The 57671-nt window shown below is 45.8% G+C and carries 51 protein-coding genes (2 of these 51 running past the window's edge); 37 read left to right on the top strand and 14 right to left on the bottom strand.

Going from position 1 to position 57671, the window contains the following annotated elements:
- The 5 genes from ACE4RR_RS04460 to ACE4RR_RS04440 form a co-directional block, all read left to right on the top strand.
- Positions 1-105: the 3' portion of a sugar phosphate isomerase/epimerase family protein gene (locus ACE4RR_RS04460; protein WP_375534193.1), read on the top strand. The gene continues 723 nt to the left of window position 1, outside the view; 105 of the gene's 828 nt are visible here — the last part of the coding sequence; the start codon falls outside the window, past its left edge; it ends in the stop codon at positions 103-105.
- On the top strand, positions 102-1121 hold the full coding sequence (locus tag ACE4RR_RS04455) for a Gfo/Idh/MocA family protein (protein WP_375534192.1): 1020 nt from the start codon (positions 102-104) through the stop codon (positions 1119-1121). Before ACE4RR_RS04460 ends, ACE4RR_RS04455 begins: the two co-directional genes overlap by 4 nt.
- Positions 1122-1213: 92 nt before the next feature.
- Entirely contained in the window at positions 1214-2149 is a 936-nt protein-coding gene (locus tag ACE4RR_RS04450; protein WP_375534191.1) for a helix-turn-helix domain-containing protein, read from the top strand.
- Positions 2150-2167: 18 nt separating this feature from the next.
- Positions 2168-3550: a sulfatase family protein gene (locus ACE4RR_RS04445; protein ID WP_375534190.1), complete on the top strand. Its 1383-nt coding sequence runs from the start codon at positions 2168-2170 to the stop codon at positions 3548-3550.
- A 211-nt stretch (positions 3551-3761) separates the two neighbouring features.
- On the top strand, positions 3762-3938 hold the full coding sequence (locus tag ACE4RR_RS04440; protein ID WP_375534189.1) for a hypothetical protein: 177 nt from the start codon (positions 3762-3764) through the stop codon (positions 3936-3938).
- A gap of 69 nt (positions 3939-4007) precedes the next feature.
- Here ACE4RR_RS04440 and ACE4RR_RS04435 read toward each other — a convergent pair whose 3' ends face one another.
- The 3 genes from ACE4RR_RS04435 to ACE4RR_RS04425 form a co-directional block, all read right to left on the bottom strand.
- On the bottom strand, positions 4008-5429 hold the full coding sequence (locus tag ACE4RR_RS04435; RefSeq protein ID WP_375534188.1) for a sulfatase family protein: 1422 nt from the start codon (positions 5427-5429) through the stop codon (positions 4008-4010).
- Positions 5430-5547: 118 nt separating this feature from the next.
- On the bottom strand, positions 5548-6195 hold the full coding sequence (locus tag ACE4RR_RS04430; RefSeq protein ID WP_375534187.1) for a YesL family protein: 648 nt from the start codon (positions 6193-6195) through the stop codon (positions 5548-5550).
- A gap of 97 nt (positions 6196-6292) precedes the next feature.
- Positions 6293-6910 carry a YczE/YyaS/YitT family protein gene (locus ACE4RR_RS04425; RefSeq protein WP_375534186.1) on the bottom strand — a complete coding sequence of 206 codons (618 nt, stop codon included), beginning with the start codon at positions 6908-6910 and terminating at the stop codon, positions 6293-6295.
- Between the two features lie 214 nt (positions 6911-7124).
- On the opposite strand from ACE4RR_RS04425, the gene ACE4RR_RS04420 reads away from it, so the two are divergent.
- From ACE4RR_RS04420 to ACE4RR_RS04410, 3 genes are read left to right on the top strand one after another with little or no spacing between them, the layout of a single operon-like run.
- Positions 7125-7847 carry an ABC transporter ATP-binding protein gene (locus ACE4RR_RS04420; RefSeq protein ID WP_375534185.1) on the top strand — a complete coding sequence of 241 codons (723 nt, stop codon included), beginning with the start codon at positions 7125-7127 and terminating at the stop codon, positions 7845-7847.
- Positions 7844-8869 carry an ABC transporter permease gene (locus tag ACE4RR_RS04415; protein WP_375534184.1) on the top strand — a complete coding sequence of 342 codons (1026 nt, stop codon included), beginning with the start codon at positions 7844-7846 and terminating at the stop codon, positions 8867-8869. Before ACE4RR_RS04420 ends, ACE4RR_RS04415 begins: the two co-directional genes overlap by 4 nt.
- A 43-nt stretch (positions 8870-8912) precedes the next feature.
- Positions 8913-9569 carry a TetR/AcrR family transcriptional regulator gene (locus ACE4RR_RS04410; RefSeq protein ID WP_375534213.1) on the top strand — a complete coding sequence of 219 codons (657 nt, stop codon included), beginning with the start codon at positions 8913-8915 and terminating at the stop codon, positions 9567-9569.
- A gap of 207 nt (positions 9570-9776) precedes the next feature.
- On the opposite strand, the gene ACE4RR_RS04405 is transcribed toward ACE4RR_RS04410, so the two are convergent.
- The gene (locus tag ACE4RR_RS04405) at positions 9777-11528 is read right to left on the bottom strand and encodes a glycoside hydrolase family 13 protein (RefSeq protein WP_375534183.1); all 1752 of its coding nucleotides are present in this window, start codon (positions 11526-11528) and stop codon (positions 9777-9779) included.
- A gap of 287 nt (positions 11529-11815) precedes the next feature.
- On the opposite strand from ACE4RR_RS04405, the gene ACE4RR_RS04400 reads away from it, so the two are divergent.
- Positions 11816-12862: a LacI family DNA-binding transcriptional regulator gene (locus ACE4RR_RS04400; protein ID WP_375534182.1), complete on the top strand. Its 1047-nt coding sequence runs from the start codon at positions 11816-11818 to the stop codon at positions 12860-12862.
- 270 nt (positions 12863-13132) lie between these two features.
- On the opposite strand, the gene ACE4RR_RS04395 is transcribed toward ACE4RR_RS04400, so the two are convergent.
- Complete coding sequence (locus ACE4RR_RS04395) at positions 13133-14737, bottom strand: BCCT family transporter (protein WP_375534181.1); 1605 nt, start codon at positions 14735-14737, stop codon at positions 13133-13135.
- A 207-nt stretch (positions 14738-14944) separates the two neighbouring features.
- Complete coding sequence (locus ACE4RR_RS04390; protein WP_375534180.1) at positions 14945-15520, bottom strand: thioredoxin family protein; 576 nt, start codon at positions 15518-15520, stop codon at positions 14945-14947.
- Between the two features lie 266 nt (positions 15521-15786).
- Between ACE4RR_RS04390 and ACE4RR_RS04385 the strand changes: the two genes are divergently transcribed.
- The 15 genes from ACE4RR_RS04385 to ACE4RR_RS04315 all read left to right on the top strand — a co-directional run bounded on the left by ACE4RR_RS04385 (position 15787) and on the right by ACE4RR_RS04315 (position 33435).
- Positions 15787-16356 (top strand): FAD-dependent oxidoreductase, encoded by a 570-nt coding sequence (locus ACE4RR_RS04385; RefSeq protein ID WP_375534179.1) that lies wholly within the window; start codon positions 15787-15789, stop codon positions 16354-16356.
- Between the two features lie 140 nt (positions 16357-16496).
- Positions 16497-17297, top strand: coding sequence for a DeoR/GlpR family DNA-binding transcription regulator (locus tag ACE4RR_RS04380; RefSeq protein WP_375534178.1), 801 nt, complete (start codon positions 16497-16499; stop codon positions 17295-17297).
- Positions 17272-18564 carry a four-carbon acid sugar kinase family protein gene (locus ACE4RR_RS04375; protein WP_375534177.1) on the top strand — a complete coding sequence of 431 codons (1293 nt, stop codon included), beginning with the start codon at positions 17272-17274 and terminating at the stop codon, positions 18562-18564. The genes ACE4RR_RS04380 and ACE4RR_RS04375 overlap by 26 nt, the downstream gene beginning before the upstream one ends.
- Positions 18565-18578: 14 nt before the next feature.
- Positions 18579-19589: a 4-hydroxythreonine-4-phosphate dehydrogenase PdxA gene (gene pdxA / locus ACE4RR_RS04370; RefSeq protein ID WP_375534176.1), complete on the top strand. Its 1011-nt coding sequence runs from the start codon at positions 18579-18581 to the stop codon at positions 19587-19589.
- Positions 19590-19665: 76 nt separating this feature from the next.
- On the top strand, positions 19666-21036 hold the full coding sequence (locus tag ACE4RR_RS04365; RefSeq protein WP_375534175.1) for a GntP family permease: 1371 nt from the start codon (positions 19666-19668) through the stop codon (positions 21034-21036).
- Positions 21037-21201: 165 nt separating this feature from the next.
- Positions 21202-22212, top strand: a complete 1011-nt coding sequence (locus ACE4RR_RS04360; protein WP_375534174.1) for a zinc-binding alcohol dehydrogenase family protein — start codon at positions 21202-21204, stop codon at positions 22210-22212.
- 120 nt (positions 22213-22332) lie between these two features.
- Positions 22333-22695 (top strand): VOC family protein, encoded by a 363-nt coding sequence (locus ACE4RR_RS04355; RefSeq protein ID WP_375534173.1) that lies wholly within the window; start codon positions 22333-22335, stop codon positions 22693-22695.
- A gap of 93 nt (positions 22696-22788) precedes the next feature.
- Complete coding sequence (locus ACE4RR_RS04350; protein ID WP_375534172.1) at positions 22789-24519, top strand: ABC transporter ATP-binding protein; 1731 nt, start codon at positions 22789-22791, stop codon at positions 24517-24519.
- Complete coding sequence (locus ACE4RR_RS04345) at positions 24512-26359, top strand: ABC transporter ATP-binding protein (RefSeq protein ID WP_375534171.1); 1848 nt, start codon at positions 24512-24514, stop codon at positions 26357-26359. The genes ACE4RR_RS04350 and ACE4RR_RS04345 overlap by 8 nt, the downstream gene beginning before the upstream one ends.
- A 197-nt stretch (positions 26360-26556) precedes the next feature.
- Positions 26557-27756 (top strand): galactokinase, encoded by a 1200-nt coding sequence (locus ACE4RR_RS04340; RefSeq protein WP_375534170.1) that lies wholly within the window; start codon positions 26557-26559, stop codon positions 27754-27756.
- Positions 27753-28745, top strand: coding sequence for a UDP-glucose 4-epimerase GalE (gene galE / locus ACE4RR_RS04335; RefSeq protein ID WP_375534169.1), 993 nt, complete (start codon positions 27753-27755; stop codon positions 28743-28745). The genes ACE4RR_RS04340 and galE overlap by 4 nt, the downstream gene beginning before the upstream one ends.
- Complete coding sequence (gene galT, locus ACE4RR_RS04330; protein WP_375534212.1) at positions 28742-30244, top strand: UDP-glucose--hexose-1-phosphate uridylyltransferase; 1503 nt, start codon at positions 28742-28744, stop codon at positions 30242-30244. Before galE ends, galT begins: the two co-directional genes overlap by 4 nt.
- Before the next feature lie 14 nt (positions 30245-30258).
- Entirely contained in the window at positions 30259-31302 is a 1044-nt protein-coding gene (locus tag ACE4RR_RS04325) for an aldose epimerase family protein (protein ID WP_375534168.1), read from the top strand.
- A 15-nt stretch (positions 31303-31317) separates the two neighbouring features.
- Positions 31318-32319 carry a LacI family DNA-binding transcriptional regulator gene (locus ACE4RR_RS04320; RefSeq protein ID WP_375534167.1) on the top strand — a complete coding sequence of 334 codons (1002 nt, stop codon included), beginning with the start codon at positions 31318-31320 and terminating at the stop codon, positions 32317-32319.
- A gap of 168 nt (positions 32320-32487) precedes the next feature.
- Positions 32488-33435 (top strand): agmatinase family protein, encoded by a 948-nt coding sequence (locus ACE4RR_RS04315; protein WP_375534166.1) that lies wholly within the window; start codon positions 32488-32490, stop codon positions 33433-33435.
- 116 nt (positions 33436-33551) lie between these two features.
- Here the strand turns inward: ACE4RR_RS04315 and ACE4RR_RS04310 are convergent, their stop codons facing one another.
- Both ACE4RR_RS04310 and ACE4RR_RS04305 read right to left on the bottom strand, forming a co-directional pair.
- The gene (locus ACE4RR_RS04310; RefSeq protein ID WP_375534165.1) at positions 33552-34079 is read right to left on the bottom strand and encodes a nitroreductase family protein; all 528 of its coding nucleotides are present in this window, start codon (positions 34077-34079) and stop codon (positions 33552-33554) included.
- A gap of 749 nt (positions 34080-34828) precedes the next feature.
- A complete protein-coding gene (locus ACE4RR_RS04305) occupies positions 34829-35068 on the bottom strand; it encodes a ferredoxin family protein (RefSeq protein WP_375534164.1) in 240 nt (79 codons plus the stop codon).
- Between the two features lie 261 nt (positions 35069-35329).
- Between ACE4RR_RS04305 and ACE4RR_RS04300 the strand changes: the two genes are divergently transcribed.
- From ACE4RR_RS04300 to ACE4RR_RS04290, 3 genes are all read left to right on the top strand, one after another.
- Entirely contained in the window at positions 35330-36088 is a 759-nt protein-coding gene (locus ACE4RR_RS04300) for an SDR family oxidoreductase (RefSeq protein WP_375534163.1), read from the top strand.
- Between the two features lie 84 nt (positions 36089-36172).
- Positions 36173-36688 carry a VanZ family protein gene (locus ACE4RR_RS04295; RefSeq protein WP_375534162.1) on the top strand — a complete coding sequence of 172 codons (516 nt, stop codon included), beginning with the start codon at positions 36173-36175 and terminating at the stop codon, positions 36686-36688.
- Positions 36689-36744: 56 nt separating this feature from the next.
- Positions 36745-37311, top strand: coding sequence for a TetR/AcrR family transcriptional regulator (locus tag ACE4RR_RS04290; protein ID WP_375534161.1), 567 nt, complete (start codon positions 36745-36747; stop codon positions 37309-37311).
- Between the two features lie 231 nt (positions 37312-37542).
- Here the strand turns inward: ACE4RR_RS04290 and ACE4RR_RS04285 are convergent, their stop codons facing one another.
- Both ACE4RR_RS04285 and ACE4RR_RS04280 read right to left on the bottom strand, forming a co-directional pair.
- Complete coding sequence (locus ACE4RR_RS04285; RefSeq protein ID WP_375534160.1) at positions 37543-37971, bottom strand: single-stranded DNA-binding protein; 429 nt, start codon at positions 37969-37971, stop codon at positions 37543-37545.
- Positions 37972-37985: 14 nt separating this feature from the next.
- Positions 37986-38573, bottom strand: a complete 588-nt coding sequence (locus ACE4RR_RS04280) for a transposase (protein ID WP_375534159.1) — start codon at positions 38571-38573, stop codon at positions 37986-37988.
- Between the two features lie 382 nt (positions 38574-38955).
- Between ACE4RR_RS04280 and ACE4RR_RS04275 the strand changes: the two genes are divergently transcribed.
- The 3 genes from ACE4RR_RS04275 (at position 38956) to galU (ending at position 44205) form a co-directional block, all read left to right on the top strand.
- Positions 38956-42156 carry an efflux RND transporter permease subunit gene (locus ACE4RR_RS04275; protein ID WP_375534158.1) on the top strand — a complete coding sequence of 1067 codons (3201 nt, stop codon included), beginning with the start codon at positions 38956-38958 and terminating at the stop codon, positions 42154-42156.
- A gap of 143 nt (positions 42157-42299) precedes the next feature.
- Complete coding sequence (locus tag ACE4RR_RS04270; protein WP_375534157.1) at positions 42300-43301, top strand: S-layer homology domain-containing protein; 1002 nt, start codon at positions 42300-42302, stop codon at positions 43299-43301.
- A gap of 22 nt (positions 43302-43323) precedes the next feature.
- Entirely contained in the window at positions 43324-44205 is an 882-nt protein-coding gene (gene galU / locus ACE4RR_RS04265; RefSeq protein WP_375534156.1) for a UTP--glucose-1-phosphate uridylyltransferase GalU, read from the top strand.
- Positions 44206-44451: 246 nt separating this feature from the next.
- On the opposite strand, the gene ACE4RR_RS04260 is transcribed toward galU, so the two are convergent.
- The 4 genes from ACE4RR_RS04260 to secA2 all read right to left on the bottom strand — a co-directional run bounded on the left by ACE4RR_RS04260 (position 44452) and on the right by secA2 (position 49216).
- Positions 44452-45222 carry a polyphosphate polymerase domain-containing protein gene (locus tag ACE4RR_RS04260; RefSeq protein WP_375534155.1) on the bottom strand — a complete coding sequence of 257 codons (771 nt, stop codon included), beginning with the start codon at positions 45220-45222 and terminating at the stop codon, positions 44452-44454.
- Between the two features lie 454 nt (positions 45223-45676).
- Positions 45677-45856 carry a hypothetical protein gene (locus ACE4RR_RS04255; RefSeq protein ID WP_375534154.1) on the bottom strand — a complete coding sequence of 60 codons (180 nt, stop codon included), beginning with the start codon at positions 45854-45856 and terminating at the stop codon, positions 45677-45679.
- Positions 45857-45932: 76 nt separating this feature from the next.
- Positions 45933-46847, bottom strand: a complete 915-nt coding sequence (locus tag ACE4RR_RS04250) for an accessory Sec system S-layer assembly protein (protein ID WP_375534153.1) — start codon at positions 46845-46847, stop codon at positions 45933-45935.
- Positions 46847-49216 carry an accessory Sec system translocase SecA2 gene (gene secA2, locus ACE4RR_RS04245; RefSeq protein WP_375534152.1) on the bottom strand — a complete coding sequence of 790 codons (2370 nt, stop codon included), beginning with the start codon at positions 49214-49216 and terminating at the stop codon, positions 46847-46849. Before secA2 ends, ACE4RR_RS04250 begins: the two co-directional genes overlap by 1 nt.
- A 663-nt stretch (positions 49217-49879) precedes the next feature.
- Between secA2 and ACE4RR_RS04240 the strand changes: the two genes are divergently transcribed.
- The 7 genes from ACE4RR_RS04240 to murJ all read left to right on the top strand — a co-directional run.
- Positions 49880-51523, top strand: a complete 1644-nt coding sequence (locus ACE4RR_RS04240; RefSeq protein WP_375534151.1) for an N-acetylmuramoyl-L-alanine amidase — start codon at positions 49880-49882, stop codon at positions 51521-51523.
- Positions 51524-51701: 178 nt separating this feature from the next.
- Positions 51702-53201 carry an S-layer homology domain-containing protein gene (locus tag ACE4RR_RS04235; protein WP_375534150.1) on the top strand — a complete coding sequence of 500 codons (1500 nt, stop codon included), beginning with the start codon at positions 51702-51704 and terminating at the stop codon, positions 53199-53201.
- A 323-nt stretch (positions 53202-53524) separates the two neighbouring features.
- Complete coding sequence (locus ACE4RR_RS04230; RefSeq protein ID WP_375534149.1) at positions 53525-54655, top strand: polysaccharide pyruvyl transferase family protein; 1131 nt, start codon at positions 53525-53527, stop codon at positions 54653-54655.
- Positions 54656-54688: 33 nt separating this feature from the next.
- Entirely contained in the window at positions 54689-55798 is a 1110-nt protein-coding gene (locus tag ACE4RR_RS04225) for a glycosyltransferase family 4 protein (RefSeq protein ID WP_375534148.1), read from the top strand.
- On the top strand, positions 55795-56271 hold the full coding sequence (gene pssD, locus ACE4RR_RS04220) for a PssD/Cps14F family polysaccharide biosynthesis glycosyltransferase (protein WP_375534147.1): 477 nt from the start codon (positions 55795-55797) through the stop codon (positions 56269-56271). The genes ACE4RR_RS04225 and pssD overlap by 4 nt, the downstream gene beginning before the upstream one ends.
- Positions 56268-56747 (top strand): PssE/Cps14G family polysaccharide biosynthesis glycosyltransferase, encoded by a 480-nt coding sequence (pssE, locus tag ACE4RR_RS04215; RefSeq protein WP_375534146.1) that lies wholly within the window; start codon positions 56268-56270, stop codon positions 56745-56747. The genes pssD and pssE overlap by 4 nt, the downstream gene beginning before the upstream one ends.
- Before the next feature lie 67 nt (positions 56748-56814).
- Positions 56815-57671 carry the 5' portion of a murein biosynthesis integral membrane protein MurJ gene (murJ, locus tag ACE4RR_RS04210; RefSeq protein ID WP_375534145.1) on the top strand. The gene runs 676 nt beyond the window's last position, so the window shows 857 of its 1533 coding nt (coding positions 1-857); it begins with the start codon at positions 56815-56817; the stop codon falls past the right edge of the window.

The raw sequence follows: 57671 nt of genomic DNA, 5'->3' as shown, positions 1-57671 counted from the left end.
AAGGATTATGAACTGCCCAAAGTAACGGCGATTGCGGCAGAAAGCCACGGCTACTTGAGAAGACTCTTTCAGGAAGCACAAGAAAGAAAGGAGGTCGTCAAATGATTAAGGTTGCCGTTGTCGGAGTAAATAACATTGGGAAAATCCATTGTCGTTATTACAGCCAGAACCCGGATGCAGAGCTTGTAGCTGTCTGTGACATTATAGAAGAAAGAGCGCAGGCGATGCAGGAGCTTTATGGATGCAAAGCATACCCTGATTTGAAGTTGATGCTTGCTCACGAAGAAATTGATGTCATCAGTATAGCGACCGCCGGAGAAGAAAATGGAGGAGATCACTACGGCCCTGCAGTGCTGGCAATAGAAGCAGGGAAAGATGTACTTGTAGAAAAGCCGATTTCTAACAATATTGAAGAAGCGCGGGAGATGGTGAGGCTTGCTGCCGAAAAAAACGTCAGACTCGTAAGTAATCTAAATCACCGTTTTGTACCTGCAGCTTATAAAGGGAAAGAAATCATCGAACAAGGGGAGCTCGGGACACTTTTGTTTTTGAATATGAAACTGACGATACAAAACCCGAAGGAAACAAGTCCATGGTTTCACCTGCGGGCTCTTCATCCCCATTCCATAGATGTTATGAGGTATTTTGCAGGAGATATCAAACGCGTACAATCCTTTATGACGAAAGCGCCGGGTCGAAAAATATGGTCTACTGCCTCCATTAATATTGAGTTTGCGTCCGGAGCGGTAGGACATCTTACAGGAAGCTATGATATGGCCGGCCGGCACCCGATCGAGCATTGTGAGGCAGCCGGCAGCAAAGGTCGATTTGTAATAGACAATGTATATGAAAATTTCACCTTCTATCCTCATGAAAGTGATGAGCTTGTCGTAATGCGCAATTCCATTATGACCGGGGTAGGCAGTTTTCAGGAAACCTTTAAAAACAGGCTCGATCATTTTATTAAGCAGATAAAAGAAGGAGTAGATCCAAAGGCCATGGAAGCCTCCGGAGCAGATGCGCTCGCCGGACAGGAGGTAATTGAGGCGGCCATCCGTTCGCAGATGGAAAATGGAGAGGCTGTAGAAGTTCCGGAAACGAAAAAGGATGCTGTGCTTTGACCCTTTGCAGTAAAGTGTAATGTCTCTCTGAAAATGAAAGGATTGGTTGATTTCACCCCTATTTCATCAGCGTGGGAAGGGCGGAACCGAAAATGAAATTAAGAAGCAGTCAATTTATGCGAGAAAAAAAGTTTCCTTTTTGGATTAACCACAAAATTCATACAGAAGAAAACCTGCCTCCGGTTCACGGACACGATTTTATTGAGCTTGTCTTTGTGACCCATGGAACGGCGGAGCACATTTTTGAAGGAGAAAAGTATGAGCTGTGCGCAGGGGATGTATTTATAATTAACCCGGGCGAAGTTCATACCTATCAGCTGCACGAAGGCAGGGAACTCAGTATTATCAACTGCTTATTTTTGTCGACGCTTATTGATGACATTTGGCTGCGGGAGCTGGGAGTTTCTGAATCAATGGATTATTTTTATATCCACCCTTTTTTAAACAAGCAGGAGCGGTTTCATCACTGTTTAAATCTGCGTGGAGAATACGCTGAAGACATTTATTCACAGTTTGAGAAAATGTCGGAGGAGTATAAAAAACGGAAAGCAGGATATGAAACGCTGATCCGCCTGCAACTCGTCCAAATTCTCATTCAACTGTCCAGAATCTACGGAGAGCAGCGATCGTCCACGAAGCATTTAGAGGTTCAGCACCAGGAAAGGAAGGTGCTGGTGCAGAGGATCTGGGGATATTTGGAGAGGCATTATGACCAGAAGCTCTCGCTGGCGGGATTGTCTGAGCTATTTAATATCAGTTCCAGGCATTTGAACCGGGTCTTCAAGGCGGAGACCGGCCAGACCGTTATAGAAGCGGTGCATCATATCCGTATTAAGCGTGCAAAAATGCTGCTGGCGGATACGTCGGATAAGATCATATGTATCGCCATGGAAGTTGGCTATGATGATCCTGCCTTTTTCACCCGGCTTTTCACCCGGCAGGTCGGGTGTTCGCCCGGAAAATATAGGAACCTTCGCAACCCAGTGCTGATAACTAGAAATATATTTAAAGAAGCAGAAAAAGTGTAATGCGGGAGGAGAACTTGAATGAAGCGAGCAAATGTTATTGTATTTGGTATAGATAGTCTGCGCCGTGATTATATGAGCAGCTATGGGTATCATCACCTGACGACTCCTCATATTGATAAATTTGCGGAAGAAGGGGTATTATTTGAACAACATTTCAGTCCAAGTATTCCAACTACCCCGGCTTATGCGGCGATGCTGACCGGAGGTGACTGCTTTGATACAAATGTCGTCGGTCTCCGTCACAAGGGCCCTGTCGGAGGGGAAGGGGTGCAGACCCTGGCAGAAATTCTCGGAGAAGAGGGTTATAACACCACGTGTGTCGGTTTTACCGGTAATCCGTCCGCAAAAGGATTTCAGAATTACCTGGACTACGAAGCGTGGCTGCCGGATGAGACAGGCCGCTGTCCGAAAGCTGAAAATTTAAACAATGCCGCAATACCGGAGCTGAAAAGATTATCTTCAGAGAATCAGCCATTCTTTCTTTTCCTCCGCCATATGGATCCACATTCCCCGTATCTTCCGCCGCGGCCGTTTGAAAGAATGTTTTACGATCGGAATGAGAAGGATCCTGCCAATAGGTCGATGGAGCCGGTTTATAATTTTAAGCCGCATGCAGATTTTATGAAATCATGGATTCCGGACGGTGTAACCGATCAGGCCTATGTGTCTGCACAATATGAAGGTGCTGTCGCCTACATGGATGCGTGTATCCAGAATATTTTTCAGACGGTGGAGGACCTGGGAATAGAAGAGGAGACGCTGATCATCGTTACTTCAGATCATGGGGAAACCCTATATGAGCACGAGTGTTATTTTGACCATCACGGCATGTATGACAATTGTCTGATCGTCCCGCTCATTCTTAAATATCCAGGCCGGCTCCCGGAAGGAAAACGGATTTCAGACGTTACGGTTATTGAGGACATTATGCCGACGATTCTCGATCTTTTAGATATTCAAAAAGACCAGCAGGGCACAGGAAAAAGCCTGCTCCCGCTGATTCGGGAGGAAGTGACAGAAAAAGTTTCAGAGTTTTATATCACCGAATGCACATGGATGAGAAAGCATGGCTGGCGAACGCCGGAGTGGAAGCTGATTCAGGCGCTGGAACCGGATTTTCATTTTAAGCCGATGACGGAATTATATAATTTAATTAAAGATCCACAGGAGAATCATAATCTAGCAGAGGAAGAGCCTGAAGTGGTCACCTTCCTTCAGGAACGAATGGAAAGTCATATTCAGAAACGGGAGAGAGAAACGGGAAGGGTCAATCCGATGTATACGAATACCGATTATCACGGGCTTGGCGGTGGACCGTTTAAGACCTCGCAGGAAGCATATGACAGACTGTATTTAGGATCGATCACCAGGGCCAGAACCCTTCAGGCGAAAGAAAAGTGACCGGATTGTAAGTTGTGATAGAGACTTGGTTACTTAACCAGGTCTCTACTTTTGTGCAATAAATAGAGCTGTTCCAGGAAGAAACGGAAACAGCTGCTGGGTGGAAATCGTGTGGGGAGAGTGGAAATAGAGCGTTGATGGTGGAAAAGTGGCTCGTGGGCGTGAAATCGGAGGATACACGTGGAAACAGGTCCAGTGAGCGGGATACTGTGTGGAAAGTAGGGAAACGAGAAACGGCCAGGGGGAAACGTGCAGCGCAAGGAGGGAAATCAGCTATGTAACAGGGGAAAGCTGCCCGCAGCGGTGGAAATCGAATAGTGGTGGTGGAAATCAAGCGTCGACGGTAGAAATGCGGATCAGAGGCGTGAAAGGGGAAGCGACCACGTAAATAAAAGGTAAAAATTGCTGCAAATTCATAATGAAACAAAAAAGAAAGCCTCCTCGCAGGAAAGGCTCTCTAAACGGATTTCTTATCAGGCAGCAATTGTTCAAGCTTTTCTTTGGAAGGGTTCCGACGCCATTCCTCCCACGTTAATCCGGCCTGGTTTAAAATTTTTTCAATTCTTTTGCGGAATGGGAGTCCTTCTTCCTCGAGCTGCCGCATCATAGGATCTTCCTTTCCATCGAGCATCTGCTCAATCCACAAGTTTAGCTCGTGCTCCAGCTGCCCGGCAAGCTCTTTATACTGCTCAGCGAGGTTGTATGTTTCGCCAGGATCTTTCTCCAGATCATAAAGTTCACGGGGTGGGCGTGTAAACGGCCCGCTGTCGTAGTTTTTTATGAATTTAAATTTATTTGTACGGATGCCGCGGGCAGCCTGCCAGGCGCATTCACTTAAATAAATTCTTGATTGTGTACCATTTTCTTCTCCGAGAATGGAGGGCCACAGACTTTTCCCGTCCAGTTGGACGGAGTGAGGCTCGGGAGCTATATTTCCGCTTTTGTCTGCCTTTTTTACAGCCTCGAGGATTGTAGGCATAAGATCCGGCTGCTGTACTAAACCTTCTACACGCTTGTCTGCCGGCACATGTCCAGGCCATCTGATAATTAACGGCACGCGCGCAGTCGTTTCATAGAGTCCACAATGATCCCAATAAATATCGTGTTCGGTTAAGCTTTCTCCATGATCGCCGAATAGGATCAGCATGGTGTCTTCTTTGATGCCGATTTCTTCGAGATATTCATCTATTTCTTTAATTTTGTCATCTACGTAACGTACTTCGGCATCATAGAGGGCATTTACATATTCAGCGTCAGTGACTGGACCGAGCAGGTCAAAGTGATGATGCTTGAAAAATGGGTAGGCCATGTGGTTATAGGCTTTTTCCATGCTTTTATTGGATTGATCAAATGGATCCTTTTTTTCATCATAAAATGTATTGATATATTTGTCCGGCGGGAGATATGGCGTATGCGGATCCCAATAATGAAGGAAAAGAAAAAAATCCTCGTCTTTATGTTCCACAAGCCATGGCTTTGTAAGTTCATTCACTGTACTGCCGTCAATCCATCGCTTATTTCCAGAGCTGTTGATATAATAACGAAATCCTCTGGCAAACCACTCTTTTAATTGAAAAAGGTTGTCCACAGCGCCTGTCGTAATTCCTGCCTGCTTTAACATGGAGGGAAGCCACTCGACGCTCTTGGGAAGATACGTGATTTCAGAGCCGTGTGATATGACGCCGGTCCGCAGGCCGACTTTTCCTGTGAAAATCGATGTATGAACGACTTCTGTTGGAATATCAGAAGCGTAAGCATTTTCAAAAAGAACCCCTTCCGAAGCGATCTTATCTAAATATGGACTTGTCGGTTTTGAATAACCGTAGCACCCGAGTCTTGATGCACGGAGTGAATCAATGGATATCATAATTATTTTCAAAACAGTATGCCCCCCACTCTATTTTAGGAATATTTCATTGTTCAAGGCTTGAAAAGAAGGCGTTATTATTATTTTACAATGAGAAAACCAGTACTTCATGGTCGATCACGCCAAGCTGCTAATGCTGATTAGACTCCGTTTTTTTAAGTAATTTATTTTTTCGGCGTGTGATCGCAGTAAACGCAATTTCCGCCGACAGCATAAAAAGAAAGGCCAGCCCGCTTGCACCAAAGAGCACGAAAAGTCCTGGAAAGGAAACCATTGTAAAATAGAGAATCGCTATTCCTGCCAGCATCATTAATGTGGAAAGAGGAGAGACAATCATCATAAAAAATGAGGTTTTAATCATGGTCAGCACACCGCTTTCATAATGAGCGAACACAGGAAATGCGTAGAATAATGTAATCACAAACAGAAAGGCTGCCATGAAAAAAATGATACTTAGGATCTGGAGGGCACTGCCGTTCAGCAGCTGGATCAGTTCATAATATACATAAAGAGAGAAGCCTGTAACAGCAAGAAGGTAACCCAGCGCATTACTTTTCAGAAAGTCCTGCTTCCAGATTTTCCAAAATACAGCGAAAATCGGAAATTCCGTATTTCCATGAATCCACTTTCGAACAACGACAAACAAGGCTGCGGTTGCAGGAAAGATACCAAATAGTAAGGCCCCGGCACAGGAAAAAAGAATCCATAAAGCGTTTACATAAACAAACTTAAGTATCCATTCAGGGATGCGCAGAATCCCGAAAGCAAAAGAGTTCATAATATATCCTCCTGTTATCACACTAAATAAAGGAAAAATTCTGAAAAAATGAAGCGGGGGGGGGGGGGGGGGGGATAGCTTAGCCCCTCGATCAGTTTCAGGAAGAAGCTTCGATTTTTGGTGTCATCATTACTTTTTTTACCTGAGTGTTGGACATTTGTATAATGCGTCCGAGGGATAGGGCAATGACGATGGTTCCGATACCCACCGGTCCTCCGAGAAGAAATCCGACCGCTACCCCGCTCCATTCGATTAAGAGCCTTGACGATCTAATGCTCCAGTCATACCTTGTGCTGACTGCTATCATTAAAGCATCCACAGGTGATTTTGGAAATTTGGCTTCAATGTAAATACCGATGCCAGCACCGACAGCGGCGAGCCCTGCTGCGAATGTGGCAATCTGTGTTTCTAGTGAATACGCAAACAGTATATCCGAGAGCACAAAGTAATACCAGAAATCCAGGAACCAGCTGCGGACAATAATGACAATAATAGATTCAAGCTGCGGCCTTGCTTTTTCAATCAGGGATGTTACTGTCACAAGAAAGGCCTGAGCAATTATAGACCAGATTCCGATAGTGAGGCCGAAATGGTTTTTTAGACCGACAGCGACGGCATCCCATGGGCCGGCCCCGATGGAGGAATGTACAATCAGCGCAATCCCTAAGGCGGTTATCGCAAGTCCCGCGAGATAGATAAATATTCTTTTTCCCACTCCTAAAATCCTCTCTCTATTTCTTCACATGTATCTCTTAAGTTTATCATAATCTCAAGGATGTTCTAGAAAATTGTATTTCTTCTATGTGGCGGCAGGAGGCATTCCTAGTATATTTACGCATGTGAGTGATTACTCACTTTACTTTCTTACATTGTGAAGCTATAATAATAAGTGAGTAATCACTCATCATTGTTTTGGGAGGGGGATAAATATGAACGCGGAAATCAGGCTGCAGAGCATTGCGCATTCATTCGGAGATGAAGCAGTAATTAAGGATATTGACCTGCAGATTCAAAAGGGGGAAATTTTTGGTCTGCTTGGGCCATCTGGTGCAGGTAAGACCACACTCGTTAAAATCATTGTTGGTATTTTAAAGCCGACTCACGGATCGGTAGAGGTGCAGGGAACAACAATGCCGTCGCTGCAGCAAATGCGCAGTATTGGATTCATGGCTCAGTCGGACGCGTTGTATATGGAGCTTTCAGCAAAGGAAAATATGGAGTATTTTGCATCCATTTATGGACTTTCCAGATCAAAACAAAAAGAGAGAATGGAACACGCGCTTGGGGTTGTGAATCTTGTGGAACATATGAAAAAACCGGTCGAAAAATTTTCGGGAGGGATGAAACGAAGGCTGTCGCTTGCGATTGCTCTTGTCCATGAGCCGACTGTACTTGTACTCGATGAGCCGACTGTCGGCATTGATCCTCTGCTCCGCCAATCCGTCTGGGATGAATTTCAAAAGCTCAAGCGTAGAGGAACTACAATCATAGTGACTACGCATGTGATGGATGAGGCAGAGAAATGTGACAAGCTTGCTCTTTTAAGAGACGGATTTGTAATTGCTCAAGGCTCACCGGAGCAGCTGAAACAGGAGGTGCAGGTAGATACCATTGAACAAGCGTTCCTGCATTATGGGGGGATGAAGCGATGAATACACTTGCCATTATGAAAAGAATTCTACGGCAGTTTCGGCGTGATAAGCGCAGCCTTGCATTAATGCTCGTCGCTCCATTGCTCGTTCTTACGTTAATGTGGCTTGTCCTGGACAGCGGAGACTATAAACCAGAGCTGGCTGTGGTAGATATGCCTGCGGAGTTTACGGAAATGGTAAAAGAGCAGGGTGCTGTTGTGACAGAAATGAATGACGACGAAGCAATCAGCGCACTTGCTGAACAACAAATAGATGCCGTTATTAACTGGAAGGAAAGCCAGCCGAAGGTGACGCTAGAAGGGAGCGATCCTTCCGCGAGCGGCGCGGTTCATCAGGTGCTTCAGCAGGCACTCAATGAAATGAACCCTCAGGCTGCGGAGATGGAGCCGGACATCGAATATTATTATGGCTCAGAAGATTTACAATTATTTGATCACGTGGGACCGGTGCTAATAGGATTTTTTGTATTTTTCTTTGTTTTTATCGTCGGTGGTGTATCTTTTTTACGGGAACGGACGCAGGGAACACTCGAGCGCAGCCTCTCGACTCCGATAAAGAGATGGGAAATCGTTCTTGGTTATCTAGGCGGTTTTGGATTATTTACTATTTTGCAATCCATCATCATTGCCTCCTATTCCATTTATGTTTTGGATATTTTTATGGCAGGAAGCTTTTGGTACGTTCTGCTTGTGACTTTTCTGCTTGCGTTAACGGCACTAAGCCTGGGAACTCTGCTGTCGGCCTTTGCTAATAATGAATTTCAAATGATTCAATTCATACCGCTCGTGATTGTCCCGCAGGTGTTTTTTTCAGGGTTATTTAATCTCGACACGATGGAACCATGGCTGCGTGCCATCGGGAAAGTGATGCCGCTCACTTACGGTGCAGAGGCGCTTCGGGATATTATGATCCGTGGTGCGGCGCTTGAGGATTTCATGATTCCAGTAACGATCCTGTTTTGCTTTGCCGTCATGTTCACTTGTTTAAATATAGTGGCATTAAAGAAGCACCGCAGGCTATAATAGGGGAAATACAGTGAACAGTTTTTTAAAAGGGGAATGGCATATGGAGGAACACAAATACTTGCAGCAGTTAATCGACGCCGGTGAAAATGCCCCTCAGCTGACCCCGAAGCAGGCAAAAATACTTGATGCTGCCATCGAAATTTTTGCTGAAAAAGGTTATGCCAATACGTCAACAAGTGAGATCGCAAAAAAAGCGGGTGTCGCAGAAGGAACAATTTTTCGTCATTATAAAACAAAGAAGGAATTATTAATATCCATTGTTACCCCGGTGTTGACCCGGTTTGTCGTGCCCGTTTTCGCCACCCATTTCGTCAAGCAGGTCTTTGATCAGGAGGCGGGAAATTATGAAGATCTTCTTCGGAAAATTATTGTAAATAGATTTGATTTTGCGAAGAATAACGTGCCGCTGATCAAGATTATTATGCAGGAGATGGCATTTCACTCAGAAATCCAGCAGGCATACCAGCAGGTCTTTTCCCGGGAAGTGTTACCAAGGTTTAAAGAAGCTGTCCACCATTTTCAAAAGGAGGGGCAGATTATTCAGTATCCCTCAACGACGATCATCCGGTTTACAATGACGACGATTATCGGCTTTCTCATCACTCGTTTTATAGTTCTGCCGGATGCCGAGTGGGATGATGAAGAAGAAATAAACCGTACCATTGATTTGCTGATGCATGGCATCACCCCGCGCTGATTGCAAGACTAATAAAAATGTACTCAAGTGGAAAGAAAGATTAGATTGTTAATAGATAAGAGAGAGTAAATACAGGCTTTTAGTTGAACTTTTTCAGTGCGGGGTTAGCATTTTCAAAAGAAAACAGAGCGCAGGCGATTGGCCCGGGCTCTGTTTGTAATCTTCCGATATTCATCAGAATAATCTGCTGCGCCACGATTCAGAATTTTATTTCCAGATGACAAAGCTGCATCCGTGAAGTGTCAGGGTGCCCTCATCCATATCGATATTTTTCTCGGCAAGAATTTCCCCTTCACCGCGGTCATTAAACGTAGAAGCATTTAATGGAACGTCCTCTTCCCCAGCATGAAGAAGAAAGAATATCTCCTCACCGTTGGCAGCTTTTCGAAACATCACTGCATCCTCGTCATCAAAAATATCATCCACGTAAAGCTGGCCGTTATTTCCAAAAGCTGAGTGCTCCCGACGCATTTCTATTAATGTTCTTATAAAATGCAGCATATCGCGGTCCTGGTCTTCTTTATCCCATACCATACAGGCACGGCAGCCGGGGTCCGGTCCGCCGGACATACTGATTTCGTCTCCGTAGTAAATACACGGAGTTCCCGGGTACATAAACAATAGCACATAAAGGAGCATGGCCCGATCCGTGTTTTCCCCTGCCTCTGTCAGCACTCTCGGGGTATCATGACTTCCGAGCAGGTTAAACATTACCTCGTTTACCGAGGAAGGGTACAGATTCGTGATGGTTACTACTGCCTGGGCGAAGTCGCGGGCGGAAATATCCTGGCGCGCTCCGTAATTCAATGCAGCCTGTGTGAACGGGTAGTTCATCACACTGTCAAATTGGTCTCCCTGGAGCCAGGGCATCGCATCATGCCAAATTTCTCCCAGAATGTATACATCAGGTTTAGCCTCTCTCGTGCGCTGGCGAAATTCGCGCCAAAACGCATGGTCCACTTCATTGGCTACATCAAGCCGCCATCCATCGATGTCACATTCGCGGATCCAGTAAACGGCAGCATCGAGTAAATAATCTTTGACCTCCTGGTTTTCTGTGTTCAGCTTCGGCATCTCTGGAAAGAAGCCAAAGGTATCATAATTGACTGGGGGCTCCGTTTTTACGGGAAAGTCTTTTATATGAAACCAATCTTTGTATTTTGAGTTTTCGCCTTTTTTTAATACATCCTGAAACGGTTTAAAATGATAGCCGCTATGATTAAATACAGCATCGAGCATGACGCGGATGCCTCTTTTATGGCAGGCCTTCACAAGCGACTTTAAATCTTCCTTCGTGCCAAATTGCGGATCTAGCTTAAAGTAATCAATTGTATCGTATTTGTGGTTTGATTTCGCTTTAAAGACAGGGGTGAAATAAATTCCCGTAATCCCGAGCTTCTCTAGATAATCGAGGTTATCTTTGATTCCTTTTAAATCCCCTCCAAAAAAGTTGGTGGTACTCGGATCCTCGCTTCTCCAGGGTTTCGTATTTTTCGGATCCCGGGCAGGGTCTCCGTTGGCAAAGCGTTCGGGAAATATTTGATACCAGACCGTATCCTTGACCCATTCCGGTGGTGTGAACATATCAACAGCATTTAAAAATGGGAAACAGAAATAATCTCCGGCGTTCCCGGACGGCTCGTCTGCCCAGCCTTTTTCCGTGTAAGTCCATGAGCCATCTTCATTTTCAAAAATAAAACCATAGCGGAGCCGTTTCGACGGAATGCTCACCTGCACCGCCCAATAATCATACAGCTCAGAGGATCCTGCCGGGTGCATCGGCTTCGTTTCAGTAACCCACTCTCCATCTTTCATTTCGAATTGATCGCCGAAAAGCAGAGTGGCCTCGTCTACATCGCCTTTTTTTGTATGGATGCGAATTTCAAACGTTTCCGCATCTATTGCATAGGAATCTCGATATTTAGGTTCATGAGAAACAGCCGTGAATTCGATGATCATCACATTCTTTGAGAAATTTTACCGATAAGTTATTATAGCGGAACTTTCCAATCTCGTAAATTAATTTGCAGACTGTAATGTTACTTGTCTAACTTCAAATTTAAAATAGTATAAAAGATTGAAAAACAGATAAAATGAAGATGTTGCACAATGTTTGCACAAAAAATAATTTAAAGCATTATTCATAAAGCTCTTGCAAGTACCGGTAAAAAACCGAATAATTAAAAGTATAAAGAAATGACAACGGCTGCAGCATTACACGTAAAAACAAGAAGGAGGTGGCAGCGTTGGCTGCAACGATAAAAGATGTTGCAAAAAGAGCAAACGTTTCCCCATCAACCGTATCACGCGTTATATCAAACAGCTCGAGAATCAGCCAGGCAACGAAGGATCGGGTACGTAAAATTATGAAAGAGCTGGGGTATCATCCGAATTACAATGCCCGCAGCCTCGCAAATCAACATACAAAAACGATCGGGATCATCATGCCCCGCTCTGCTAAAGTAGCTTTTCAGAATCCATTTTTTCCAGAAGTCATCCGCGGGATCAGCATGAAAGCGCGCCAGGAAGGCTATGGCTTATACCTTTCCACCGGCCAGACAGAAGAGGAGATTTATGAAGAGGTTATGCACATGGTGGAAGGATCGAGGGTAGACGGCATTATTTTACTGTATTCAAAAATGAACGACACCATCATGCCGTATTTAATGGAAAAAGAATTTCCATTTGTGTTAATCGGCCGGCCGTATGACATGCCGCCGGGGCAGGTTACACATGTCGATAATGACAATGTAAAAGCCGCGAAAATGGTAACGGAGTATTTAACACTGCTCGGTCATACCCAGATTGCCTTTATCGGGGGAGACAGCGAATATGTCGTTACAGTGGACCATCTGGACGGCTACAAAGCAGCACTTGAGCGTTCTGGCTTGCCTGTGTATGATGAATATATTGTTTATAATGATGAGCTCGAAGAAGGCGGCCAGGAAGCAATCATCGAACTTATGTCCCTGACAGACCCGCCGTCTGCACTTGTCGTCGCAGATGATATTATGACATTTGGCGTTCTGCGCATGCTTTACGAAATGGATGTGAAGGTACCGGACCAGCTGTCTGTTGTCAGCTTTAACAATGTAATGATTTCTGAGCTCTCGTCCCCGCCGATGACCACGGTTGACATTCATATCGTTGATCTTGGCTCAAAGGCGGCACAGCTGCTGTTTGATAAAATTAAACAGCCTGAGCTTGGACCGCAGCGGCTGCTGGTGCCCCATAAGCTGATTAAGCGCCAGTCGTGCCGGAAGCTTGCCGCAAAGGAAATACAATCTCAATAATACAAAAGTGGCCGGGACCAACCACAGCATAGAAAAGCTAAGGCAATTCGCAAAATCAAATGGCGAAAGCCTTAGCTATTCTAATACTTTATTCCTTTAAGAGGCTAAACTTCTTAAAGAGTGTGTAATCAGCCATAGAAAAACTGCACCTCCAAATATTAGATAGTGTCCAACAAGCAGGGGGCAGTTCATAATGGAAGGAGTTTTTACTCAGGTAAGGAACCATCAGAGGGAATTTGTCCCCGCAGGAATGCCTTACTCTCATAAGAACTATGCTTCATCCACGTTTTTTTCTTCCGGCTTTTTTTCATCTTGTTTATTCTTCTCATCAGCATAGATTAAATATTTGCTGCCGAACGTTTTCGGATTATCTTCTTTTACTGCCCGCACAAAGGAAACAGCAAGCATTCCCATAATGAAAATCAGTGGAAAGCCTCCAACGATACTGGCGGTCTGCAATGTTTCAAGTCCGCCCAGATACATCAGCACAAGTGATGGCGCCGCAAGGACGAATGCCCAGAAAAGGCGGTTCCAGCGGAGGGGTTCGTCATCAATGTAGCGCTGTGTTACAGAAGCAAGGATATAGGAACCGGAGTCAAATGTTGTTGAAAGAAAAACAATGGCAAGTATAACAAATATTCCAACGAACAGAGAGCTGAGCGGCAATTGTGCAATCGTTCCAATTATCGCAGCTGGTGCTCCGTCATTATTTAAGACATCGACCACGGAATATTGCCCGCTTAATTCCAAATACAATCCGAAATTACCGATAATTCCGAAGAAGAGAACACATCCGATCGTTCCGTACAAAACAGTCCCGACAATCATTTCCCGGATCGTTCTTCCTTTTGAAATCCTGGCGACAAACAAACCGACAAACGGGGCATAAACAAGCCACCACGCCCAGTAAAACACAGTCCAGGCTTCAGGGAAACCGGTCGTTTCAAATCCGCCTAAATCTTCAAAAGGCTCAGTCCACATACTCATTCTAAAAAAGTTATCGGCAAGCATACCGATGCTGTTAATGGTCGTATTGCTTATAAACACAGTCGGACCGATAACAAAGATGCAGCCAAGCAGTACAACGGAAAGCCAGAGGTTTACGTTACTCAGTACACGTATGCCGTTGCGGAGACCAGAATAGGAGCTCACCGCAAAAATCATGGTACATAAAATCAATACAAGTGTGTTTACGGTCAGGCTTGGCTCGATGCCTGTAAAATAATCCACTCCTTCAGCAATCAACGGCGTAGCCAGCGCCATTGTCGTGCCGGCACCCCCGAGAAGACCGAACATGAATAAAACATCAACAATCGTGCCAATAGGGCCGTCTGCATGTTTTTTCAGAACAGGACGGCATGCTTCACTAATTTTTAACACGGGGCGTTTACGAACATAGTAAAAATATGCAATTGGAAGGGCGGGCAGGCAATAAATGGCCCAGGCAATCGGCCCCCAGTGAAATATTCCATAAGTGGCTGCCCATGTGACCGCTTCATTTGATTCTGCTTCAATTCCAAATGGCGGGCCAGTGTAATAATAGGCCCACTCGATCGTTCCCCAATAAAGAACACTCGAGCCGATACCGGCAGCAAATAACATCGCCGCCCAGGTCAGCGTGTTAAACTCAGGTTTCACACCGCGGTTTCCCAGCACAATTCTGCCATATCTGCTGAAGGCTATGTACATGAGAAAAATAAACAAACCCATTCCAATGAGAAGATAAAGCACGCCAAAGTTTTGAGATACAAACGTATTAGCTGCTTCTACAGCCCCTGCCCCAAACTCGGGAATCATGACGAGTGGTCCGGCGACAAGGACCAGTAATACCAATGCCCCAATAAAAGCGGGCCAGTCCATGATGTTTTTGTTCATTTGTTCCCTCCTATATTTTGATGAAAAATGTCGAATTATAGCATCTCTTTACTATAACATGCGGCTATTCTACTGCAACTATGCTTCAGCATAGTATTTGTCTGTTATGTCCAGGTGGGGCAGTGATAACATCCGTTAATTGATTATCAATGCAAAACAAAAGAGCATCTCCACTGTCATGGAGATGCTCTGAAGCAGTTCTTTTCTTTACACAATCTGCCGGAGCTGACTTGTCAGCTCATTTATGATTAGTTTTTGATACCCGCTGCCGCTTCCATACCGTTCAGCAATTCCATCGTAGGCTTTCTGGCGGGCTTGATCGATTTCAGGATCGTCCGGCTGAAGATTTTTTTGCTTAAATTCCACCATAGGCTCCTGCACGTATGCCGGCCGTGGTCCCCAGCTGAAATGAACGTCGCCGTTCTGATTGGCAACGATAACCTTAGGCACCGAACGTCCGCCCATTGTCAGAAAGTGATCCAGAAAGTCTTCATGCTTTTCGACAATAAACAGCTCGGTCGGAACATCCGCTTCCTTCATTACTTCAAGTATGGGTCCGAGATTGCGCTGCACGTCGCCGCACCAGTCCCCGGCAATAATCGCACAGCGTAAATCTTCCCGCTTGGCTACCGGCTCGAGTGCTTCGCGGTCATGGTCCTGCCATGTAAACATATCGTAATAGGATGTGAATAGTTCACGGTATTTCCTGTTCATTTTTTCAATAAACTCTTCCGGGGTAATGCCTTCACCAAGTTTATCTTGAATATTTTCCGCTGAAATCATGGAACTCCTCCTTCGTAATGAACGATCACGCTTCACAGCTTTTATTGTTTGTCTCGTGCTATGAAGAAGCACAAAAACAATTCGGTCAAGGCTGCGGGAAAAATTATAAAAATCTGGAGAGATATTGAAAATCTCCATCCGCCATGGAGTCTCCATATGGCAGTTAATTTATCCCAATCGTAACATAGAGCGGCTCACTTTTGTTTATAAGTAATCCATAACAGGGTAAAGAAAAACAGAATCGAAAGAGTGAGGTGCTAGAAACGATGTATGATGTTATTGTAGTCGGAGCAGGGCCGGCTGGAGCAAGTGCGGCTCTATTCACAGCCAAGGCAGGAAAGAAAACATTGCTGATTGACAACGACCAAAGCATGACGAAAGCAGCCTGGGTGGAAAATCATTACGGGGTGCCGGAAATCGAAGGGCCGGCGCTTGTGGAAACAGGAAAAACACAGGCGGAGAAATTCGGTGCAGAGATTGTAAAAACGCAGGTGAATAATGTAAAGAACATGGATACGCACCGGGTCAGTGCAGGTACCGATGACGGAGATTATGAAGCGTCCCATCTTATTCTTGCCACCGGCGGAAATCCAAAGCTCGCCGATATGTCCGGGATAGAATTAATAGACGGAACCGAGCCCCGTATTAAATCGATTATAAAAACGGACGATGCTGGCCGGACCAGCATGGGAGGTGTGTGGGCTGCAGGGACAGTTGCCGGTGTCAGTGTGCACACGATCATTACTGCCGGTGATGGAGCAAAGGTGGCCATAAACGTATTGTCAGAGATGAACGGAGAACGATATGTGGATCATGATGTTTTGAAAAAATCATAGCTTTGCAGCACTCCCGTTTTGCAGAGAAACGGGGGTGTTTTTTAGGTTTTTTGTTATTTTCAAACATTTATATTGACAATATTGTTTGTTTCAATCACAATTTATCTATAGATGTTAATTATAAACAAAGGACGATAAACATGAATGGTCATGAAAGGCGCGAGCATATTGCACGGCTCCTAAAAGATGAAGGAAAAATGGACATTGACAAGCTGACTCAGGAATTTAACGTCTCCACGATGACAATTCGCCGGGATTTAACTCAGCTTGAAAAAGAAGGGAAGCTGCTGCGGACATTCGGCGGCGCCGTGCTTCCGCATACGGACAAAGGCGAAACGCCATATTTGCAGAAGGAAAGTGAAAACACAGCGCAGAAAAGAATGATCGCCAAAAAGGCTGCTGAGCTTATCAAGGAGAATTCCACGATCATCCTGGACTCGGGAACGACAACACTCGAGCTTGCCCGCTGTTTAAGGGATAAAGACGGAATTACGATTGTTACGAATGACATTTTAATCGCTGCTGAGCTTGTGCACACCCCCGTGCAGGTAATAGTAACCGGTGGTGAGCTGCAGCGCGGGGTGGGAGCTATGTTTGGAAGCCACACCCAGCAGCTGTTAAGCTCCCTGCACGTGGATTACTTTTTTCTCGGTGCCCACGCGGTAGACCGAAAAGGAGGGGTCACGGCACCAACCTTTGAAAAAGCAAAGATTAAACAGCTTATGATTTCTGCGGCTGCAGAGACCTGGCTGATAGCAGATGCAAGCAAATTTGATACTGTCTCTTTTGCGCATGTCTGTGCGCTCGATCGTGTGCACGGCATCATTACGGACCGCCGGCTCTCGAATGCGGATCAGGCTGAGCCGTCATATCACGACAATATCCTCTATGCAGCGGCTGAAAGGAGGCAGACGGATGAAAATTGGAATCATCGCAGATGATCTTACCGGAGCAAATGCGTCCGGGGTTCGTTTGTCACATCAAGGCTTCCGCACGATGACACTTTTGCATAGTGCCGCATTTCCCGCGAATGATTATAATGCGGTTGTGATGGATACAGACAGCCGCTATGCCAAAGAGAATATTGCCAAAAAACGGGTGTCTCAGGCGCTTGCTGCGATGGATAAATGGGAAGCTGTATTAACAGCAAAACGAATTGACAGTACACTCCGCGGCAATGTCGGAGAAGAGCTCGATGTAATGCTCGATCATTATGAAAATTCTGTTGCTGTGCTGGCTCCTTCTTTTCCGGACTCCGGCCGGATCGTTGCCGGCGGGTATATGCTTGTCGATAATATCCCGCTAGAAAAAACGGCTGTTTCCCAAGATCCAGTAAAACCACTCACTCAGTCCTATGTGCCGAAACTCCTCAAGTCGCAGAGCCGTCATGAGGTGGATGCGATTTTTCTGGAGGATATCCTGAAGTCTGCTGCCCACACAAAAACGCTGCTGCAGAAAAAAATAGCAGATGGTGCAAGAATCATTGTCTGCGATGCGGTCTCCAATGAAAACTTAGAAACGATTGCGGAAGCCATGAGCCAATTGAAGACCGAGAAATTCATTCCGGTGGATCCGGGACCGCTGACCGCTTACTACGCAAAGGCACTGCAGGAAGAAAACAGCAGGACCGCCTCCACCGTTCTCGTGATGGTCGGCAGTGCAACCTCGCTCACTGGTAAGCAATTAGATTATTTAAAGGAAAAAACGGCAGCAGCAACTCTCTATGTGAACGCGGAGAAACTTGCGAGTTACACATCGTCTTGGGAAGACGAAGTAAATCAGGTTACAGAAAAAGCGCTGGATCAGTTAGAAAAAGCAGGTGTACTTATTATTACGACCCATAAGCCGGGATTTGGCCTAATTGATTTAAAATCAAGAGCTAAAGCGGAAGGTTACAGCGAGGATGCTTTAGCAAAACGGATTGCCGATGGGCTTGGCAGTATCTTCAGAAAAACTATGGAAAAAGGAGAGGCTGGCGTCAGCGGCTGTTTTTCCAGCGGAGGCGATGTGACGGCTTCCGTCTGTTCCTTCGCACGTGCAAACGGCATTGAGCTTATTGATGAGGTGATTCCCCTTGCGGCTTACGGGAAGCTCGCCGGTGGTTATTTTCCAGATCTTCCGATCGTCACTAAAGGCGGAATGATCGGGGATGAGACAGCAATATATGAATCTGTCAGACTGCTGCAAATGAAAGCAGAAAGTAAATAAGGAGAGTGAAAAGAATGGAAAAGAAAGCGATAATTGCAATTCCTATGGGAGACCCGGCAGGTATCGGACCGGAAATTACAGTAAAAGCATTAGCACAAAAGGAGGTTTTTGAAGCGGGAAAGCCGATCGTGATCGGCCAGGCAGATATTTTGGAAAAAGCCATAGAGGTCACTAATGTTGACGTGGTGCTTAACCGTATCAGTAATATACAGGAAGCAAGCTTTGAATTTGGTACGATTGATATTCTCGATCTGGACAACGTAGACACAAAATCATGGACTTACGGGGAAGTGCAGAAGCAATGCGGTCAGGCCGCGTATGAGTATATTCAAAAAGCAGTCGAGTTTGCGATGGACGGATCAGCTGATGTGATAGCCACCACCCCAATTAATAAAGAATCGCTGCGTGCTGCAGATGTACCTCATATAGGGCATACGGAAATGCTCGCTTCGATGACCGGAACGAAAGATCCTTTGACGATGTTTGAAGTCCGCAATCTGCGTATTTTCTTTTTAACACGCCACGTATCGGTAAAAGAGGCAATTGATCAAATGACAAAAGAGCGGGTTCGTGACTATCTGATGCGCTGTGATAAGGCGCTTAAGAGGCTTGGAATAGAGAATCGGAGCATCGCTGTTGCTGGTTTGAATCCCCACAGTGGAGAGAACGGTCTATTTGGCATGGAAGAGGTCGATGAAATCCGCCCGGGAATAGAACAGGCCAAAGCGGAAGGAATAGAGGCTGCAGGACCTGTGCCGGCAGATTCCGTTTTTCATCAGGCTCTGCATGGAAAGTATGATGCTGTCCTCTCTCTTTATCACGATCAAGGTCACATTGCTGCCAAAATGACTGATTTTGAACGAACCATTTCTGTGACGAATGACCTTCCTTTCTTACGGACATCTGTTGATCACGGAACTGCCTTTGATATTGCGGGACAGGGTATTGCCAGCTCTGTCAGCATGGAGGAATGCATTAAACTGGCTGCGAAATATGCCCCGCATTTTACAGCAGATAATTCATAGCAGCTTACCGCTCAAAAGAATTGGCGAAAAACAGTTCTTTTGAGCGGGAGTTTTACTATCAAATGAGGTGAAGACGATGGAAGTATCTGGTACACAAATGATTATCGGCTTACTTATCGGAGTATTTATATTAATTTTTCTTGTTTTAAAAACAAAAATTCATGCGTTTGTCGCTTTGTTGATCGCGGCTTCCATTACTGGTCTCGTCGGGGGTATGGCTCCGTCTGATGTGATCGATACAATTACCGCTGGGTTCGGTTCGACATTAAGTACAATCGGTATTGTCATCGGACTCGGAGTGATGATGGGACGGATCCTCGAAGTCTCGGGGGCGGCTGAACGAATGGCCTACAGCTTTATTAAATGGCTGGGCAGACGAAAAGAGGAATGGGCAATGGCGCTTACCGGCTACGTTGTTTCAATTCCAATCTTTGTCGACTCTGCGTTTGTTATTTTAATGCCGCTGGTGAAAGCGCTTTCCACAAAAACTGGAAAATCGGTCATTGGGCTTGGTGTAGCGCTGGGTATTGGCTTGACTGCTACGCACCATATCGTTCCTCCGACACCAGGACCGCTCGGAGTCGCTGGTATATTTGGAGTAGATGTCGGCATGATGATGCTCTGGGGACTTTTATTTGGCATACCAATTCTGATTTCCGGGGTGTTTTATGCCAGATGGATTGGAAAAAAAATTCATCAGCTGCCGTCTGAGGACGGTCTCGATTATGTCCGGCCTGAAAAAACGCTGAATTTAGATGAATATTATGAGCTGCAGGAAAGCAAGGATCTTCCGAGTTTTGGCATTTCAGTAGCACCTCTTGTTGTACCGATTCTGCTTATTTTCGCAAATACTACCGTGGGTGCAATCGGTCTCGAAAATGGTTTTGCAGAATATATGGCCTTTTTTGGCTCGCCGGTAATTGCGGTAACTATCGGATTAATTATTGCGATTTACGGATTATTTGGAAAAGTAACACAGCAGGATGCAATGGATCGAATGGAGGAAGGCATCAAAACCGCCGGAATAATTCTGCTTGTCACCGGTGCCGGCGGGGCACTTGGTGAAGTGCTGCGGGAGAGCGGCAGTGGGGACTATATTGGTGAGCAAATTGCCGAGACTGCCCTTCCGGCTGTGTTAATTCCGTTTTTCATTGCTACGATAGTAAGGCTTATTCAAGGAAGCGGCACGGTGGCGATGATTACAGCCGCCTCAATTGCGGCACCAATTATCGCAAACATGGAAGTAAATATGGTCTTTGCGGCGATTGCTGCGACACTCGGCTCAACGATTTTTTCCTATTTTAATGACAGCCTGTTCTGGGTGGTCAATCGGATGCTCGGCATCAAAAATGTAAAAGAACAGATTCTCGTCTGGTCGATTCCCACGACAATTGCATGGGGTGTTTCCCTCGTCATGTTGCTTATCGTAAACGGCTTATTCGGCTGATAATAATAGAAAAAACTACTCTCTGAGAAATAAGAAGCTTAAATTTAGGCTGTTTCCAAAAAAATATTTGGAACAGCCTCTTTCTTTCGATCTATTTTAGGAAAAGGTTAAGGATATAGGTCTTTAGGGAATGGGGTGGTGTGCATCATAAAAAGGAGGGGCATCATGAAAGCGGTTGGATTTTATCGATATCTGCCCATATCTCATCAGGAAAGTCTGCTGGATATTTCGGTGCCTGACCCTGAACCAAAGGTCCGGGACCTTTTAGTTAAAATAGAAGCTATTTCTGTAAATCCGGTAGATACAAAGATACGTGCTCCTCAGGGGAAAGTCGAGAGCGAGGCACAGCTGATCGGCTGGGATGCCTGCGGAGTTGTGGAAGCAGTAGGAGAGGAATGTGAGTTTTTTCAACCAGGTGACGCTGTGTATTATGCTGGGGATGTAACAAGACCCGGGGCTTATGCAGAAAAACAGCTCGTGGATGAAAGGCTTGCCGGCAGAAAACCTGAGCAGCTTAGTGCGGCCGAAAGTGCTGCTATGCCGCTCACCACGCTGACAGCATGGGAAGCATTATTTGAACGTTTATCGATTGAGAAAGAAAAGGAAGCCGGGCAAAGTATTTTAATAATCGGCGGAGCAGGTGGAGTCGGTTCCATTGCCATTCAGCTGGCGAAGCTTGCCGGTCTGCATGTGATCGCCACCGCCTCGAGAAAAGAAACAGAAGTCTGGTGCGAAAAGCAGGGAGCAGATGTAATAATCAATCATAAAGAAGCTTTGCTGCCGCAGTTAAAGGAAGCAGGCTTTGGAGAAGTTCCTTATATTTTATGTCTGGCTGACACAGCCGGACATTGGGACAACCTTGTTCAGTGCATTAAGCCGCAGGGCAAAATCTGCTCCATTGTGGAAACGGCGAAGCCGCTTGATTTGTCGATGCTGCAGCACAAAAGCGCATCGTTTTTGTGGGAATTTATGTTCACGCGTTCGATGTATCAAACCGAGGATATGGCAAAGCAGGGAGAGATTCTTAACCGGGCCGGAGAATTATTTGACAGCGGCCAACTGCAAGCGACACTGAACGAAACATTAACTCCATTTGGTGCGCGTACGTTAAGAGAGGCACACAAAAAACTGGAAACCAGTGAGATGATTGGGAAACTTGTAGTCAAAGGGTTTTAAAGTAGAAGCCTGGCTTTGCCGTTGCGGCAGAGCTGGGCTTTTTCATATTCCACTTTAAAGAGGAGTTTTTCTTTGGGAGGCGAAATAATACATAAATACACAATCTTTTAGGGGGAAAACATGAATTCACCAATACAATCAAAAATAAGCACAATATTTATTCCGGTAAGGCAAATTGAAACCGCTCGGGACTGGTATTGCGATATACTGGGGATAGAGGCTTCTGAGAAAATTGTGGCAGGCCATTTATATATTATTTTTTTAGAGGGCGGGTCACACCTGGTGCTCGACAGCAATATCTTTGCAAAACGTATTGTTGACGATGCCCCGCTTTTTCACTTTAATACGGATTCGGTAGAGGACGCATATGCCTTTTTAAACGATAAAGGTGTTGTCTTAACCTCCGATATAGAAAATGGTCATTGGTTTACTTTCAAGGATCCTGATGGAAACACATTGATGGTCTGCCGCCCTGATGACTGACTTTTCTAAAATAAGATACTTGAAAGTAATCAGCATGAAGACCAGCAATGGACCTGCAGAAAAAAACAGCTGGAATCAAAGGAGGCGGGCCTCATGCGCCGTATTTTTTCATTTTTATCATCATATCGCATTGCGGTAGGGGCCGCATTGTTTTTAATGCTTGTAGAGCTCGCCGTGGAACTTTCACAGCCGCTTTTAATCGCGAGAATAATTGATGACGGAATTGCAGAACAGGATATTGGCATTGTCATGCAATGGGGAGGAGTGCTTGTCGGTCTTTCTCTAATTGCCTTTACGGCAGGTATTTTCAGTTCTTTTTTTGCCTCGCATGTTAGCCAGAGCACCGGATTTGATATTCGGGCTGTGCTGTACAAAAAGGTGCAGGACTTTGCCTTTGCCGATTTTTCAAGATTTCATCAATCTACGCTTCTGACTAGAATGACAAACGATGTGACCCAGATCCAAATGTTTGTATTTATGGGGCTTCGAATACTGTCCAGAGCTCCTTTGCAGGTGATCGGTGGAGTAATTGTTGCATTATTTATAAACGTAAGGCTCGCTCTTATATTTCTTGTTATTATACCGGCGCTGTGTTTTGTTTTATTTTTTCTCATGAAAAAAGCGGCATTCTTTTTTCAGGCGGTTCAGAGAAAGCTTGATAATGTCAACAATGTCATGCAGGACAACCTAGCGCGCATCCGTTTAATTAAAGCATTTTTACGTAAGGATTTTGAAAAAAAGCGGTTTACCGGTTCAAACGAAGAGCTGCGTGACCGTACGAAAACGGCGCTGCGGCTGGCGGAAGTGACCATGCCGCTCATCTTCCTGGCGATGAACGGGTCCATTCTGGCCATTCTTTGGTTTGGAAGTATTCAAGTACAGGCAGGCACGGCCAGCACCGGAGACATCGTTGCGATTATTAATTACGCCACGAGGATGATGGGAGCGATGTCCATGTTTTCGATGATTATTATGATGACCTCCCGTGCCCGTGCTTCTTCAGATAGGATTGGCGATGTACTGGATGCCGATACGAGTGCAGCTGATATGGAATTTGGAAAAGCAGAACGAACTCCTGCCTCTGGAAGCCTCCGTTTTGAGAACGTTTCCTTTCGTTATCCAGAAACAGAAACGGAGGTTCTGCAGGACGTCAGCTTCACGGTCAATGACGGAGAGCGGGTGGCAGTGATGGGGGCGACCGGTTCTGGGAAAACCACTCTCTTTCAATTGATTCCAAGGCTTTATGAAATAGAAACCGGCCGAATATTTATTGATGATCTGCCGATTCGCGATATCGCTGCCGGAAGACTAAGGCGTAAAATTGGAATTGTGCCGCAGGAGTCATTGCTGTTTACCGGCAGTGTACGCGATAACCTTCGCTGGGGAAAAACAGAAGCTACTGATCAGGAAATGATACAGGCTGCAAAAGCTGCGCAGATTCACGAAACAATTGCAGAGCTTCCACGTCAATATGATACGAAAATTGGCCAAAAGGGCGTGAATCTTTCCGGTGGACAGAAACAGAGGCTTTCGATTGCAAGAGCACTGCTGCGGGAGCCTGAGATTCTGCTTCTCGACGACAGCACGAGCGCACTCGACGCAGCAACCGAAAAGAAGTTAATGGAAGCACTCAGCGATTATGAATGCACGACGCTGCTCATTACCCAAAAAATTCATACAGCGATGAGTGCAGACCGGGTGCTGCTTTTTGAGGATGGTCGGTTGCTTGATGAGGGCTCCCATGTGGAACTGCTCGAAAGATCCGACCTGTACCGGCGCATGTATCAGTCGCAGTCAGGGGAGGGGGAGCGGAAAAGTGTTTAACTCATTAAAAGAACCATTTACGTACCCGAAGGAAACGCTCGACCGTCTATTGGAACAAGAGAGCCGCGCCATGTCTGCCAGGAAGCGTAAAACAAAAGACTGGAAAGCCACAATAATTAAGTTATGGAAGTATTTATCAATGAGAAGAGGCCGTCTTACACTTGTGCTTGTGATGGTATTTTTTAGTTCTGCCTTTGCCCTTCTCGGCCCCCTGCTTGTCGGGCGGGCAGTTGATAATTTCATTGTCGAGCAGAGTTTTGCAGATCTAGGGTTGTTTTTGCTCGGCTTAGGAGGTATTTATGCGCTTCATGCCGTCTGTGTGTGGCTGCAGCATTTCTGGATGGTCGGCGTCGCCCAGCAGACAGTGTATCAGATGCGCAAGGACTTGTTTGACCACCTGCATGATCTGCCGGTCGCTTACTTTGACAAAAAACAATATGGCGAACTAATGAGCAGAGTGACTAATGATATTGAAAACGTGAGCAACACACTGAACAGTTCGGTTATCCAGATCTCACAAAGCGTGCTCACCCTTGTCGGAACGATTGCGGTAATGCTATGGCTGAGTCCTTTATTAACAGTGATTTCACTTGTGATTGTACCAGTGCTTTTCTTTGGAATGAAATGGATCACGAAGCGGACCGGGAGGCTGTTTAAAGCCCAGCAGCGCCACCTCGGCGAGCTGAACGGCTATATTGAAGAAACGATCTCCGGTCAACGGGTTATTAAGGCTTTTTCTCAGGAAGAGTGGGTAAAAGCAGATTTCATGAAAAAAAACGAGCGTCTCCGAACAGCAGGGTTCTGGGCGCAGACATTTTCGGGCTTCATCCCGAAGCTGATGAATATGCTCAACAATATGGGTTATGCGATGATTGCCCTCGCCGGCGGCATTTTAGCGATTCAAGGGGTGATCACCATCGGGGTCATTGTTGTATTTGTAGAATATGCCCGGCAGTTTACGAGGCCGCTGAATGATCTTGCCAATCAGTTTAATACGATACTTTCTGCCATTGCCGGGGCGGAGCGGGTGTTCGAAGTGATTGATGAGAATAAAGAAACGGAAGAAACTGGGCGGACTCTGCCTGTGGTTATTCAAGGAAATATTTGTTTTGATCAGGTCTCGTTTTCGTATGACAAAGAAGAATCTGAAACCGTGATAGATATTACTTTTTCCGCTGAAGCCGGTGAAACGGTAGCATTTGTAGGAGCAACCGGAGCCGGGAAAACCACCTTGATCAATCTGCTTTCACGGTTTTATGAGCCGGACTCCGGCAGTATCCTGCTGGACGGAAATAAACTCCGCACCATTAAACGATCGGAGCTGCGCAGACGGATGGGTTTCGTTCTCCAGGATCCGTTTTTATTTCAAGGTACGATCCGTGACAATATTCGGTACGGCCGTCTTGAAGCCAGTGCTGAAGAGATAGAGGAAGCAGCGCGTCGGGCAAATGCTCACCGTTTTATTAAGAAGCTTCCTCAGCAGTATGATACAACACTCAGTGCTGACGGTGGCGGCATCAGCCAGGGCCAGCGCCAGCTCCTCTCCATTGCACGGGCACTGCTCGCTGATCCGGATATTCTCGTGCTTGATGAAGCAACAAGCAATGTGGATACGATTACAGAAATGAGTATACAGGAAGCATTGCAGCGCTTAATGAAAGGCCGCACCAGCTTTGTGATTGCCCACCGGCTGAATACCATTCAGCGTGCTGACCAGATTATTGTACTTGACCAGGGCCGCATTATCGAAAAAGGCTCGCATGAGGAGCTCTTGAAGGGTAAAGGGGCGTATTATGCGCTTTATGAGAGTCAATGGCGCCAGACCGAGTCAGGGAGCTGAAGCAGGGTGGAGGGTTTAGGAGAAACACCAAAAGCGAACAAAATGTGGGATTTTTGTTGGGGCCTGGCCCCCCACAAAACGGGGGGCCAGGCCCCAATGATTTTAACTAAAATTTTTACTAAAATATAACTTGTTTTTTTACTTGCTCTCTTTTAAAATAAAAAGCAGTAGATCTGAAAGCAGGAAGGATGAGCAGGTTGATTAATCAGAAATTGCAAGCGCTTAAACAAACGTTTGACCAACAGTTTCAAAGCGAGAAAAAGCGGGACAAACGTTTATTTTTTGCTCCGGGACGGGTGAATTTGATCGGAGAACATACTGACTATAATGGGGGATTTGTATTTCCCTGCGCAATTACAAACGGAACATACGCCCTCGCCGCGAAACGAAATGACAACCAAATCAGAATGTATTCAATGAATTTTGCCGCAGCGGGTGTGAAGAAGTTTTCTCTTCAGCAGCTTGATTATAATCAGGAAGATGATTGGGCCAATTATCCAAAGGGAATGCTTGCGAAATGCATCCAAGCCGGCCAAGAAATTACCAGCGGATTTGATGTTGTGTTTTATGGAAATATTCCAAACGGTGCCGGATTATCATCGTCAGCTTCCATAGAGCTCGCCACCGGAGCGATGCTGCAGGGTCTGTATGAATTAACAGTCGACCGTGTAAAAATGGCAAAACTCGGACAGCTGGTGGAAAATGAATTTATTGGAGTAAACAGCGGAATTATGGACCAATTTGCGATCAGTATGGGGAAAAAAAATCACGGCATTCTTCTTGACTGTCATTCGCTGGAGTACGAATATGCACCTTTGAATTTTAAAGACTACTCTCTTTTAATTATGAATTCGAACAAGGAGCGCACGCTTGCTTCGTCGAAATACAATGAGCGGCGGGAGGAATGTGAAACAGCACTCCGCCTGATTCAGCAGGAAAAGCAGGTGGAAGCACTCGGAGAGCTTTCGGCAGAAGCGTTTGAACAGGTGGAGTATCTTCTGAAGGAAGAAGCTGTGCGAAAGCGGGCACGCCATGCAGTAACTGAAAATGAACGCACAAAAGAATCACTTCGCCAGCTCAAAGCCGGGAATCTAGAAGGGTTTGGAAAGCTCATGAATGAATCGCACATGTCGCTCCGCGACGATTATGAAGTCACCGGCCAAGAGCTGGATACCCTTGCAGAGGCGGCATGGGAGCAGGATGGAGTCATCGGAGCCAGAATGACAGGAGCTGGCTTTGGGGGATGTGCGATTGCAATCGTGGAAAAAGACAAAACAGAGCAGGTCAAACAGGCGATTCAAAAAATTTACAAAGCACGCCTCGGTTATGAAGCTTCTTTTTACGAAGCCGCAGCCGGAGATGGAGCAAAAGAATGCACAGAGGAGGTCATGACATGAGTGTTCTAGCACTTGGTGGAGCAGGCTACATTGGCTCTCATGCAGTTTATCAGCTGCTTGATAGGGAAAGAGAGGTCGTTGTCGTAGATAATCTTCAGACAGGACACCGGGAAGCGGTACCGGCAAATATACCATTTTATGAAGGAGATGTGCGCGACCGCCAATTTTTAAAGGAGGTTTTTGCGAAAGAACCAATAGATCAGGTTATGATGTTTGCCGCAAATTCTCTTGTCGGTGTATCGATGAAAGAACCGCTTCAGTATTTTGATAACAATGTATATGGCACGCAGGTTCTTTTAGAAACGATGGTCGACGCAGGAGTCAGTGATATCGTGTTTTCCTCGACAGCGGCGGTCTACGGAGAGCCAAATCAAGTGCCAATCAAGGAATGCGACCCGGCAATGCCGCAGAATCCCTACGGAGAAACAAAGCTTGCCATGGAGAAAATGATGAAATGGTGCAGGGAGGCCCACGACCTTCGCTATGTGTCACTGCGTTACTTTAACGTGGCGGGGGCCAGGCCCTCCGGTGCGATCGGTGAAGATCATGATCCGGAAACTCATCTGGTGCCGATTATATTGGAGACGGCGCTTGGGAAACGGAAGTCGATTACGATATACGGTGATGATTATGATACAAAGGACGGCACATGTATCCGTGACTACGTTCACGTCGAGGATTTAATTGATGCTCATATCCGGGCACTTGATTATTTAAAAGACGGCGGGGTAAGCGATGTGTTTAACCTCGGCAGCAGCACTGGATTTACGGTGAAAGAAATAATAGGCGCAGCACGTGCGGTGACGGGAAAAGAGATTCCATCAAAAATCGGAGAGCGACGACCAGGCGACCCGACCAAACTGATCGCTTCCCCGGAAAAAGCAAAGGCAGTACTCGGCTGGAATCCGAAGCGGACAGACATTGACACCATTATTGAAGACGCCTGGAATTGGCATCATCATCATCCGGACGGTTACGGAGGCCGATGAACATGAACCAATCTCAGGTGTGTACATGGATTGAATCACTTGTTCAGCACGCGGGCAACCGCGGTATGATCGCTGCGGAAGATCGTGTTTACGCACGCAACCAAATCATGCGGGAGCTTCGTATCAATGACTTTGTACCGGATGTATCAGAAAAGCCTCCTTCCTCGATCCCGGAGATTCTCGAGAAGCTTGAGGATTACGGTGTGGAAGAAAGGTTGATCGGCCAGCTGCTTGACGAAAGAGAGCAGCTCAGTGCCGCCATTATGAATGTGTTCATCCCACAGCCCTCCGTGGTCAATGAACGATTTTATAAGAAATATGAAAAAAATCCGGAGGAAGCCACTGATTATTTTTACCGGCTCAGCCAGAACAGCAATTATATTCAGACGAAACGAATTTCTAAAAACATTCAATATAAGCTGGAGACGGATGTCGGCGAGCTCGATATTACAATCAATTTGTCCAAGCCGGAAAAAGATCCGAAGGAAATCGAGAAAGAAAAACAGCTGAAAAAAGCGGCATCGTATCCTGCCTGCCTTCTCTGCGTGGAAAATGAAGGGTATCCCGGAAGAATCGGTCATCCAGCGCGATCAAACCACCGCACCGTGAGAATTGCACTTGGCGGTGAACGCTGGCATCTTCAGTATTCTCCTTATGTTTATTATAATGAACATTGTATTTTACTGGCGGAGCAACACCGCGACATGAAAATCAGCAAAGACACCTTTTCGCGTCTGGTTGGCTTTGTAGAAAAGTACCCCCATTACTTTATGGGCTCCAATGCTGACCTGCCGATTGTAGGAGGTTCCATACTTTCTCATGATCATTATCAGGGCGGCCGTTATACGTTTGCGCTGGAGAAAGCAGAAGATGAATTTTCTTTTGAAATTCCCGGTTTCTCTTCGATTGCAGCAAGCGTCGTAAAATGGCCGATGACCGTGCTGCGACTACGTTCTTACAAAAAAAACCATTTGATTGAGGCGGCCGAGCGGATCCGAACAAAATGGAGTGAGTACAGTGATTCCGACCGTGATATCTTGGCATTCAGCGGAGAAACACCTCATAATACAGTGACTCCTATCGTCCGTCAGAAGGATGGCATGCTTGAAATTGATCTTGTTCTCCGCAACAACCGAACGAGTGTGGAGCACCCATACGGTATTTTTCATCCTCATGAAGACGTGCATCATATTAAAAAAGAAAATATCGGGCTGATAGAAGTGATGGGTCTAGCGGTCCTGCCAAAACGCCTTGAGCAGGAGCTTCGTTTAGTGGAAAAATACCTGCAGGGTGCTGTCGATACGGTGGATGATCATCATGCTGAGTGGGCGCAGCAATTAAAGGAAACTTTAAAGAAGCCAGTTGATAAAAAACGAGCCTCAGCGATTGTGCGCGAGGAGACAGGCAGAAAATTCCTGCGTGTTCTTGAGGATGCAGGAGTTTTTAAATGCACTTCAGACGGACGCGAGGGGCTTTCACAGTTTATATCTGCGTTGTAGAAAGGAGAAGGAACATGATTAAAGAAGAACAGATAGACCTCTGGAACGGTCACCCGTTAATGCAGGTGACTCTGGAAAACAAACAAGGAATGCGTGTCGAAGCAATAAATTATGGCTGCCGTATTACAGGGCTTTATGTTCCGGATAGAAACGGCGTCGTAGAAAATGTTGTGCTTGGTTATAAGGACGCGGCTGAGTATCAGACGGACCCCTCCTTTTTTGGAGCGGTCGTCGGCAGGGTGGCCGGCAGAATACCGAATGGGCGTATGCAGCTAAATGATGAAAATTATCCACTTGTGCTCAGTGAAGGAAATCATCACCTTCATGGGGGCGAAAAAGGGTATGGTAAAGTAATGTGGAATGTAGAGACAGAGCAGGCTGACGACGCAAGTAAGGTTCATTTTACGTACCACAGTCCGGATAAAGAGCAGGGCTACCCCGGGGCTGTCGAAGTGAAGGTGACGTATAGTCTCGGTGAAAACGGTACCTTTTCTATCCTATATGATGGGATCTCTGATCAGGATACGTGGCTCAGCCTGACGAACCATTCCTATTTCAACTTAAGTGGTTCAATGAAACGCAGTGTAGAGAAGCATGAGCTTAATGTGCCGGTCGAATCTATTTTTGAGCTCGATTCCGAGCTGATCCCAACCGGGCAGGTGCTTGCGGTGGAAAATACGCCTTATGATGTGCGGGGCGGAAAAAGGTTAGCCGAAGCATTTCAACAGGATCATCCTCAGATTGCTGTCGCGAGCGGCGGATTTGATCACTTTTTTATATTCGAAAAAGAAACAAGTCAGCCGGTGGTCCTGAAGGATAAGGAAAGCGGCAGGGTCATGACCATGAGAACGACTGAACCCGGAGCGGTCATATATACGGCAAATAAAACAAATAACAGCTTGACGTTAAAGGATGGGCCGGGTTTCCGGTACGCGGGGATCTGTCTGGAAACGCAGCGGCTGCCGGAGATGTTCCGTCATCTCGAACGTCCAACGTGTTTTTTGAAAGCAGGCGAACGCTACCATGCGGAAACATCGTTTACGTTTACGGTGGAGTAGCAGGAAGGTGACTGAATGGCAACGATCAAAGATATAGCAGAGAAAGCGAAGGTGTCGATTGCTACGGTTTCGCGTGTGTTGAATTACGATGAAACATTATCGGTCGCAGAGGAGACGAAAAAGCGGATTTTTGAGGCAGCGGAAGATCTGGCCTACACAAAAAAGCGCCGCAGGAAGCCATCCTCGCCGACAATTGCCATTGTTCATTGGTATACGGAAAAAGAAGAGCTTGAGGATTTATACTATATGTCCATCCGGCTTGGCGTGGAAGAGCGCTGCCAGGCCGAGCAGGCAAACTTCGTGAAGTATGTATACGATGAGTTTCTTGAAGTGGACACGGAAAAAATAGAAGGAATAATTGCGGTTGGAAAATTTAACGCAGTACAGGCTGGGTTACTGGCAGAGAAAGCCGGCTATGTAGTTTTTGTAGATTCGGACCCGGACAGCGAACGTTTCGATGCGGTGGTTGCCAATTTTGCCCGTGCCACGGAGAAGGTGCTGGATCATTTTCTCGCCGGCGGACACGAACGTATTGGTTTTATTGGCGGGCAGGAAAGCTACCGGAATGAAAACCAGCCGATTGAGGACGCCCGGGAGGCCGCATACCGAACTTATGCGAAGGAGAAGGGTTTTTTGAATACAGGTCTGATATTAAAAGGGGCATTTTCGGTTCAGGAGGGGGAACGGTTAATGAAAAGGCTGCTCACAGAACAGGCTGGCTCCCTCCCGACTGCTGTGTTTGTGGCCAATGACACAATGGCTGTAGGATGCCTGCGTGCCCTGCACGGTGCAGGGGTCAAGGTGCCCGGAGAAATGAGCCTCATCGGAGTCAATGACGTCAGTATTTCCAAGTATCTGTTCCCGGCGCTCAGCACAGTAAAGGTGTATACAGAGCTTATGGGGGAGACAGGCGTGGACCTTCTGCTCGATCGGATGACAAATGAGCGGACGATCAGTAAAAAGGTAGAAGTAGCGACCACGCTGGTGCTGCGAGACTCCAGCGGAAGCCTGGTGTAAAAGCATCGGCTTCTTTTTTTGATTTTTTAAATATGGCTCAGCTGAACCAAGAATGTTCAAGAGATAAGAGCTCTCAAAAGAGACTTTACGAAAACTGGAAACAAGCTTAGAAAATAATGTACGATAAATAAGGAGATACGTTAAATTTTCAGCTTGAGGAGGATGAACATGGAGCAGCAATTTGTGTATGGAAACACGCCTTGTTTTTTAAATAGTAAAAAAGTAGCTGCCAAGAATGCCGGGCAGGTGGATGCTGTCGTTTATGGAGTGCCATGGGAAGGCGGGGTCACCTGGGGGAATTATACGAGCTGCGAACTTGGGCCGAAATCAATGAGGCTTTCTTCCGGCCGCTATTCTGGATTTTTGCCGGAGCTGGACGGGATTGATGTATTTGAGCATTTGTCCCTTGGAGATATCGGGGATATTACCATTAATTGGAATAACTCCGAGGAAACAATGGAGTGGATTACAGAGTTTACCAGGAAAAATCTCTGGAGTCATAATGTTTTTCCGATCGGACTTGGCGGTGATCATAGTATCACCTATCCAATTATCCGCGGACTTGTGGAGGAACGTGGCCAGAAGGTCGGCATCATTCACCTCGATGCCCATTACGACAATGCGATGTCTTTCGGTAAGGACAAATTTGCTCGGAATACCCCGTTTGCGAGGTTGTACGAACTCGATGGCGTCCGGAATGAAAGTTTGATTCATGCGGGCATCCACGGGCCGCGAAATAAACCGGAAAGCGGCCGTTTTGCGAAGGAAGCAGGGGCTGTGACGATAACGTCCAGGGATATACGTGAATGCGGGGACATTTACCGGATGGCGGATGAAATCTACGCAAAGGCGAGCCAGGATGTTGATGTAGTGTATTTATCGATTTGCAGCGATATTCTTGATTATGCATTTAATCCGGGCGGGCCGCCGGATGCAAATGGTCTTACTTCTTACGAGCTTCTGACTATGATTCATGAATTCGGAAAGAAAGGGCTCGTCGGAATGGATTTTGTTGAGGTGTATCCAGAAACAGATGTGAATCAGTTTTCTGCCCATCTCGCTTCGACAGTAGTGCTGTATACGTTGGCAGGAGTAGCGCTGAATAGAAAGAAATGATTGATTTTGTGGGGCCAGGCCCCGCCCAAAATCCCACAATGAGTTGACATAATATCAAAAGGTGTCGTTTCTGCGTACAGGGGGCGGGGCCTTGCTCTATCGAATAAGAAACCGAATTACCCGCCAAATATTTCATAGTGCAGCAGTTCACTCTGATCCGGCGGGCTTTTTGGTGCTTTTTCTTCTGCAGGATACCCCATACCAAGAATAGCGAGTATTTTTCGGTCTGCTGGTATGTGAAGAGCCTCGCGCACATATTGTTCGCGTTTTGCGGATTCAGCTGCATCCTGTGCATGATAAATTGCGCCGAACGCGGCTCCAAGACCTTCGTCAACGGCAGCGAGCCATATGTAGCTGCATGCAATGGAAGCGTCCTGAAGCCAATATTTACTCACATCAGGACGCCCTGTAACGACAATAGCTGCCTTCGCTTTTTTCAGCCACGGCACGAACGGCGTGGCACCTTCTAAATGTTTTAGCATTTTTTCACTGCGTACGACAATAAACTCACGTGAGGGGAGGTTGTTTCCTGCTGGAGCCAGCATGGCAGCATCTTGAATTCTTTTCATGACCTCATCAGAAATCAGCTCATCCTTATAATCTGTGATTTCACGCCTTTTTCTGGCTATTTCTTGAAATTCCATCGGATGACCACCCTTTCATTCAATTTAAATAGGAGTATAACATACATATTTAAAGATACAGAAAAACCAAACGGCCGCCGGGGGGTTATCCGGCGGCCGTCTGGCAGTGGCACAATTATGGACAGCAGGTGGTGTCCTGGTGTGTCCTATAATCGAGGTATGGGGTGGGGTAGTTAATGTATACCCCATCAAAACAAAAATAATCGCTATTTTTTATAAAATTTCGATTTGAGTCTTTTTCCCTATTCAGTGATTTGTTAATATGTCGAGTTCTATATTCTTGTAAAAGCCAGGTTTTTCGATAAGAATCCATACGCTTTCACCGCCACATGTCCCCAGACCTCTTCCATCGGTTCAACTGCTGCTTTTTCCGTACAACTGCTGCATTCCACTGCTTGGACTTCATGGGTGGTTGACGATAGCGTAAAAGTAGTTCGTAGACTGGATGCACAAGGGATTCCGTTATTTAATAAAAAAGCTATGTATTTTTGAAAGTTTGGCGGACATCAGGTTTGCTATTTGCCTGAATGGCGGCTGCTATGGCTATCTTTTTGTCCAATAGCGGAAGACAAGTCCGGCAAAGAAGAAAAAACGGGCCATTTTGAACAATTAACGTAACCAGTGTCCGCGGACATTCGAAGAAATACGCAGAAATATCAATTGCAGCTAGACTGGCTTTTTCTTGTATGGCTGAAACGAGAAAATCCGACCGCTTGGGCCGGATAACATACGATATGAAGCTGTACTGATTACGTTGTGCCGTAAAATTCCTTTGCTTTATCGAGAAAGTGCTCTGTATCTGGAGTTAATTCTGTATCCTCGACAATAGCCTCTACAGGGCAGACAACGACACAAGCACCGCAGTCAATACAGACGTCCGGATCAATAAAAAATTGTTCCTTTCCCTCATCGATACAGTCCACTGGACATACATCGACGCAATCGCCAGCTTTTTCTCCGATACATGGTGATGTAATTACAAAAGCCACACGTTCCACCCCCTTTAGATGTGTTTCGGGTACACCCTGACTAAGGGTTAGTGTCATTATATCATTTCTTGCCACTTTACCCGAAATCTTCTCACATTAAATCTCTTATTTTATAGTATAAGCAAAGCGTGCTTATGACCACGTTCATCATCAATTAAATTTTTTTTCATATATATACAAAAAATTGAAAAACTATTTCTTTCGTTGAGAAAATAACGTATACTTGTAAATAAATATTTTTTCAAAAAAAGGGTGTTTTTTATGAAAAATTTATTCGATCTTACCGGAAAAACTGCTGCTGTTACAGGATGCACAAGAGGAATCGGAAAAGCTGCGGCGATCTCTTTAGCCGAAGCTGGAGCAGATGTCGCTCTGCTGCAAAGAAATATAAATCAGTCTGATACTAAGCTGGAAATTGAAGCACTCGGCCGAAAGGCGACAATCATTCCCTGCGACCTTAACGACAAGAAACAAGTAAAGGATGCCGTTCCTGCTGTGGTTAATGAGTTTGGAAAAATAGATATTTTAGTTAATAGCGCAGGCATACAGCGCCGTTCTCCATCTGCAGAATTTCCAGAAGATGATTGGGATGAAGTATTAGATATTAATTTAAAAACTGTTTGGCTTCTCTGCCAGCAGGCGGGAATACATATGCTTGAAAATAAAAACGGAAAAATTATTAACCTCGCTTCTCTGTTATCTTTTCAAGGCGGTGTTACTGTACCTGCCTATGCTGCTTCCAAAGGCGGAGTCGCTCAGCTCACCAAGGCACTCGCAAATGAATGGGCCTCCCATAACATCAATGTAAATGCGATCGTGCCGGGCTATATTGCCACGGAGATGAATACTGCACTCATTAACGATTCTACGAGAAATCAACAGATACTAGACAGAATACCGGCCGGACGATGGGGCGAACCTGAAGATTTTAAAGGATCTGTCGTCTATCTTGCTTCAGCTGCATCCAATTATGTGCATGGGCACCTGCTTTCTGTAGACGGAGGTTGGATGGGGAGATAAAAAAATATGAAAAAAGGACTGGGAAAAACCCAGTCCTTTCTATAAAATAGAAAAAAACGGTATCTGTCTGGAGCGTTATGTGCCTTGAAGAGATCTAATTTATTTTATTTGCTGCCGCTGGCTGTCTGGATTGTAATGGTTTCTTCAGCATCGACGATGTCTTATGAGCAGCAGGATATGCGTCCGCTGTTGAGCAGACTTCCGCTCAGTGTGATAGAAACTCCATTATCAGGAATATCATTTACCTATGCCTACAGCGAAATTAGTGTGGAAGAGCTTGGGCTTGCTGGCTTTGTGGAGTTTTTTGTTAGAAAAGGCGCACACGTAGTTACTTATTTTGGCATGGCTGTCTGCGCAGTAATTGCTTTAAGACCGCTTCGAATGCAATGGGGAACTAAATTGATATGGACTTTTTTATTTATTGTTATTTTTGCCTCGTTAGATGAAGTGCGTCATTTTTATCATCCAGAGCGAACCGGTCTCTGGCAGGACGTCGTGCTGGACAGCTTCGGAGCTATGCTTGGGCTATTGGTAATGGATTTAATATCTAAAGTTAGAGGAAAAAGGACCGCAGACGCTGGTACCGGACAGCTTCGATAATACATGTGCTATACTAATGAAAAAAGCGGAAGAGGTATATAAAGGAGCCGAAAGGCATGTCCCGACAACGAACGATAGATAAAGTACAGCTGTTCCAGGAAACAGAAAAGCTGATACTTGAAAATGGATATCACTCCTTTCATTTTAAAGCACTGGCAGAGCGGCTGAATGTAGCGCGGAGTACAATTTATAATTATTATTCAAAAAAAGAAGAGCTCGTAACAGACTATATGATGCACGTAATCGATACGTTAATGACACGCTTAAATGAATTGGAAACAGAGATTGAATTCGAATCGAAGCTAATAAAAGTTATTCAGATTTGGGTCGAATATTCAGACATTCATCAGGCTCTGCAGATTCTGCCTGTTTTAGATCATCATGCTTCTCCGCTCGTAGAAGCAAACGTTCAAAAGCTCTTTGGTTTCTTTCAAGAGCTGAATGAAAGAGTGGAGCGCTTGATAAATGAAGGACAGCAGTTAGAGTTACTTCGCAGAGATATACCGGTAACCGGACTAAGCGGTATCATTATGGCGATGGTAAAAGCGCCTAATACAAGATTATCTAAACAAGAATGGGTGTCAGCCATTTATAATGTTTTAATGAACGGAATGGCAAAGTAAGTTTAACATGTTTATAAGTTTTGCATAACGGCTATATATCTACAAAACGACACTTGTGTCATAAATTATGCAGTAAAATGACACGAGTGTCATTATCAAAAAGGTCGCCCACCTCTTCCCTGGCAGGAAGTGATGGGCAAAAGGAGGGGAAATGAGGGAAAGCGGGGCAAATAAACATTAAGTAGGTTGGACTGTTTTAGGGAAGACAGCCGCTGGTGGGAAATCTGACTGCTATACTGCTGGTGTTTCCGATGCAGAAGGTTCTGCAATTTTATCGCTGGAAGCACCATGAGGTTGAACATCAGATTTATTTTTCTCCTGAATAGATGCTGACTGGGAAGGATTCAGCTTTAAAAATCGAATCTGGTCGGCATTGACTTCAATGGCCTGCACACGCTGCTGATCTTTATTTTCATAAAGTCTTGTATTGATTCTTCCATTGATTCCGACAAGGGCTCCTTTATGACAGTACAAGGAGGTATTTTCTGCTTGCTTTCTCCATAGGGTCACTGGTACAAAATCCGCGTCAAAATCTCCATGCTGGTTCCGGAAAGACCGCTGCACTGCAAGGACAAAGTTACAAACGGCAGTACCATCATTGGTATACGTCAATACCGGGTCCTTCGTAAAACGGCCGACTAGTGTTACTTGGTTAAACATAAACAGCCTCCTTATTAGATAGGATGACACGGCAAAGATAAGTCTGAGTCTTTCAGACGCTGAAATAAATAGCTTCGGTACTGGTCATGCCGTGGAGAGGGGAATAGATGCAGTGTGCGGGAAATGCTTAAAAGCGGGTGCTGAGGCTGATCCTCCGGCATGGGAAGAAGGTATGTCCTGGCACTGCACCACCTGTAGTCAGCTGGATCGGCAGTAATTTCGGCCAGTACAGGATTGAGGTGAATATAACGTCCCACTTCAAAAAAGTGTGTTTCATCCTTCATAGGGTCCGAATAAAATCTCCCTTGAAAAACATGGCCGTTTACCTTGTATTTGCTATTAAAATAGATAGCATAATTTGTCTGGAGCCGGTGCATAATCGAGGAAATATCGTCGGTGAAGGTTTCGATTAAAAGATGAATGTGGTTTGACATGAGGCAGTAAGCGTGGAGGTCATAATCGTATACTTCTTTTGATTTGGTAAGCAGATACAAATAATGTCCAAAATCTTTTGTATCCAAGAAAAGATTTGACTGTCGTATACCACGTGCGACAATGTGATACGTAAGTCCTGGATGCCGGATGCGATATTTTCTTGTCAAGGCATATATTACCTCCTGGTGAATCGCAGTATTGCTGGCTTGAGCAGGTAGTAAATCGGATGGAAACCAAGTCATTACGGGGAGAGGAAACAATAGCAGCAGAAGGTGTCAGCAAAAATATGGCCTGGAAACAGAGGGGGCTGCCACGGCCGGCTGGGTTGGTGATAAAACTTTGTGCCCGGTACGGTCCTCCTTTCTAGTAAGAATATCCTAAATATACCAGATGCTAAAACATTTGTCATCAATAAATTTCAAAAAACTCAGTGGTTTTTTTTGTGGAGGGCCAGACCCCACAAAAAATCCCACAATGGTTATTATTTTGTTGTACAAATATTGGGTAAGACTTATCACAGTGTGGTAGAGCTGCAAAGGAGAGAACTTTATGCTGAACTGGCTGATCACAAAAAAGAAGATTACACTGCTGTTTTTCTTTATGCTTGTTATCGTCGGCGTGCTGACATTTTTTCAACTGCCTCAAAAAGAAATTCCGGCTATCGAGCCGCCTGTCGGCCAGGTAAATACGGTTTATCCCGGTGCTGAAGCCGAAGAAGTAGAGGCTTCCATTACCAACCCGCTCGAACAGGAGCTTCAGGATGTCCAGGAAATTACGAATGTTTCCTCTGTATCAAGTCCCGGCTTTTCGTCGTTGACAATTGAGCTTGAAGAGGGACTCTCCAACAGAGATGCCGTCTGGAATGATATTGAACAGCGAATCAATGATGCCTCTTCTCAATTTCCGGATGATATCGAAACTCCGGACATAAATAATGATTTAAGCGAACAGGGGCTTTCAATTTATCAAATTACTCTCGATGAAGAAGCTCTCCTTCCCGAGATGGATCGTCTGCTTGAGAACTGGCGACGGGATTTTACCTCCCTGCCGGAAATTTCCGATATCGCTGTAGAAGGGGCACTGGAGTCAGAGCTTCTTTTCTCTCTTGACCCGGAAGCGATGGAAGATAACAATATTATTTCGTCTCAGGTTATTGGAGCTATTAACGGAGAAACAGCCGCTCTTCCACCTGGAAATTGGGAACGCGGCAATGAAAGGCAGCGCATCATTTTGGAAACGATGAAAGATGCTTCTGATTTTGAAGACCTTTCCGTCGGTACGTCCGAAGATGGAGATACAGTACAACTCGATAATATTGCTGAAATAGAAGATACGTACCAGCCAAGAGAAAAATCTGCAGCCTTCGAAGGAGAACCAGCCTTATCTTTGACATTTTTTCTGGCAGATGGTGCAAGTGTGCCGACAGCGCAGGAAAGGCTTGATCCACTCATGGATCAATTTGAAGAGGAGCTTCCTGCAGGGGCAGAAATTGAACAGCTGTATACCCAGGGAGATCTTGTTTCAGAGCTCTTTACCAACCTTGCGATCGCATTCAGCATTTCATTTATTTCTGTTATTGTCGTTTGTTCGGTGGGGCTGAACTTATCGACTGCTTTTTCGGTAGCGATTGCCATTCCGTCCTCCCTGGCTGTTGGTATGATTGTTCTCCCTTATGCGGGAGTCGGGCTCGATCAGATTTCATTGATTGCCTTTATTATCTCTCTAGGGATTTTAGTGGACGATGCGATCGTCGTAAATGAAAATATTGACCGGCGTCTTCGTCAAGGAGAATCAGCCGCTGTGGCTTCCGTGAGCGGGGTCCGGCAGGTCGCAGCATCTGTGATTACTTCGACATTGACAGTTGTGTTTACGTTTTTGCCTCTGCTCCTGCTTCCAGGGTCGTCCGGCGCCTTTATCCGCCCGCTGCCCACCGTACTTATTTCGACCATCCTGGCATCGACACTGGTTGCTTTGCTGATTATTCCGATTTACAGGGCAGTAATCGAAGGACGTAAACAAAAGCGAAAGGCTGTAGTAAAAGAGAACCACGGCCGTACATTACTAGAAACGGAAGAAGAGCAGCAAGGCGGACTCCCTTATCCACCACGCTCGCAAACCGGAAACAGAAAATCCCCTGGCTTTCTTGGCCGCTGGATAGACAATGCAGCCGACTCTTACAGCCGCAGAGTGCTTGGTTCTGTGGTGAAGCGCCCTCTTATCGTTTCTATTTGTGGATTTGTGATCGGTACTGCAGCTTACGGACTGATACCATTTACACCGCTTGAGTTTTTCCCTGACACAGACCGAGAAGAGGTGTTTGTGGAAGCCTCTCTGCCAGCGGGAACTCTGCTGGAAGAATCCGAAGAAAGAGCGAGAGATATCGAAGAGTGGTTTTATGAGCACGAGGAAGTCCGTTCTGTTTCCACATACACAGGCACGACAGTGCCGCGAATTTTCAGCACCGGAGACGGACCGGCGAATAGTGAAGAAAACGACATTAACTTCTTAATTTATGTAAATCAGAGTGAGATCGCTGCCCGCGAAGCGATGAATGAATGGAACGTCACACTTCCGCAGGCTTTTCCGGAGATTGAAGCAAGGGGCTCGATTGTTGAATCCGGCCCGCCCGTCGGAGCTCCGATAGCGGTAGAGGTCAGCGGAGAAAGTATGGACTCTATCCTGGAGGAAGCTTCAGCCATAGAAGAAATATTTCAAGACGAGCCGGGCATAACTGGAACGGAAATGGATGCCGGGAATGACCTGTCCGCCCTGCGGTTTTCACCGGAACGGGAGGCCATGGAGGAGAACGGAATCAGCGCTGAAGCGGTCAGTCAAGAGCTGCGCCTGCTTGGAGAAGGCGTGCCATTAGGTGATCTGCAGCAGGGAAGTGAACTTCTGGATATGCGATTGACTTATCAAACTGATGGCGTCGTCGAAGCTGACGATCTTGAAGCAGTCAATCTGAGAGGTCAGGGAGGAGGAGTACCATCTTCTGAAGAAGACGGGCCGCCATCAGAATCGTCTACTGAACCAGCCGGCAGCGTCTCTCTCGATAAACTTGTCTCTGAAGAGGAGTCAGCATCGGTCGAGGCGATACCGCATCTAAACGGTGAACGGACAGTAACTATTCGGGCCTATCCGGGAGAGAGCGGCGCTGACGCAGTACTGGCCGAGACAGAAGCAGAGCTTGAAGCCATTGATGCGCAGTATCCGGAAAACACTTTCAGCGTTGGAGGGGAAACGTCAGAGCGTACAGATGTATTTATTAATATCGGCCAGATTTTTATCCTTGTCGTGTTTCTCATTTTAATCGTTATCGCTGTTCAATTTTACTCGATCACTATGCCATTTGTAATTTTAAGTGCGGTCTACCTGGCTGTTGCCGGTGCGGTTCTTGGTTTATTTCTTACCCAGACGGGTCTTGGCTTTATGTCGATGATGGGCGCCGTCAGTCTGGCCGGGATTGTGGTGAGAAACGGGATCATGCTGATTGAGTTCATTGAACAGCGGAGGAGTGCCGGCATGCCTCTGCAGGAAGCAGTCATTTTATCCGGGAAAGACAGGTTCCGCCCAATTATTTTAACAAGCCTGACATCCATAGCCGGAGTGCTGCCGATCGCCCTTGGAAATAACCCTTTATTTCAGCCGCTCGGTATAGCAATCGTATCCGGACTTGTCTTTTCGACGATTCTGACTCTCGTAGTAGTGCCGGCGTTATACACACTGAAAGTGAAGTGGAAGAAAGCTTAACGAAAGATGAAGGAATCAGGACTTCCGGTCTCTGGTTCCTTTTTACACGAATCGGCGTTATTTGCAGAAAAAGGTAGAAAAAGCCACCTTGAAAACGATATAATAAGAAGAATGTGGAGTTAACATGGAGGTGGATAAAGTCAGTGATAAGCAGGTACGGTATAAAATATCACAAGGGTAAAAAGGCAGCAGCGGCGGCTTTGGTATTCGTGTACATAATTTCGCTTTCTCCAGCAGGAGAAGATCATGCAAAAGCAGAAGCACCCGTGTCCTCTGCTGTTTATTCAGATGTTGGAAGTGATCATTGGGCCGCAGAAGAAATTCAATGGGCCCGCGACAACGGCATTATGACTGGGTATGAAGACGGAAGGTTCGGTCCGAGAGATGAAATGAGTGAAGCGCAATTTGCAGTTATGCTTGACCGCGCATTTGATCTCGAAACGGCTGAACGGGAGGATGGACAGTTTTGGGCTCTGCCATCCTATCGGGCGCTTTCCTACAATAACCTGCGCCTGCAGGGGCTGCGGGATAACGTCATCGCGAGCCAGCCCGTGACCCGAGGAGTTGTCAGCCAGACGCTCGCGCATATTCAAGGGCAGGACTCAGAGCTCGAGGAATCGGTAGCGTGGATGTTTGAGCATGAGCTGACTACCGGCCGCCAGGAAGGGGAAACCGAAACGGAACGATTTGATGTCAATGGAAAATTGACACGCGATCAGGCAGCTTCCTTTTTTAAAAGACTTCACGACCAGGGCTTTACAAGCTGGGAAGCGAATGGTTTACTTGACTTAACTCCGGAAGGCTCAAATGAATATACAGAAATAGTGAGAAGCCTGTACAGGGAGGCGGGGGTCACTTTATACGCGCGGGATGATAGAAGCTTTGCTACAGCCAATGAAGAATATTACCATTTATTCCAGGCTTATGAAGGCGAAAGACGGGAATATGTGATCTCGAGGACGAGCGAGAGCAATTTTCAGCTCGCGGCGGACGCAGCAGAAGCACTGGGTATTCCGGCTTCTTCTGAAGAAATTTATCAGGCACTGTCGGACGCCAACGCCACAGGTGAAGAGCAGTCCTTCAATAATATAGACATCATTCCGCGTCCAAGCGATATCTTTATGCTGTGGGACGCTCCGGAATAATGACATACGGGAGGAAGTCAACGTGAAAGTAAGAAAAGCCATTATACCGGCAGCCGGCCTCGGAACGAGGTTTTTACCGGCTACGAAAGCGCAGCCGAAGGAAATGCTGCCAATTGTCGATAAACCAACTATTCAATATATCGTTGAAGAAGCCATTGCTTCCGGCATTGAGGACATTATTATTGTAAGCGGCCGTGGCAAACGGGCGATTGAGGATCATTTTGATAAATCGTATGAGCTGGAAGAAACGCTCGAGAAGAAAAAGAAATGGGATCAGCTTGATGAGGTGCAGAAAATCTCCAACATGGCTAACATCCATTACATCCGCCAGAAAGAGCCAAAGGGTCTCGGTCATGCAATTTCATGCGCAAGTCGTTTTGTAGGAGACGAGCCGTTTGCTGTGCTGCTGGGCGATGATATAGTAAAGTCAGAAACTCCGTGTCTCAAGCAGCTCATTGATGTATTTGACCGCTATCATTCCTCGGTTGTCGGCGTCCAGCAGGTGCCGGATAAAGACGTCTCCAAATACGGAATCGTGGATCCGAAAGGAGAAGCAGTCGAAGACGGGGTGCTGCATCTCGCTGATTTAAAGGAAAAACCGAAGCTTGAAGAGGCCCCTTCCAATTATGCGATTATGGGCCGCTACATTCTTCGTCCTGAAATCTTTGAAATACTTGCTCAGCTTCCACCGGGATCAGGAAATGAAATACAGCTTACCGATGCGATTAAAGAGCTCAATAAAAAGCAGGCGGTGCTCGCTTACCATTTTGGAGGCGTACGCTATGATGTAGGAGACAAATTCGGTTTCGTCAAAGCAACTCTCGATTTTGCCCTTCAGCGTGATGATTTAAAAGAACCATTAGAAGCGTATTTGAAAACGAAGCTCATGGAAAAATCAAAATAAAAAAAGGGGCTGTATCATAAATGATACTCGCCCCTTTTGCATGGTAAAAAAAGCAGGGGACAAGTCCTTCGCTTTCCGTGGGCAGCGCTTCAGCTAACCGGGCGAAACCCGCGCCCGGCGGATCTTCAGCCGCTGCTCTTCCCACTGGAGTCTTCGGACTTGTCCCCTGCTATCTTCTATTTAGGGTACTACTTTTTCTATAAAAAGGGGCTTTTGCTACAGCCTCTTTTATTTTAACAACCTGTATTAAACGATAATAGATTCGTGCAGGCGGCGCCCGGTTTCTGTTTTCAATTCATCTGCGAGATCAAGGCTCGTGCAGAATTTTGATACGCTCCGTCGTGGACATTCAAACTCACTGAGCATCCGTGACAGCCAGAGTGGCACACTTTGAGATACCTTTACCTCCATAACAACAAGAGAAGGGTCAACAAAATGAGTCCCGTCCGGGCCGTCTTCAAGGCGAAGGTTGTCATCCCTGCACATCAGATTATAATCAAAGGTCACACGAAGGTCGCTTTCCTCTAAACCGTGGAAGGCCTGCCGGTCGTAACTTACTACAATTTTCGGCTGCAGTCCGTACAATCCTTTAAACGAATCTACCTCTCTCATTATCTGGTGATTGGAAGGCGTGTATTCTTCAAACGACTGCGTCTGTTTTCCATGTTTCAAATATTGATAGGCGTCGTAAAGCCGGAGCTTCGTGCGCCGTTTATTAACGACATTGTTAAACTTTTGCTTTACTTCAAGGAAGGCCGGGCTTTCTAATGAAGCGTCATCATAGACGCGGAGCCTCAGCTTCTGCCTGAAATTCAGCTTGTTGCGTGTCTCGTAATATATTTTTTTATCATCAGAATCAAAATACAGGCTCACAATATTGTAGTTGCCGAACCTGTCGCCGAATTTATCGTAGCGCATCTTTCCACTATGTACGAGCTGCTGGGCAATCTCTTCATATTTCCAGAAAGGTATTAAATATTTTAATTCGTAACGCTGAAATATCTCTTTTGATATCACTGACGGCCCACCACCTTCTGCATGCATAAAATCTTAATAATTTCTTTACAATATTTACATTATATCATCGAATCATGGCATGGGACATCCACATTTGACAAAAAAGTCATTGCCGCCGGTGTTTATTCAAATTTAAGAAAGTAAAGATTTGGATGATTACATTCCTGCAGGCGGACTTTCCGTGGGGCTTGTCTACAACTATTTCTGTCTCAGCGAAACTTCGCCAGAATGGATTTTCAGACGGCGCTGATTCCGACGTCGCAGCCCTGCGATATTCAATCTAAGTAAAATCACTATATATTGAATATCGCATAGAGGATAATCTCCAGCCGGGTTTTGGAGGCCACTGAAAAACGGAAGGTCTTTGAAAAGTAGAATTTTAATAAAGCGGTCTGTGTGGAATTTAATTTCCATACAGACCGCTTTTCACCTAATTTCAAGTGGTTTGTGCCCTCTATTCCTGCATTCGTTTAACGATTTGTTTCACATTAGCCGTAAAAATCGCCATCGCACCTTGAATGCGCAAGCCTTCGAGAACCGAAGGTGAGGCGATCATGAGTTCGATTTCATTTTCTGTCGCATAGTTGATATTTTCCTTTGCTGAATAAGCTGTATCTCCAATGACTTCCTTCACTTCTAATCCAGCCTCTTGACTTTTCTTCACTAACTCAGGTAATTAGTGGCCTCCGGGTTTTCCCGGCTTTTCTTAGTCACCTGAGATTTTCCAGCTGTATCGGATAGGCTCTCCATGTATTCAAATCAATCTCATCTTCAGTAACAAGCTCCGAAGGAAAAATGAATGTCCAGGGCTTACTCGTATTCGCTTTTACGATAAAGTCCTCAACCGTGAAGCTTCCCTCAGCCACCACCGTCATGGTGGCATCTTCCACAGCGAGAGGGATACGCTCTAAAGAAACATCCTTCTCGCTGCCATTTCTAATGAGCATCGTAACCTGAAGCTGTCCATTGTCTTTTTGCATTGCCTTAAGTCCCATAAAATTAACCTCTCCCTCTTTTGGAGGGGAAAACTCATCGACCATTTTCTCCAGGGACCGTTTATCTTTTTTGGCAAGCGATTCCTCCCAGCTCTCCTGTAAATCTAAAGCATGTCTGCGCGCTGATGACTTCAGGTGAAAAGCAAGCTTCCAATTCTCTCTGGGTACCTCCGCAGTATACAGATCTGCAGGCTGAAACGTAAAGCGCCACGGCCGGCTGCTTTTACCGGGGATGTCGCCGGCAGCAGACAAATACACTGTTTTGCGGCCGAGCAGCTTATCCGAGCTGTCGAGAAGAACCAGGGTTGTTTCACGAAGGCGGATAGTTTTATTAAGGCTGCTGCGGATAAAGGCTGTAATTTCATACTCCCCTATGTCTATTTCCTCACACCGGATACCGTACAATGAAATTTGATTCGGGCGCAGGGGAGGACATTCCGTGTTCAAAAATTGAAACGTATACTGATCTTCCCTGGTAATGGCCCAATCAGTATGAATGGAAAGCTCCGTTTCAATTTCTTCTTCTGAATATTCGTCCGCGTCCGGCTCGTCTAAAAGCTCAGAGGAGGTGACGACAGCTTCGTCTCCTTCCATTTTCGCAGGTTCTTTTTTTCGAAAAAAAGAAAGCATTACTTTTTCACCTCATTTGAAGCCAAAAGCGGGCGGATTAGTTTTGACAAATGTACAGAAGCATCCTGTTCGATCATGTCATACATACGAGTAAATAACTCGAAGCTTTCTCTCGTAAAAATTCTCATAGGGTCTTCCTGGCCGTAAGTTCTCAGGCCGATTCCTTCTTTTAACCTCGTCATTTCCTCGAGGTGACTGAGCCAGTGCCGGTCGAGTGTAGTCAGCAGAACTTTTCGGGCCTGTGTCTGGACTCCGCTTTTTTTCCGGAGCGGTTCAATGACAGCCAAATATGCATCTGTCTGCTTTTTCACTTCCGCAAGCACATCCCGGCGGTCTTCGGCTTTTTCAGGAACTGCTGCAGGGCAGGTCAACAATATATCATTTATTTTCGATTCAAGCTCTGCTCTGTTCCATTCCTCGGGAAGGTATTCATCTCCGCAATAATATTCGACCAGCTTCAAGGTACTTGATTTCACCATATCCATCCATTGTGCGAGCGGATTTTCTTCATCTAACACTTGACTGCGCAGCGTATAAATGACTCCGCGTTGTTCATTCGCAATATCATCCAGCTTTAACGTATATTCGCGGAGTGAGGATCCGGCATGCTCACACATCTGTTGGGCACGGTCCACAACGACTTTCGCCTGCTCTTCCTGAATAATGCCGTTTTCATCGGTTGTTATTTTTTCCTGCAGTTCTTCAATGTCCTCCTGGGCGAAGCGGAGCAGCACTTCATCCTCTAACGATAAGTACATCTGTGTTTCGCCGGGGTCGCCCTGCCGTCCGGAGCGTCCTTTCAGCTGGTTGTCTATGCGGCGGTTTTCATGTCGCTCAGTGCCGAGCACGAACAAACCACCGAGTTCAGCCACACCTTCGCCAAGCATTATATCCGTTCCTCGTCCGGCCATGTTGGTGGCAATGGTGATCTGTCCCTTTTGCCCGGCAAGAGAAATCAGCTGTACTTCTTTTTCTACACTTTTCGCGTTCAAAAGCTCATAAGGCACCTGGATCCCATCAAGGTAGCCTGCCATGGTTTCTGACTGGATGATGGAAGTCGTACCAATTAAAACAGGCTGTTTATTCTGGTAGCGCTGGACTACTTCCTTTGCGGCAGCCCGGTATTTTTCTTCAGCTGTTGCAAAAATCAGATCACTGTGGTCTTTTCGAAGCCGTTTTTTATTCGGCGGGATTTGAATAACTTCCATATTATACAGATTTTGAAATTCTTTTTCCTCCGTTTTCGCTGTGCCGGTCATCCCGCATAAGGCAGGATACATCCGAAAATAATTCTGAATTGTAATATGTGCCTGCGTTTTATTTTCTTCAGTAATAGTAAGGGATTCTTTTGCCTCAAGTGCCTGGTGAAGACCATCACTGAACGTTCTGCCCTCCATAATACGTCCGGTGAACATATCGACAATCTTAATTTCTCCCTCCTTAACGATGTACTCAACATCCCGCTGAAACATGACGCGTGCGCGGAGGGCCTGCAGAACAAAATGGTAAAGCGTGTGATGCTCGAGATCATACAAATTATCTATGCCAAAGGCGCGCTCTGTTTTTGTAATACCACCATCTGTTAAACTGACAGACTTTGAAATTGGATCATACAAGTAATCTCTATCCTGCTTAAAGCTGCGTGCCATTCTCGCACAAATTTCATAGAGACTAGGATTTACCTCGGTTTTACCGGCGATTACGAGTGGAGTTTTCGCCTCATCAATCAGGACACTGTCAATTTCGTCAATAATGGCAAAATGGCACGGGCGCTGCACCTTGTCCAACGAAGAGTACACCATATTGTCACGCAGGTAATCAAATCCGAATTCATTTCCGACGCCATATGTAATATCAGCCGCATACGCTTTTTTCTTTTCTGAGGAAGCAAGCTTCGGGACGTTCAAGCCGACCGTGAGTCCTAAAAATTCATGCACCTGCCCGATTAATTCACGGTCCCGTTTCGCCAAATATTCATTGACAGTAATAACATGTACGCCTTTTTCTTCGAGGGCGCGCAGGTAGCTGGGAAGAGATGCAACGAGCGTTTTCCCTTCTCCAGTTGCCATTTCCGCAATGTCCCCGTCATCCATCGTGAGCCCTCCGAGTAGCTGGACATCAAAATGCCGCATGCCGATAACTCGCCTGGAGGCTTCTCGAACGACTGCAAATGCTTCTTCACGTATTTTAGAAAGAGTTGTTCCGTTACGGAGTTGATTTTTGAACTCGGTGGTTCTTCCGGCGAGTTCTTTATCTGTAAGCATAGAAAGTTCTGGCTCAAAGCTGTTTATTCGTTCAATAGCTTTATTATATTTTTTTAAACGGCGCTGCTGTTCGTCGCCGATTATCTTTTTCAAGGAACCAATCATGGGAAAATCTCTCTCCTTATCCTTTAGCTGGGGCGAAAATGTACCTATTAAGTATAGCATCATTCCAATACTCATTTCGATAGTATTTCTAAAGTCATTGGAATACTGTAGTAAATTCGATTCAATTTATAGGTACATAGATTTAATGAGGGGATACTTATTGTGAAAAAATAACTATGTTCTGCGGCTGCAGCTTCGGCTTGGGGAGCAATGATTGAGTGAAGTACAAAAACGACTTCCGGGTCTATGAATATATTAATCAGCTTTAGTAGAGCAGAATGAAGGCCAAGACGATGCACCGCCCGGACAATGCGGTATTGAGGGCCTATTTTGCTGTATGAACAGAAGGTTGTCTAAAAATAAAGTGAATATTGATGTATTTTTGCAAGAATTGTTTTAGCTGAATTCTACCATTTTTTTACTGACAAAATTCGATTAATTGTAATAATAAACATCAAATTGTAATAATAATGTAAAAAACTTCGATAACATATGACTAATTTCGATAAATTTCCAAAATAATCTAGTTAATTACACCTAGTCATGCTATTCTTATTTTCATAGAGAGATATAAAAATCAGGAATTTTATTTCGTATGTCCGTGTTTTAAGTCCCATTATACATAATTATAAGGGACCATATAAGAAAAGGAGGAATATATCTTTGGAAAAGAAAATTGTATACGGCGCTTTGTCCCTGGCGGTCGGATTGTCGATTTTTTCCGCTTCAGGAATTGAAAAAGCGGAAGCAAGTGACAGGTACGTGGATGTCCCAAACAACCATTGGGCAACAGATGAAATTGATTATATGCATGACCAGGGGATTGCTTTTGGGTATGAAGACACAGGGGAATTCCGGCCGCGGCACAATCTGATGCGTTCCCAGGCCGCGATCATGCTGAGCAGAGCCTACGGTGATGACAATTATAATCCGTCTACAGTAACTTTTAAGGATGTTTTAGCTTCCCACCCAAGCTATGAGCTGATTCAGCAGGCTGCAGATTTGGGTATTTTTGACTCAGACCGGGAGTACTTTAATCCTAATAACTTTACGACAAGAGCACAGATGGCGAAGATAATCGCAGTGGCAGTTTATGGAGAAAGCTCAGAGACTTATGATGGAGAAAACCCGTTCCGTGATATTTCGGGCGACCACTGGGCTAAAGGATACATAACAAAGCTTGCAGACGAAGGAATTGTCTCGACAAACGGTGACTTTCGTCCAAATATGGACGTCACTCGAGATCAAATGGCATCGTTTATCGCGCGTGCACTGAATGAAGAGTTTCGTTTAGATGTTTCAGGCAATGATGAGAATGAAACAGATTCGGAAATATTGTTTGAAGGAGTGGTTGTTTCCAGCACGCCTTTGAATGTAAGAAGCGGGCCAAGCTCCGATGATTCCAGAATTGCTACCATTCAGCCGGGCGAAAAAATTAACGTTTATTCTAAAAGCGGCAACTGGCTCGAAGTTAGAGTGAACGGAAAAACCGGCTATGTGTCTCAGACTTATGTGGACAATGTCGAGGATGTGCAGTCAGATGAAACACCGCCTCCGCAGCCCGTTACGACTGCAGAAGTTGTAACACCTGTAGTGGCCCGTTCCGGACCAGATGTTCCATATCCTGAAGTCGGTAACCTGCGTGCAGGCGAGACGATTGATATCTATGAGATTACGAATGACGACTGGGTCCTGATTCGATTTAACGGAGACTGGGCATATACACACTTGAAATATTTACGCTTAGCCGGAGAAGCGGATACACCTGTAAGCGGCGAAACGATTGTGATTGACGCCGGCCACGGCGGCAGCGATGGCGGCGCGCAGGCAAACGGCCTTGTCGAAAAGCAGGTTAACCTTGCCGTGGCACTTAAGGTAGAGGATCTGCTTGAGGATGCTGGGGCGAATGTTGTGATGACACGTACCAATGACACATTCATTTCATTGAATGGACGGGTTTCTATCGCTGAAAGTGCAAACGCTGATTCATTTGTCAGTATTCATGCGAACGCGGCAACACCGGGTGCAGAAGGCGCAGAAACCTTTTATAACAGCAGTCACCAGTCACAAAAAAGCTATGAGCTCGCCAGATCAATCCAGAACCGGCTGGTCAGTGAAACTGGTATGAAGTTCCGCCGAGTCGCTGAAGCAGGCTTTTATGTGATTAAAAACACGACGATGCCAAGTACGCTCATAGAACTCGGATTTTTGACAAATACCGGCGATTCCAATCGTATGAAGCAGTCAGGCTACAATGACAAAGCAGCAAGAGCTGTCTACAACGGCATTGCTGATTACTATGAATAAAACAAGACGTACGATCTCCCCTGCGAAATTTGCGGGGGATTTTTTTATTTTTTTCAGGAAAAATCTGAGAAATCATGGTAGAATGTTTTAAAACCTCTATGATTTCAGTTTACAAATAGGTAAATGAAGGAATAGAAAGCTATATGTTTTATTATTGCAATATATTGGGGGTCATCGCATGCAGAAAAAAATGATGTTCTGGTTTTTCTCCTTATTACTATTATTCTCTATTCCATTTCAGGCAGACGCTGCTGATTCATTTGCAGATGTTAATAATTCCTGGGCTTCAGATGAAATTCAATATATCTCTGACCGGGAGATTGTAAACGGATATAAGGATGGTACGTTTAAACCGGACAACATCGCGACCCGGCAGCAGGCAGCAAAAATGCTTACCCGCGCTTTGGAGCTCGATGTAGACAACCGCCCCGATCCGGGCTTTAAGGACGTCAATAAAGGTAATGAATTTTACCCTTACATAGCCACACTTGCGGATGAGGGAATCATGAAGGGTGATAAGGATACATTCCGCCCGAGAGAGAAATTAAATCGATCGCAGATGGCCGTAATTATTGACCGGGCCTACTCTCTGGAAGAAGAAGCAGAGACTTCCTTTTCGGACGTTCCTGACAGTTTCTGGGCTGCTTCATCCATAAAGAAGCTTGCAGCAGCAGGAATTTCTACAGGCCATAACGATGGCACATTTGGGAAAGATGAAAAAATAACCCGCGCGCATTTCAGTGTGTTTCTTGCGAGGGCACTCAACCCGGATTTTCGTGATTATGAAGTGAATACACCGCCGGATTCGGATGTCGGCAGTGAAGAAAAAGCATGGGGGTTCCGCGGCATTCAGCTTGGCGATTCTCTCGATGAACTGACCTCAATGCACGGAGAATCCGAGGCGGTGGAGCAGAGCCATTACGGCTTTGATTGGCACATTTACCATGACAGCTTTGACAATTACGTTCAATACGGCATTGAAAATAATGAAGTAGTCGCGGTGTACACTAATCAAAACACGTGGGAGGACGGTGAAGGCCTCCGAATTGATAATACGAAGGCTGATGTAAAAGCTGCCTATGGAGAATCTAAAGATACCATCGAAAAAGGCGATTCCTACTACAAGATTGAAACAGATGAATCCGGCACGTATGATAATGGCGATTTTTACAGCACGTACTTTTATGATAAACACCGGGAGGACACAATTACCTCCGTTATGATTATCGACAGTGAAGTAGAAGAAAACTTCCGTCAATATTATGCAGAGCCGAGTGATTCATTGAAATCCAGCTATGAGCGCCAGGTGTTTTATCTTGCAAACTCACAACGTGTCCGGTTTGGCAAAGACATCGTCGAGTGGGATGAGCAGATTGCACAGACAGCACGCTCGCATAGTGAAGATATGGCTTCCAACAGCTACTTTGAACACACGAACCTCCAGGGCGAAAGCCCGTTTGACCGGATGTCGGCGGACGAAGTGAACTTTTATAGAGCTGCGGAGAATATTGCTTATGGTCAAACCAGCCCAATTTTCGCTCATCAAAGCTGGATGAATTCAAATTCCGGCCATAGAAAGACACTTCTCGGGGATTATGAGAGGCTTGGAGTTGGTGTCGCAATAAATGAAGAGAAGAAACAGCCGTACTTCACGCAGAATTTTTATACACCAAGATAATAAAACCATTGTGATGAAAGGCAGAAACAGATTTCAGAGCCCTCAATGAACGCCGGGCGTATATAGAAACCGCAAGCTGCAAAAAAGTCCGCCGGAATGCATCCATTGACCGGCGGACTTTTCTATTGTTCTTTAAGGCGTTTTTGTGTCGGCGAATGCGGCCGTCATCAGGGGGCACTAAGAACGGCCTATCAGCGCCGTATCGACAAAAAAATGACAAAAGCTTGCTTTCATAAAATCGAAACTAGTCGCTGAGGCAGAAGAAATGTATAATAGAGTCTATATGGTTTCAATTTAAACTCTGCAGAAAAGGACCTATACATATGAATGTTGGAATTATCGGCAACTACGGCAATAACAATAACGGAGATGAAGCGATATTGTCGGGACTGCTGCACCAGCTGACGAGCGTCGGTGATATAAAAAAAGAAAATATCGTTGTATTCAGCAACAATCCGGTGAACACAAAACAGCGTCATGGTGTTGCTGCCTTTTCAATGATTTATAAAGAAGGGAACATTGTTAAATCTGTTTTCAAAACGGTCCGTGAAAGCAGAAAAGTTATGCAGTCCCTTGATTTGCTGATCATCGGAGGCGGCGGTCTCTTAATGGACATGTATAAGCGGGATGCCCCGCTGTATTGTGTGCTCGGCCTTACCGGTAAATACAGCGGCTGCCGTGTCGCTGTGCATGGGGTTGGCGCCGGCCCGATAACAACACGCCCGGGAACGTTCTTTATAAAAAAATTAACCCATGCCGCAGCAACGGTGGCCGTTCGAGACGAAAGATCCAAACAGCTTCTGCAGGATATCGGTGTAAAAAAGGAAGTAAGTGTGATCAACGATCCTGCTTTTTCTATCCCTGTACAGACACCACACCAGAAAAGTCGCAGCATTCAAAATGTCGGCGTAACTGCCGTTCCGTATTTTAGTAAGCGGTATTGGCCATTTCCGGATGAGCCCAAATACCGAAAGTATGTTTACGGTATGGCTGTGTCCCTTGATGAGCTTGTGAGTAAAAAAGGTGTGAATATAACTTTTTTCTCAACAAAATACCCTGAAGATATCGAAGTGACCAAAGATATAGCAGTGGAGATGAAGCACAGCGAAGCGGTAACTATTCTAGAAGATAATTTTCTTCCAGGGCAGTTAACCAACCTCGCCGGAAACCAGGATCTGGTGATCGGAACGAGGCTTCACTCGCTTATTCTTGCTGTTAATGCTGCGACCCCGGTGATCGGCATCGAGTACCATCAGAAGGTTAAGGATTTTATGAGTGCCATCGATAAGCCGGACTACTCTGTCCCCATTGAAGACAGCATGACTGGTATTGTGGCTGCGTTTGAAAAAGCAGAGGCAGACTGGGAGCAGCTGCAGGCCAACTTTGTGAAGACATCAGCTGTGCTGAGAGAAGAAGCAAGAGAAGGCATTCGGCTGCTCGGTCTCTCAACATAAACTCAATCCGGAAAGAAAGATGGAGGAATAATGATGCGCGTACTTGTAATCAGTAACATGTATCCTTCAACTACTGCACCAACCTTCGGCATTTTTGTAAAAAACCAGGTGGAGGCTCTCGGCAAAAGGGGTCTCCATCTTGATGTAGCGGCTGTAACCAATCCAAACATGGGTAAGAGAAATGTTATGGAAAAATACAGCAAATGGATGTTTCATACCTGCAGAAGGTTCCTCTCAAAAGAAAGCTCCTATGACATTATTCATGCACATTACGCCTTTCCGTCCGGAATGCTCGCACGCTGGTTTAAAAAACGGTACGGCATACCTTACGTGGTCACCTCCCATGGCGGGGATCTCAATAAAATGGCACGGAAAAGCCCTTTCTTTTTTAAACAAACAAAGAAGATACTGCAGGATGCGGCGCATGTAATTGTGGTCGGCTATGACCTGGAACAGCAGGTGCTGCACGATTTTGAGGTTCCTCCCGAAAAGCTTTCCGTATTCAGCATGGGTGTGAACCGTGATGTTTTTTACCCTCATGATACACAGCTGGTACGTGAGAAACTTGGCGTGAACAGTGAACATAAGCATCTGCTGTATGTCGGTAATATTTTGCCTGAAAAAGGGAGTACAGACTTAATAGAAGGATTTGCCAAGGTAAAAGAAGATATGCCGGAAACGAAGCTTCATATTGTCGGTCAGCCAAAGCAGCAGTCCTATTATGATAAATTAACTAAACGAATCGAAACGCTTGGATTGACGGAGGATGTTCACTTTCACGGCTCGAGACCTCAGGCGGAAGTAGCGGAGTGGATGAGCGCGGCTGATGTGTTTGTCCTGCCGTCGCACATTGAAGGCTTTGGACTCGTGGCTGTTGAAGCAATGGCATGCGCTACACCGGTTGTCGGGACGGATACCGGAGGGCTTTCCCATCTCTTAGCTGAGGATGCAGGAGCACTGGCAATGCCAAAGCAGCCTGAAACGCTGGCAGCTTCCGTGATGCGGGTGCTGAAAGACGATGTCTACCGAAAGCGCCTGCTCGAAAATGCTAAGAAGCGGGTGGAAGAAAATGATGCAGAGGAAATCACCGACCGGGTTCTTTCCATCTATGAAAAAGCCATCCAGAAAGGAACAAAGCAATGAGCAGGAAACGAAAAAAAGTGCTCTTCATTTCTTCGGTAGGCGGCCACCTCACGCAGCTGATGCAGCTGAGCCCTTTATTTGATAAATATAACTACCACCTCGTCACCGAGGAAACGGCAATTACGAAAAAGCTGAGGGATGAACATCCAACGTCTTATTTGGTCTACGGAGCACGTAACTACCCACTCAGCTATATTTTTAAATTCAGCTTTAACTGCGTGAAATCGCTCTTGATCTTTTTACAGCAGAGACCAGATGTTGTGGTGACAACCGGGGTCCATACTTCTGTTCCGATGTGCTACATCGCGAAGCTTTTCCGCAAAAAGGTTGTGTTTATTGAGAGCTTTGCCAAAACCTCCTCTCCGACGATGTCCGGAAAGCTTGTCTACCCCATTGCTGATTTATTTATCGTGCAATGGGAAGGCATGCTCAAGCATTACCCTAAAGCGGTGCATGGGGGGGCGATCTATTGATACTCGTTGTCCTTGGCACCCATGAGCTGCCGTTTACAAGATTATTGAAAAAAGTAGATGAGCTGATTGAATCCGGTTCTATTTCCGAAGAGGTCTTTGTTCAATCAGGACACACAAAGTATCAGTCTGAAAATATGACGCTTCAGCCATTTATCAGCTATGAAGAAATGGATAACAAATATGATGAAGCATCGATCATTATTGCCCATGGCGGTACTGGCTCTATCATCAGTGGTGTAAAAAAAGGGAAGCCGGTGATCGCTGTACCCCGTCTCGCTAAATATAAGGAGCACAATGATGATCATCAGTTAGAAATCGTGGAGCAGTTCAGCGAAGCCGGCCACATCATCGGTGTAGAAGAGCTGGAGCTCCTTGATGCGGCGCTCCTTGAAGCCAAAAGCTTTACTCCTGTTCCGTTTCAAAGCGGAAGAGAAAAGATTTTTCGCTTGTTAGAGGATTTTATTGACCGGGCCTGAACAAATGCCGGCTGAGTCAGCGCTTCCTATGCGCTTGTGCTTTTCTTATGAAAGGACAGGATACAAGATGAAGAGCAAATCGTTACTGCAGGTGATTGGCGCAGTGGCGGTAATTAATCTGCTGTCGAGAATGGTCGGTTTTTTCCGCGAAGCTGTAATTGGATATCAGTTCGGCACCAGCTATGCTGCAGATAGTGTTGTGGCTGCCTATACACTTCCTAATTTTTTCTATGTCGTCATAGGAGGAGCCGTAACTACAGCATTTATTTCCATTTACAGTAAGTTCGATGATCCGCTTCGCTGTAAGGAGTATACGGAGCGGATCTTTGGCTGGCTGTCGATCGGACTGGTTTTGTTTACAGCCATGCTTCTTCTTTTTTCAGAACAGGTCATAGCGCTGCTATTTTCCGGTCTTGCCCCAGAAGAGTATCAGTTGACCGTGGATCTCTTCCGCATTATGGCGCCATCTACCTTGTTTCTCATCATTTCAATGTGGTTTACAGGCGTTATGAATGTAAACAACCGCTTCAGCTGGACAGCCTTTGCGACCCTGCTGTTGAACGGATCATTCTTATTGATTGCGGTAGTACTGTATCCGTGGCTCGGTGCGTTTGCTCATGCATGGGGAGCTCTTTTCAGTGCAGCACTGATGGCCATTTTTCTTATTTTCATGATCCGCAGGGGGCGTTTTATCAGTTTCCGGCCGAAGCTCGGACACAGCCCTGAAACGTGGCGGACGATGAAAATGGCGGTACCGATTATGCTTGGCGGTGCAACGCTGCAGCTTTATTTTCTCATCCACCGCATGTTCGGCTCGTGGCTTGAGGAAGGCTACATCTCTGCATTGAATTATACGTCAAAGATCGTTCAGCTTCCGCAGAGTGTGCTGATGATGGCCGTAACGACCGTGGTTTATCCTCTGCT

The sequence above is a fragment of the Alteribacillus sp. HJP-4 genome (genome assembly GCF_042139015.1).
Classification (GTDB): Bacteria; Bacillota; Bacilli; order Bacillales; family Marinococcaceae; genus JBHIKY01.
The sequence above is the reverse complement of the archived record's forward strand: the minus strand, read 5'-3'. Positions and strand labels throughout refer to the sequence as shown.

Excerpts from the sequence above, each read along its gene's own strand:
- ACE4RR_RS04455 (WP_375534192.1), top strand. The coding sequence starts at position 102 with ATGATTAAGGTTGCCGTTGTCGGAGTAAATAACATTGGGAAAATCCAT.
- ACE4RR_RS04450 (WP_375534191.1), top strand. The coding sequence starts at position 1,214 with ATGAAATTAAGAAGCAGTCAATTTATGCGAGAAAAAAAGTTTCCTTTT.
- ACE4RR_RS04445 (WP_375534190.1), top strand. The coding sequence starts at position 2,168 with ATGAAGCGAGCAAATGTTATTGTATTTGGTATAGATAGTCTGCGCCGT.
- ACE4RR_RS04430 (WP_375534187.1), bottom strand. The coding sequence starts at position 6,195 with ATGAACTCTTTTGCTTTCGGGATTCTGCGCATCCCTGAATGGATACTT.
- ACE4RR_RS04420 (WP_375534185.1), top strand. The coding sequence starts at position 7,125 with ATGAACGCGGAAATCAGGCTGCAGAGCATTGCGCATTCATTCGGAGAT.
- ACE4RR_RS04415 (WP_375534184.1), top strand. The coding sequence starts at position 7,844 with ATGAATACACTTGCCATTATGAAAAGAATTCTACGGCAGTTTCGGCGT.
- ACE4RR_RS04410 (WP_375534213.1), top strand. The coding sequence starts at position 8,913 with ATGGAGGAACACAAATACTTGCAGCAGTTAATCGACGCCGGTGAAAAT.
- ACE4RR_RS04405 (WP_375534183.1), bottom strand. The coding sequence starts at position 11,528 with ATGATCATCGAATTCACGGCTGTTTCTCATGAACCTAAATATCGAGAT.
- ACE4RR_RS04395 (WP_375534181.1), bottom strand. The coding sequence starts at position 14,737 with ATGAACAAAAACATCATGGACTGGCCCGCTTTTATTGGGGCATTGGTA.
- ACE4RR_RS04390 (WP_375534180.1), bottom strand. The coding sequence starts at position 15,520 with ATGATTTCAGCGGAAAATATTCAAGATAAACTTGGTGAAGGCATTACC.
- ACE4RR_RS04385 (WP_375534179.1), top strand. The coding sequence starts at position 15,787 with ATGTATGATGTTATTGTAGTCGGAGCAGGGCCGGCTGGAGCAAGTGCG.
- ACE4RR_RS04380 (WP_375534178.1), top strand. The coding sequence starts at position 16,497 with ATGAATGGTCATGAAAGGCGCGAGCATATTGCACGGCTCCTAAAAGAT.
- ACE4RR_RS04375 (WP_375534177.1), top strand. The coding sequence starts at position 17,272 with ATGAAAATTGGAATCATCGCAGATGATCTTACCGGAGCAAATGCGTCC.
- pdxA (WP_375534176.1), top strand. The coding sequence starts at position 18,579 with ATGGAAAAGAAAGCGATAATTGCAATTCCTATGGGAGACCCGGCAGGT.
- ACE4RR_RS04365 (WP_375534175.1), top strand. The coding sequence starts at position 19,666 with ATGGAAGTATCTGGTACACAAATGATTATCGGCTTACTTATCGGAGTA.
- ACE4RR_RS04360 (WP_375534174.1), top strand. The coding sequence starts at position 21,202 with ATGAAAGCGGTTGGATTTTATCGATATCTGCCCATATCTCATCAGGAA.
- ACE4RR_RS04355 (WP_375534173.1), top strand. The coding sequence starts at position 22,333 with ATGAATTCACCAATACAATCAAAAATAAGCACAATATTTATTCCGGTA.
- ACE4RR_RS04350 (WP_375534172.1), top strand. The coding sequence starts at position 22,789 with ATGCGCCGTATTTTTTCATTTTTATCATCATATCGCATTGCGGTAGGG.
- galE (WP_375534169.1), top strand. The coding sequence starts at position 27,753 with ATGAGTGTTCTAGCACTTGGTGGAGCAGGCTACATTGGCTCTCATGCA.
- galT (WP_375534212.1), top strand. The coding sequence starts at position 28,742 with ATGAACATGAACCAATCTCAGGTGTGTACATGGATTGAATCACTTGTT.
- ACE4RR_RS04325 (WP_375534168.1), top strand. The coding sequence starts at position 30,259 with ATGATTAAAGAAGAACAGATAGACCTCTGGAACGGTCACCCGTTAATG.
- ACE4RR_RS04320 (WP_375534167.1), top strand. The coding sequence starts at position 31,318 with ATGGCAACGATCAAAGATATAGCAGAGAAAGCGAAGGTGTCGATTGCT.
- ACE4RR_RS04315 (WP_375534166.1), top strand. The coding sequence starts at position 32,488 with ATGGAGCAGCAATTTGTGTATGGAAACACGCCTTGTTTTTTAAATAGT.
- ACE4RR_RS04310 (WP_375534165.1), bottom strand. The coding sequence starts at position 34,079 with ATGGAATTTCAAGAAATAGCCAGAAAAAGGCGTGAAATCACAGATTAT.
- ACE4RR_RS04300 (WP_375534163.1), top strand. The coding sequence starts at position 35,330 with ATGAAAAATTTATTCGATCTTACCGGAAAAACTGCTGCTGTTACAGGA.
- ACE4RR_RS04290 (WP_375534161.1), top strand. The coding sequence starts at position 36,745 with ATGTCCCGACAACGAACGATAGATAAAGTACAGCTGTTCCAGGAAACA.
- ACE4RR_RS04285 (WP_375534160.1), bottom strand. The coding sequence starts at position 37,971 with ATGTTTAACCAAGTAACACTAGTCGGCCGTTTTACGAAGGACCCGGTA.
- ACE4RR_RS04275 (WP_375534158.1), top strand. The coding sequence starts at position 38,956 with ATGCTGAACTGGCTGATCACAAAAAAGAAGATTACACTGCTGTTTTTC.
- ACE4RR_RS04250 (WP_375534153.1), bottom strand. The coding sequence starts at position 46,847 with ATGCTTTCTTTTTTTCGAAAAAAAGAACCTGCGAAAATGGAAGGAGAC.
- secA2 (WP_375534152.1), bottom strand. The coding sequence starts at position 49,216 with ATGATTGGTTCCTTGAAAAAGATAATCGGCGACGAACAGCAGCGCCGT.
- ACE4RR_RS04235 (WP_375534150.1), top strand. The coding sequence starts at position 51,702 with ATGCAGAAAAAAATGATGTTCTGGTTTTTCTCCTTATTACTATTATTC.
- ACE4RR_RS04230 (WP_375534149.1), top strand. The coding sequence starts at position 53,525 with ATGAATGTTGGAATTATCGGCAACTACGGCAATAACAATAACGGAGAT.
- ACE4RR_RS04225 (WP_375534148.1), top strand. The coding sequence starts at position 54,689 with ATGCGCGTACTTGTAATCAGTAACATGTATCCTTCAACTACTGCACCA.
- pssD (WP_375534147.1), top strand. The coding sequence starts at position 55,795 with ATGAGCAGGAAACGAAAAAAAGTGCTCTTCATTTCTTCGGTAGGCGGC.